At 67.2% G+C, this 53,642-nt stretch carries 62 protein-coding genes and 2 tRNA genes (2 of these 64 only partly in view); 42 read left to right on the top strand and 22 right to left on the bottom strand.

The window, feature by feature from the left end:
- Positions 1 to 236: the beginning of a PrsW family intramembrane metalloprotease gene (locus tag P1K88_RS04980; protein WP_276413019.1), read on the bottom strand. 796 nt of this gene lie to the left of the window's left edge; 236 of the gene's 1,032 nt are visible here — the first part of the coding sequence; the start codon lies at positions 234 to 236; its stop codon lies off the left edge, out of view.
- Between the two features lie 224 nt (positions 237 to 460).
- Here P1K88_RS04980 and pdxT point away from each other — a divergent pair, with 224 nt between their 5' ends.
- The gene (pdxT, locus tag P1K88_RS04985) at positions 461 to 1,054 is read left to right on the top strand and encodes a pyridoxal 5'-phosphate synthase glutaminase subunit PdxT (protein ID WP_276413020.1); all 594 of its coding nucleotides are present in this window, start codon (positions 461 to 463) and stop codon (positions 1,052 to 1,054) included.
- A gap of 36 nt (positions 1,055 to 1,090) precedes the next feature.
- Entirely contained in the window at positions 1,091 to 1,378 is a 288-nt protein-coding gene (hisE, locus tag P1K88_RS04990) for a phosphoribosyl-ATP diphosphatase (RefSeq protein WP_276413022.1), read from the top strand.
- A gap of 187 nt (positions 1,379 to 1,565) precedes the next feature.
- Here hisE and P1K88_RS04995 read toward each other — a convergent pair whose 3' ends face one another.
- Entirely contained in the window at positions 1,566 to 2,567 is a 1,002-nt protein-coding gene (locus P1K88_RS04995) for a helix-turn-helix transcriptional regulator (RefSeq protein WP_276413024.1), read from the bottom strand.
- Positions 2,568 to 2,758: 191 nt separating this feature from the next.
- Here P1K88_RS04995 and P1K88_RS05000 point away from each other — a divergent pair, with 191 nt between their 5' ends.
- Together P1K88_RS05000 and P1K88_RS05005 are read left to right on the top strand one after the other, a co-directional pair.
- Complete coding sequence (locus tag P1K88_RS05000) at positions 2,759 to 4,444, top strand: DUF7096 domain-containing protein (protein ID WP_276413026.1); 1,686 nt, start codon at positions 2,759 to 2,761, stop codon at positions 4,442 to 4,444.
- Complete coding sequence (locus P1K88_RS05005; protein ID WP_276413028.1) at positions 4,441 to 5,166, top strand: DUF7345 domain-containing protein; 726 nt, start codon at positions 4,441 to 4,443, stop codon at positions 5,164 to 5,166. Before P1K88_RS05000 ends, P1K88_RS05005 begins: the two co-directional genes overlap by 4 nt.
- Positions 5,167 to 5,241: 75 nt before the next feature.
- Here the strand turns inward: P1K88_RS05005 and P1K88_RS05010 are convergent, their stop codons facing one another.
- Positions 5,242 to 5,559, bottom strand: coding sequence for an ASCH domain-containing protein (locus tag P1K88_RS05010; protein WP_276413030.1), 318 nt, complete (start codon positions 5,557 to 5,559; stop codon positions 5,242 to 5,244).
- Positions 5,560 to 5,650: 91 nt separating this feature from the next.
- Between P1K88_RS05010 and P1K88_RS05015 the strand changes: the two genes are divergently transcribed.
- Positions 5,651 to 6,649 carry an NOG1 family protein gene (locus P1K88_RS05015; protein WP_276413031.1) on the top strand — a complete coding sequence of 333 codons (999 nt, stop codon included), beginning with the start codon at positions 5,651 to 5,653 and terminating at the stop codon, positions 6,647 to 6,649.
- A 28-nt stretch (positions 6,650 to 6,677) separates the two neighbouring features.
- On the opposite strand, the gene P1K88_RS05020 is transcribed toward P1K88_RS05015, so the two are convergent.
- Positions 6,678 to 7,391 (bottom strand): SIMPL domain-containing protein, encoded by a 714-nt coding sequence (locus P1K88_RS05020; RefSeq protein ID WP_276413032.1) that lies wholly within the window; start codon positions 7,389 to 7,391, stop codon positions 6,678 to 6,680.
- A 61-nt stretch (positions 7,392 to 7,452) separates the two neighbouring features.
- Complete coding sequence (locus tag P1K88_RS05025; protein ID WP_276413034.1) at positions 7,453 to 8,730, bottom strand: TIGR00341 family protein; 1,278 nt, start codon at positions 8,728 to 8,730, stop codon at positions 7,453 to 7,455.
- 96 nt (positions 8,731 to 8,826) lie between these two features.
- Here P1K88_RS05025 and engB point away from each other — a divergent pair, with 96 nt between their 5' ends.
- On the top strand, positions 8,827 to 9,444 hold the full coding sequence (gene engB, locus P1K88_RS05030) for a GTP-binding protein EngB (protein ID WP_276413036.1): 618 nt from the start codon (positions 8,827 to 8,829) through the stop codon (positions 9,442 to 9,444).
- 276 nt (positions 9,445 to 9,720) lie between these two features.
- Here the strand turns inward: engB and yciH are convergent, their stop codons facing one another.
- From yciH to P1K88_RS05055, 5 genes are all read right to left on the bottom strand, one after another.
- Positions 9,721 to 10,014, bottom strand: coding sequence for a stress response translation initiation inhibitor YciH (yciH, locus tag P1K88_RS05035; RefSeq protein ID WP_276276325.1), 294 nt, complete (start codon positions 10,012 to 10,014; stop codon positions 9,721 to 9,723).
- A gap of 66 nt (positions 10,015 to 10,080) precedes the next feature.
- Positions 10,081 to 12,312, bottom strand: a complete 2,232-nt coding sequence (locus P1K88_RS05040) for a transglutaminase TgpA family protein (protein ID WP_276413037.1) — start codon at positions 12,310 to 12,312, stop codon at positions 10,081 to 10,083.
- On the bottom strand, positions 12,309 to 13,283 hold the full coding sequence (locus P1K88_RS05045) for a DUF58 domain-containing protein (RefSeq protein WP_276413039.1): 975 nt from the start codon (positions 13,281 to 13,283) through the stop codon (positions 12,309 to 12,311). The genes P1K88_RS05040 and P1K88_RS05045 overlap by 4 nt, the downstream gene beginning before the upstream one ends.
- Positions 13,280 to 14,239, bottom strand: a complete 960-nt coding sequence (locus tag P1K88_RS05050; protein ID WP_276413040.1) for an AAA family ATPase — start codon at positions 14,237 to 14,239, stop codon at positions 13,280 to 13,282. The genes P1K88_RS05045 and P1K88_RS05050 overlap by 4 nt, the downstream gene beginning before the upstream one ends.
- Before the next feature lie 167 nt (positions 14,240 to 14,406).
- Positions 14,407 to 14,739 (bottom strand): DUF7573 domain-containing protein, encoded by a 333-nt coding sequence (locus P1K88_RS05055; RefSeq protein WP_276413042.1) that lies wholly within the window; start codon positions 14,737 to 14,739, stop codon positions 14,407 to 14,409.
- 89 nt (positions 14,740 to 14,828) lie between these two features.
- Between P1K88_RS05055 and P1K88_RS05060 the strand changes: the two genes are divergently transcribed.
- A complete protein-coding gene (locus P1K88_RS05060; RefSeq protein ID WP_276413044.1) occupies positions 14,829 to 15,044 on the top strand; it encodes a DUF8024 family protein in 216 nt (71 codons plus the stop codon).
- Here P1K88_RS05060 and P1K88_RS05065 read toward each other — a convergent pair.
- The 6 genes from P1K88_RS05065 to P1K88_RS05090 all read right to left on the bottom strand — a co-directional run bounded on the left by P1K88_RS05065 (position 15,004) and on the right by P1K88_RS05090 (position 19,117).
- A complete protein-coding gene (locus tag P1K88_RS05065; RefSeq protein ID WP_276413045.1) occupies positions 15,004 to 15,984 on the bottom strand; it encodes a 5,10-methylenetetrahydromethanopterin reductase in 981 nt (326 codons plus the stop codon). The genes P1K88_RS05060 and P1K88_RS05065 overlap by 41 nt on opposite strands.
- A complete protein-coding gene (locus tag P1K88_RS05070; RefSeq protein WP_276413047.1) occupies positions 15,971 to 16,744 on the bottom strand; it encodes a coenzyme F420-0:L-glutamate ligase in 774 nt (257 codons plus the stop codon). Before P1K88_RS05070 ends, P1K88_RS05065 begins: the two co-directional genes overlap by 14 nt.
- Before the next feature lie 133 nt (positions 16,745 to 16,877).
- Positions 16,878 to 17,366, bottom strand: a complete 489-nt coding sequence (locus tag P1K88_RS05075) for a metallophosphoesterase family protein (protein WP_276413049.1) — start codon at positions 17,364 to 17,366, stop codon at positions 16,878 to 16,880.
- A 36-nt stretch (positions 17,367 to 17,402) separates the two neighbouring features.
- A complete protein-coding gene (locus tag P1K88_RS05080) occupies positions 17,403 to 17,714 on the bottom strand; it encodes a winged helix-turn-helix transcriptional regulator (RefSeq protein WP_276413051.1) in 312 nt (103 codons plus the stop codon).
- 90 nt (positions 17,715 to 17,804) lie between these two features.
- On the bottom strand, positions 17,805 to 18,458 hold the full coding sequence (locus P1K88_RS05085) for a hypothetical protein (protein WP_276413054.1): 654 nt from the start codon (positions 18,456 to 18,458) through the stop codon (positions 17,805 to 17,807).
- A gap of 586 nt (positions 18,459 to 19,044) precedes the next feature.
- Positions 19,045 to 19,117 (bottom strand) — tRNA-Asp (locus tag P1K88_RS05090).
- A gap of 288 nt (positions 19,118 to 19,405) precedes the next feature.
- On the opposite strand from P1K88_RS05090, the gene P1K88_RS05095 reads away from it, so the two are divergent.
- From P1K88_RS05095 to P1K88_RS05145, 11 genes are all read left to right on the top strand, one after another.
- Entirely contained in the window at positions 19,406 to 19,633 is a 228-nt protein-coding gene (locus P1K88_RS05095) for a DNA-directed RNA polymerase subunit H (protein WP_276413055.1), read from the top strand.
- On the top strand, positions 19,633 to 21,198 hold the full coding sequence (locus tag P1K88_RS05100; RefSeq protein ID WP_276276336.1) for a DNA-directed RNA polymerase subunit B'': 1,566 nt from the start codon (positions 19,633 to 19,635) through the stop codon (positions 21,196 to 21,198). Before P1K88_RS05095 ends, P1K88_RS05100 begins: the two co-directional genes overlap by 1 nt.
- Position 21,199: 1 nt before the next feature.
- On the top strand, positions 21,200 to 23,026 hold the full coding sequence (rpoB, locus tag P1K88_RS05105; RefSeq protein ID WP_276413058.1) for a DNA-directed RNA polymerase subunit B: 1,827 nt from the start codon (positions 21,200 to 21,202) through the stop codon (positions 23,024 to 23,026).
- Positions 23,023 to 25,932: a DNA-directed RNA polymerase subunit A' gene (locus P1K88_RS05110; RefSeq protein ID WP_276413060.1), complete on the top strand. Its 2,910-nt coding sequence runs from the start codon at positions 23,023 to 23,025 to the stop codon at positions 25,930 to 25,932. The genes rpoB and P1K88_RS05110 overlap by 4 nt, the downstream gene beginning before the upstream one ends.
- 2 nt (positions 25,933 to 25,934) lie before the next feature.
- Positions 25,935 to 28,598, top strand: a complete 2,664-nt coding sequence (locus P1K88_RS05115; protein WP_276413062.1) for a DNA-directed RNA polymerase subunit A'' — start codon at positions 25,935 to 25,937, stop codon at positions 28,596 to 28,598.
- Entirely contained in the window at positions 28,598 to 29,023 is a 426-nt protein-coding gene (locus P1K88_RS05120; RefSeq protein ID WP_276413064.1) for a NusA-like transcription termination signal-binding factor, read from the top strand. The genes P1K88_RS05115 and P1K88_RS05120 overlap by 1 nt, the downstream gene beginning before the upstream one ends.
- A 164-nt stretch (positions 29,024 to 29,187) precedes the next feature.
- On the top strand, positions 29,188 to 29,616 hold the full coding sequence (locus P1K88_RS05125; RefSeq protein WP_276276341.1) for a 30S ribosomal protein S12: 429 nt from the start codon (positions 29,188 to 29,190) through the stop codon (positions 29,614 to 29,616).
- A 2-nt stretch (positions 29,617 to 29,618) separates the two neighbouring features.
- Positions 29,619 to 30,233 (top strand): 30S ribosomal protein S7, encoded by a 615-nt coding sequence (locus P1K88_RS05130; RefSeq protein ID WP_276413065.1) that lies wholly within the window; start codon positions 29,619 to 29,621, stop codon positions 30,231 to 30,233.
- Positions 30,234 to 30,339: 106 nt separating this feature from the next.
- Positions 30,340 to 30,924, top strand: a complete 585-nt coding sequence (locus tag P1K88_RS05135) for a biotin transporter BioY (protein ID WP_276413067.1) — start codon at positions 30,340 to 30,342, stop codon at positions 30,922 to 30,924.
- The gene (locus P1K88_RS05140; protein WP_276413068.1) at positions 30,921 to 31,625 is read left to right on the top strand and encodes an energy-coupling factor ABC transporter ATP-binding protein; all 705 of its coding nucleotides are present in this window, start codon (positions 30,921 to 30,923) and stop codon (positions 31,623 to 31,625) included. Before P1K88_RS05135 ends, P1K88_RS05140 begins: the two co-directional genes overlap by 4 nt.
- The gene (locus P1K88_RS05145; protein ID WP_276413070.1) at positions 31,619 to 32,323 is read left to right on the top strand and encodes an energy-coupling factor transporter transmembrane component T family protein; all 705 of its coding nucleotides are present in this window, start codon (positions 31,619 to 31,621) and stop codon (positions 32,321 to 32,323) included. Before P1K88_RS05140 ends, P1K88_RS05145 begins: the two co-directional genes overlap by 7 nt.
- Before the next feature lie 9 nt (positions 32,324 to 32,332).
- Here the strand turns inward: P1K88_RS05145 and P1K88_RS05150 are convergent, their stop codons facing one another.
- Positions 32,333 to 33,133, bottom strand: coding sequence for a DUF5781 family protein (locus tag P1K88_RS05150; RefSeq protein WP_276413072.1), 801 nt, complete (start codon positions 33,131 to 33,133; stop codon positions 32,333 to 32,335).
- A 243-nt stretch (positions 33,134 to 33,376) separates the two neighbouring features.
- Between P1K88_RS05150 and P1K88_RS05155 the strand changes: the two genes are divergently transcribed.
- The 11 genes from P1K88_RS05155 (at position 33,377) to P1K88_RS05205 (ending at position 41,248) form a co-directional block, all read left to right on the top strand.
- The gene (locus P1K88_RS05155) at positions 33,377 to 35,563 is read left to right on the top strand and encodes an elongation factor EF-2 (RefSeq protein WP_276413074.1); all 2,187 of its coding nucleotides are present in this window, start codon (positions 33,377 to 33,379) and stop codon (positions 35,561 to 35,563) included.
- A gap of 222 nt (positions 35,564 to 35,785) precedes the next feature.
- Positions 35,786 to 36,010 (top strand): hypothetical protein, encoded by a 225-nt coding sequence (locus P1K88_RS05160; RefSeq protein ID WP_276413076.1) that lies wholly within the window; start codon positions 35,786 to 35,788, stop codon positions 36,008 to 36,010.
- Positions 36,011 to 36,118: 108 nt separating this feature from the next.
- Positions 36,119 to 36,652, top strand: a complete 534-nt coding sequence (locus P1K88_RS05165) for an amino acid-binding protein (protein ID WP_276413077.1) — start codon at positions 36,119 to 36,121, stop codon at positions 36,650 to 36,652.
- A complete protein-coding gene (locus P1K88_RS05170) occupies positions 36,649 to 37,596 on the top strand; it encodes a homoserine dehydrogenase (protein ID WP_276413078.1) in 948 nt (315 codons plus the stop codon). The genes P1K88_RS05165 and P1K88_RS05170 overlap by 4 nt, the downstream gene beginning before the upstream one ends.
- Positions 37,597 to 37,832: 236 nt before the next feature.
- Positions 37,833 to 39,098: a translation elongation factor EF-1 subunit alpha gene (gene tuf, locus P1K88_RS05175; protein WP_276276350.1), complete on the top strand. Its 1,266-nt coding sequence runs from the start codon at positions 37,833 to 37,835 to the stop codon at positions 39,096 to 39,098.
- A gap of 3 nt (positions 39,099 to 39,101) precedes the next feature.
- Positions 39,102 to 39,413: a 30S ribosomal protein S10 gene (gene rpsJ / locus P1K88_RS05180; protein WP_276297965.1), complete on the top strand. Its 312-nt coding sequence runs from the start codon at positions 39,102 to 39,104 to the stop codon at positions 39,411 to 39,413.
- A 174-nt stretch (positions 39,414 to 39,587) separates the two neighbouring features.
- A tRNA-Ala gene (locus tag P1K88_RS05185) sits at positions 39,588 to 39,659 on the top strand.
- Between the two features lie 174 nt (positions 39,660 to 39,833).
- Complete coding sequence (locus tag P1K88_RS05190) at positions 39,834 to 40,127, top strand: DUF433 domain-containing protein (protein ID WP_276413081.1); 294 nt, start codon at positions 39,834 to 39,836, stop codon at positions 40,125 to 40,127.
- 1 nt (position 40,128) lies between these two features.
- A complete protein-coding gene (locus P1K88_RS05195; protein WP_276413083.1) occupies positions 40,129 to 40,473 on the top strand; it encodes a DUF5615 family PIN-like protein in 345 nt (114 codons plus the stop codon).
- 322 nt (positions 40,474 to 40,795) lie between these two features.
- Complete coding sequence (locus P1K88_RS05200; protein ID WP_276413085.1) at positions 40,796 to 41,002, top strand: type II toxin-antitoxin system HicB family antitoxin; 207 nt, start codon at positions 40,796 to 40,798, stop codon at positions 41,000 to 41,002.
- Positions 41,003 to 41,248: a type II toxin-antitoxin system HicA family toxin gene (locus P1K88_RS05205; RefSeq protein ID WP_276413086.1), complete on the top strand. Its 246-nt coding sequence runs from the start codon at positions 41,003 to 41,005 to the stop codon at positions 41,246 to 41,248. It begins immediately after the preceding gene.
- 440 nt (positions 41,249 to 41,688) lie between these two features.
- Here the strand turns inward: P1K88_RS05205 and P1K88_RS05210 are convergent, their stop codons facing one another.
- Positions 41,689 to 42,237 carry a DUF8170 family protein gene (locus P1K88_RS05210; protein WP_276413088.1) on the bottom strand — a complete coding sequence of 183 codons (549 nt, stop codon included), beginning with the start codon at positions 42,235 to 42,237 and terminating at the stop codon, positions 41,689 to 41,691.
- Between the two features lie 128 nt (positions 42,238 to 42,365).
- Here P1K88_RS05210 and P1K88_RS05215 point away from each other — a divergent pair, with 128 nt between their 5' ends.
- From P1K88_RS05215 to P1K88_RS05225, 3 genes are all read left to right on the top strand, one after another.
- Positions 42,366 to 42,779: a helix-turn-helix domain-containing protein gene (locus P1K88_RS05215; protein WP_276413090.1), complete on the top strand. Its 414-nt coding sequence runs from the start codon at positions 42,366 to 42,368 to the stop codon at positions 42,777 to 42,779.
- Positions 42,780 to 43,165: 386 nt separating this feature from the next.
- Positions 43,166 to 43,462 carry a ribbon-helix-helix domain-containing protein gene (locus P1K88_RS05220; RefSeq protein ID WP_276413092.1) on the top strand — a complete coding sequence of 99 codons (297 nt, stop codon included), beginning with the start codon at positions 43,166 to 43,168 and terminating at the stop codon, positions 43,460 to 43,462.
- Complete coding sequence (locus P1K88_RS05225; protein ID WP_276413093.1) at positions 43,452 to 43,736, top strand: type II toxin-antitoxin system RelE family toxin; 285 nt, start codon at positions 43,452 to 43,454, stop codon at positions 43,734 to 43,736. Before P1K88_RS05220 ends, P1K88_RS05225 begins: the two co-directional genes overlap by 11 nt.
- Positions 43,737 to 43,817: 81 nt before the next feature.
- On the opposite strand, the gene P1K88_RS05230 is transcribed toward P1K88_RS05225, so the two are convergent.
- Entirely contained in the window at positions 43,818 to 44,633 is an 816-nt protein-coding gene (locus P1K88_RS05230; RefSeq protein WP_276413095.1) for a DUF7839 domain-containing protein, read from the bottom strand.
- A 148-nt stretch (positions 44,634 to 44,781) separates the two neighbouring features.
- Between P1K88_RS05230 and cbiT the strand changes: the two genes are divergently transcribed.
- Genes cbiT through P1K88_RS05280 form a run of 10 tightly spaced genes read left to right on the top strand, consistent with a single transcriptional unit; the run spans position 44,782 to position 52,387 of the window.
- Positions 44,782 to 45,351, top strand: coding sequence for a precorrin-6Y C5,15-methyltransferase (decarboxylating) subunit CbiT (gene cbiT, locus P1K88_RS05235; protein ID WP_276413097.1), 570 nt, complete (start codon positions 44,782 to 44,784; stop codon positions 45,349 to 45,351).
- Positions 45,348 to 46,142, top strand: a complete 795-nt coding sequence (locus P1K88_RS05240) for a cobalt-factor II C(20)-methyltransferase (RefSeq protein WP_276413099.1) — start codon at positions 45,348 to 45,350, stop codon at positions 46,140 to 46,142. The genes cbiT and P1K88_RS05240 overlap by 4 nt, the downstream gene beginning before the upstream one ends.
- A complete protein-coding gene (locus tag P1K88_RS05245; protein WP_276413101.1) occupies positions 46,139 to 47,011 on the top strand; it encodes a cobalt-precorrin-4/precorrin-4 C(11)-methyltransferase in 873 nt (290 codons plus the stop codon). The genes P1K88_RS05240 and P1K88_RS05245 overlap by 4 nt, the downstream gene beginning before the upstream one ends.
- Positions 47,011 to 47,973, top strand: a complete 963-nt coding sequence (gene cbiG, locus P1K88_RS05250) for a cobalt-precorrin 5A hydrolase (protein WP_276413102.1) — start codon at positions 47,011 to 47,013, stop codon at positions 47,971 to 47,973. Before P1K88_RS05245 ends, cbiG begins: the two co-directional genes overlap by 1 nt.
- Positions 47,970 to 48,893 (top strand): precorrin-3B C(17)-methyltransferase, encoded by a 924-nt coding sequence (locus P1K88_RS05255; protein WP_276413104.1) that lies wholly within the window; start codon positions 47,970 to 47,972, stop codon positions 48,891 to 48,893. Before cbiG ends, P1K88_RS05255 begins: the two co-directional genes overlap by 4 nt.
- A gap of 2 nt (positions 48,894 to 48,895) precedes the next feature.
- A complete protein-coding gene (gene cobJ / locus P1K88_RS05260; RefSeq protein ID WP_276413106.1) occupies positions 48,896 to 49,864 on the top strand; it encodes a precorrin-3B C(17)-methyltransferase in 969 nt (322 codons plus the stop codon).
- A 2-nt stretch (positions 49,865 to 49,866) separates the two neighbouring features.
- The gene (locus P1K88_RS05265; protein ID WP_276413108.1) at positions 49,867 to 50,115 is read left to right on the top strand and encodes a ferredoxin; all 249 of its coding nucleotides are present in this window, start codon (positions 49,867 to 49,869) and stop codon (positions 50,113 to 50,115) included.
- Positions 50,112 to 50,771 carry a cobalamin biosynthesis protein gene (locus tag P1K88_RS05270; protein WP_276413110.1) on the top strand — a complete coding sequence of 220 codons (660 nt, stop codon included), beginning with the start codon at positions 50,112 to 50,114 and terminating at the stop codon, positions 50,769 to 50,771. Before P1K88_RS05265 ends, P1K88_RS05270 begins: the two co-directional genes overlap by 4 nt.
- Complete coding sequence (locus P1K88_RS05275; protein ID WP_276413112.1) at positions 50,768 to 51,991, top strand: CbiX/SirB N-terminal domain-containing protein; 1,224 nt, start codon at positions 50,768 to 50,770, stop codon at positions 51,989 to 51,991. Before P1K88_RS05270 ends, P1K88_RS05275 begins: the two co-directional genes overlap by 4 nt.
- A gap of 24 nt (positions 51,992 to 52,015) precedes the next feature.
- Positions 52,016 to 52,387 carry a DUF3209 family protein gene (locus P1K88_RS05280; protein ID WP_276413114.1) on the top strand — a complete coding sequence of 124 codons (372 nt, stop codon included), beginning with the start codon at positions 52,016 to 52,018 and terminating at the stop codon, positions 52,385 to 52,387.
- Between the two features lie 150 nt (positions 52,388 to 52,537).
- Here the strand turns inward: P1K88_RS05280 and P1K88_RS05285 are convergent, their stop codons facing one another.
- The 3 genes in view from P1K88_RS05285 to P1K88_RS05295 are tightly spaced (at most 59 nt apart) and all read right to left on the bottom strand, a layout consistent with a single transcriptional unit that may run on beyond the window.
- A complete protein-coding gene (locus P1K88_RS05285) occupies positions 52,538 to 53,248 on the bottom strand; it encodes a CbtA family protein (protein ID WP_276413115.1) in 711 nt (236 codons plus the stop codon).
- Entirely contained in the window at positions 53,248 to 53,436 is a 189-nt protein-coding gene (locus P1K88_RS05290; protein WP_276413117.1) for a CbtB domain-containing protein, read from the bottom strand. Before P1K88_RS05290 ends, P1K88_RS05285 begins: the two co-directional genes overlap by 1 nt.
- Before the next feature lie 59 nt (positions 53,437 to 53,495).
- Positions 53,496 to 53,642, bottom strand: the 3' end of a protein-coding gene (locus P1K88_RS05295; RefSeq protein ID WP_276413119.1) for a VWA domain-containing protein. It continues 1,977 nt past the right edge of the window; only the last 147 of its 2,124 coding nucleotides appear in the window; its start codon lies off the right edge, out of view; its stop codon occupies positions 53,496 to 53,498.

Raw genomic sequence — 53,642 nt, forward strand, 5'->3', positions numbered from 1 at the left:
ATCCCCGCGAACACCGGCTGGTTGCCGATGGCGCCGAGGCTCCCGAACGCGAACTGGATGACGAGAATCGCCACCGCGACGACGACGACCAGGCTCCGGACCGTCCACAGCGTGGCGTGATACAGCCAGTGGAGGATGCGGTCGAGCAGGGAGCGTGGTTCCCAGTCCGTTATCTCGTAGAGGTCGACCGACGAACCGGCGTTCGCCTCGACGGGGTCCTGCCGTCTCTTGGCCATGGTCGAAGCAAGGAGCGGTGCTACCTAACGGTTTGGCACCCGCGTGGCCAGTTCGACGCGCGGGGACTCGACGCCGCGCCGCCGGACACCGCCCGTCGACCCCGTCGGTGGCGTTCTTTCGCGTCTGGACGGGCCGGGTCGGACAGTCGTCCACTCCCGCCGACCACGACGCACGGACAGTCCAATCCGAGTCGTTTTTCGCGTTCGATTCCCTACCCTGGAGCATGTCTATACGGGCTGGCGTCCTCGCCGTCCAGGGCGACGTCTCCGAGCACGCAGCGGCCATCGAACGGGCGGCTGCGGCCCACGGCGACGACGCCGACGTCGTGGAGATTCGGACCGCGGGACTGGTCCCCGACTGTGACGTCTTGCTGCTGCCGGGCGGGGAGTCGACGACCATCTCCCGGCACGTCCAGCGCGAGGGCATCGCGGGCGAGATCCAGGCTCACGTCGCGGCTGACAAGCCGGTGCTGGCGACGTGTGCCGGTCTCATCGTCGCCTCGACGGACGCCCAGGACGACCGCGTCGAGACGCTCGGCCTGGTCGACGCCACCGTCCAGCGCAACGCCTTCGGCCGCCAGAAGGACAGCTTCGAGGCGCCACTTGAGGTCACCGGGCTCGAGGACCCCTTCCCCGGGGTGTTCATCCGCGCGCCGGTCATCGACAGCGTCGGCGACGACGTCGAGGTACTCGCCGAGTGGGACGGTCGCCCGGTCGCCATCCGTGACGGCTCCGTCGTCGGCACCTCCTTCCACCCGGAACTCACCCCCGACTCCCGGATCCACGACCTTGCCTTCTTCCGGACTGCCGAGGCGTAGCGACGGCCTGAAGGGGCCACCCGCCGACCTCCGGGTATGAGCGACGACGTCATCGACGAGGTGTTTGCCGTCATCGAGGACCGCAAGGAGACCCTGCCGGAGGACTCGTATACGGCCTCGCTGTTCACCCACGAGAAAGGCGAGAACGCCGTCCTGGAGAAACTCGGCGAGGAGACCACCGAACTCATCCTCGCGGCGAAAGACGACGACCACGACGAACTCGCCCACGAGGCCGCCGACATCGTCTACCACATGCTGGTCCTGCTGGCGATGAAAGACATGGACGTCTCGGACCTGCGGGCGGAACTGGCCGAGCGGCGGTGACGGAATCGTCGATCGACCGCGGCCGGCGGGAGCGGTCGATTTTTCCCCAGGTTTTTCGGCGAGTGGTCCGCGCTACGGACCCGACGCCGAAAAAGTGGTCACGACATGGACGTCTCGGACCTGCGGGCGGAACTGGCCGAGCGGTGGTGACGGAATCGTCGGCCGATCGTGACCACCGGTACCTGCCTCACTCCTCGCGCTCGTCGGGCAGCGAGACGACGTTCTCGCGACCGATACGGAGCTTCTCTACACGGCCGTCGTCGGTCAGGTCCGAGACGACCCGGGACGTCTTCGACGCCGACCAGTCGAACGCCTCTGCGATGGCCGACTGTTTCACCTGCCCGCCTCTGTCCTCGAGCAACTGGACGACGCGGTCGCCGTCAGTCTGTATCGGTGCTGCCCTGGTTCCCGCGCCTGCTGTCGTTCCCGCTTCGGCCTCGTCGGGCGCGACCTCGTCCGTGTGTCTGCGCCGGTAGCGGGCGGCGCCGACAAGGGCGGCGGCCAGGCCGAGCGCCCCGACGACGAACGGGACGAGTTCCCACTGGCGGCCGGCCTGTGGCTGGGTCGTCGACGCCGTCTCGACCCCCGTCTGGGGCACGTACCGAACCTGTGGCCGGTTGTCGGCGAACTCCCGCGGGCCGACCCAGCTGACCGTCCCGTCCTCGCGCGTCTCGGGGCTCGGGGCCACCTGCGCGACCGCGTGGCTCGAGGGCCCCGTGAGGACGAGCGTGTCGTTGCGCGCGATGAACAGGCCGCCGCCGAAGACGTCGCCGACGACCAGCGCGTCGCCGTCGGCCCGCGCGAACGCCGTCCAGGTGAACGTGTACTCGACGACGCCCCAGCGTCTGGGCACCTGCTGGACGCGCGTCGAGAGCGAGAAGTTCTCGGCGGTCATCGACCGGCCGGTCCCGTCGGCCGCCGTCGCGACGACGCCGGTGAGGCGGTCGCGGAACGGGTCGAGATACCGCGACTCGTTCTCGCGGACCCGATCCTGGAAGGTCCGGTAGGCCTGGACGTCGGACTCGTCGTGGAGGCGGGTCCGGACGGTGACCGTCCACTCGGCGTCGCCGTCGGCCGCGACCGAGATCCGCGTCACCGTGTTGTCCGTGTCCGGGAGCGTCTGGGCCGCCCCCGCCTGCGTGACGAGCAGCGCGACCAGCACGATCCCCACGACCCGCGTGCCATCCATCGAGTGGGCATAGTCCCAGCCCGATGAAGTATGTTTCCGACGCTTCAAGTGACGAAAGGACGACACGTTCGGGAACCACACGACTGCGGCCCGATGCAAGCGTCTGCAAACGTCCGCAAGCGTCCGAAAACCGGTGGGAACGAGCGCAACGGTCGTCCGGGTTGATAGTGGGCTGGAGACATGGAACGGGTATGGAATGGACCAGATTCACGGCCGCCCTCGTGGCGGCGCTCGTCGTGGTCGCCGGCGTCCCGGTGGGTGCGGCGGCGCTCCTCGACGGGTCGGGCACACACGCACAGTCTGCGGGCAACAGTACGGTGAACGTCACGACCGGCCAGCAGCTCTCGACGGTGCTGTCGGCGACGAGCGACGACGTCCAGAGCGAGGTCGACGAGACCGAGTTCGAGGTCGAGTACGAGAACCGCTCGGACGAGCGACGCGCCGAGGTCGTCGCCGAGCGTGGCACCCGGCTCTCCGAGCGGGCCGACGCCATCCGCGACGACTACGAGAACGCCACGGAGGCCTACGAGGCCGGCGAACTCACGCGTTCGGAGTACGCCCAGCGCATCGCGACGCTGAACGCGCGGGCGGAGAACCTCGCCGAGAGCCACGACCGGCTCCAGGACCGACTCGGCGACGTCTCGAAGCTCGAACTCCGCGCGGCCGGGTTCAACCAGACCGAACTGCGGGCCGCCGTCGCGGATCTGGACAGCGTCCGCGGGGCCGGCGCGGCGGCGCTCCTCCAGCGGTTTACCGGGACGAGCGAGGGCGAGATCGAACTCGAGACCACCGGCGGCCTCACGATCGAAGTCGAGGGCGAGGAAGGGGAGTTCTCGCGGGAGATCACCCGCCCCACCGACGACGACACCTCGCTGACGGCGAGTCAGGCCGACGCGCTGGACACCGCACGGAGTGCCCTCTCGACGCAGGCCGGCGCGACGTGGCGGCTGCAGCGGGCCAGCGTCCACGAGGACAGCGGCTACTACGAGTTCGAGTTCGGCTTCCGGACGGCCAACCGGACCGGTGAGGCCGAGATCCGCGTCGACGGCTCCTCGGGCGAGGTCTTCCGCGTCGAAGAGGAGATCGAACCGAGCGAGGAAGCCGAGGAGCGCGAGGAAGAACGTGAGGAAGACGAGCGGGAAGAAGACGACGAGCGCGAGGACGGCGAGGACCGTGAACTGGCGCTGGTCGTCGCGGACGGTGCCATCGCTGCGTCCGAGACCATCACCGTCCAGGCGCTCGAGGACGGCCAGCCCGCCGCGAACGTCTCCGTCTCGCTGAACGGCGAGTCGGTCGGGACGACCGACTCCGACGGGCTCGTCTCGGTGACGCTCCCCGCTGGCGGCGACGTGGAACTCACCGCGGGGGAGGGAGAACTCGAGTTCGAACTCGGCGAGGACGAGGGCGAGGTCTACCGTAATCTCCGGGCCGACACCGCGCTCGCGGACGGCACGGTCACGGTGACGCTCACCTACCAGGACCGTGGCGTCGCCGACGCCGTCGTCTACGCCAACGACCGACAGGTCGGAACCACCGACAGCGACGGGACGGTCGCGTTCGACGTGCCCAGCGGCACCGAGGAACTCGACGTCGAGATCGTGAAAGGCGAGTTCGAGGCCGAGTTCGAGTACGAACTCCGGAACGGCTCGCTGGTCCTGACCGACGGCGCCGACGGCGAGGTCGAGCGCGAAGACGCGGAATCCGAGGACGACGAGTCTGCGGAGGAAGAGACCGAGGAGCCAGAAGAAGACGAGACCGAGGAGCCAGAAGAAGACGAGACCGAGGAGCCCGAAGAAGACGAGACCGAGGGCCCTGAGGACGAAGAGACCGAGGAGCCCGAAGAAGACGAGACCGAGGACCCCGAGGACGATAGATGAGCGGGGCCGGTGGACCGACGCGGCGGCGTATCGCATCGCTCGCTCTCGCCGTCCTGCTCGTCGGGAGCCTGGTGCCTGTGGGGACCGCGAGCGGGGCCGACCGCTCCGGGGACGCGTTCGTTGTCGATCTCGAGACGGACGGCTCCGCGACGGTAACGCTCCGGTCGACGTTCGACCTGACCACCCAGAGCCAGCGGGCGGCGTTCCGCGAACTGCGGGACAACGAGACGAAGACCGCCGGACTCCGCGACGGGTTCGCCGAGCGACTCCGGACGGTGGCGGCGGCGACGGCCGAATCGACCGGTCGGCAGATGGCCGTCGAGAACGCGACGGTGACTGTCGATGCCACCGACTCGGTCGGGACCGTCTCGCTCTCGGCGACGTGGACCGGACTCGCCGCCGTCGACGACGAACAGGTCACGCTCACCGAACCGTTCGCGTCCTCGTTCGACCCCGAGCACCGGTTCGTCGTCACCGCACCCGACGGCTACGTCCTCTCGACGGTGACGCCACGGCCCGACGTCGCCGGCACCGAGGGGACCGTCGCGAACTGGGCACCGGACACCAGTCTCGAGGACTTCCGCGTGGTCGCCACACCGGCCAGCGACCAGACGCCGCCGCCCGAGGCTACGACCGGGTCGTCAGGACCCGGGTTCGGGATCGCCGTGGCGCTCGGCGCGCTGCTGTCGGCCGGCGTGCTGGCCCGTCGCCGCGCGCAGTGAGTCCCCGCTGACGGGTCGGTTCCGGGCTCGATTCCTGCACTACCGATTGGCTCACCAGCGGAGCGCCCGATCGCCTCACTCCTCGACGGGCGCGAACCGGTGACGGACGACCTCGCTGTCGTCGTCCCACTCGAAGGAGTCGTGGACTCGAGCCAGCCGCTCCCGGTACGCCTCGAGGTCCTCCGACCCCTCACGCTGGGCGTCGTCGTCGGTCAGATCCCCCAGCGTCCGGTGGGTGACGTCGGTCACCTCGAAGCGCTGGCCGTCAATCTCGAAGGTGTCGCCCTCCTCGGCGTACTTGTGGCCGCGGTGCAACTGAGTGATTCGTCCCTCGGCCGCCTGCTGCTGGACGTGCTCGTTCGGGAGGATCTCGCCGGCGTCGATGTGTGCCATAGCGGGTCTGCGGACTCGACGGACAAAAGCGTGGCTCGCTCACAGGCCCGATTGAACGCGCTTTTACGCGCTGGTCGTCTATGACGCCGTAATGAGCCATCCCTTCGAGAATCTCCCGACGACACCGACCGCCGAGGAGGTCATCGACCAGGCCTTCTCGCGGGCGACGCGGGCCGGCGGCGCGAAAGACGGTGTCGAGGCCCAGCAGTCGATGCTGATGACGGCCTCGAACATCGTCTCGGACAACCTTCAGAACGTCGCCCAATCGTGGCCGACCATCGACGACCTGGATCCCTTCTATATCGAACTCGCGGACGCGGTCGTCAGCGAGACCGACCCCGCGGACGACGACGACGGCATCGACGCGCTGAAACAGCACCTCTCGGAGATTTCGTGGGCCGGCCGCAAGGCCAAGGAGATTCGCCAGGAGTACGAGGGTCGCCTGGTCCGGGGCGACAAGGACACCGCCCGCAAACTCCGCAAGCAGGCCTTCGCCCGCATGGCCGACGTGGTCGAAGAGGTCGAGGACGACCTGACAGCCGTCTCGAAGGCCCGGGACGCGCTGAAGGTCCTCCCCGACATCCGCCCCGACGAACCGGCCATCGTCGTCGCCGGCTACCCCAACGTCGGCAAGTCCTCCTTCGTCAACCACGTCACCCGCGCCGACAACGCCATCGCCTCCTACCCCTTCACGACCACGCAGATCCGCGTCGGCCACTTCGAGGACGGGCGCATCCGCTACCAGCTGGTCGACACACCGGGCCTGCTCGACCGGCCCCCTGAGGACCGAAACGAGATCGAATCACAGGCCGTCAGCGCCCTCGAGCATCTGGCCGACGCCGTGCTCGTGCTCGTCGACCCCAGCGAGGAGTGTGGCTACCCGCTCGACCAGCAACTCGCGCTCCGGGACGCCATCGAGGCGCGGTTCGACGTGCCCGTACTGACCATCGCGAACAAGAGTGACCGGTCGACTCACGTCGAGGCTGACCACTACATGAGCGTCACCGGGGACGACAACGTCGACGCCGTCCTGCAGGCCGCGGTCGACGCCGTCGGCTACGAACTCGAACTGCCCTTCGACGACGAGTAACGTCGCGAAAACCGACCGCTGTCCGTTCTCAGCCCAGTTCGTAGGTGACCTGCACCGTCGCGTCGACGGTCACGGGACCGGGCGAGATGGTCGTGCGGCCGCCGCCGTCACCGCCCGCGGCGGCCTCCGCGAACATCACGGGGCGACCGTGCTGACTCGTCTGGATGGTGACGACGCCGTCGACGGCCAGTCCCTCGGCGGCGGCGACCGTCTCGGCGTCGGTGCGCGCCCGGTCCATCGCCACCGAGAGGGCCTCTTCACGGGCGTCCTGCTGGGTCGCCTCGCTCAGTTCGTAGCGGATGCCGTCGACCCGGTCGGCGCCGGCGTCGACCGCCACGTCGACGAGCGCGCCGACGGTCCCGACGTCGTCGGTCTCGGCCTCGATGGTGTGGACCGCGACGTAGCCGACCTGTTCACGGCCGTTCTCGGTACGCTCGTAGTCCGGGTGGATACTGAACCGCGACGAGGTGACCGACGCGCCCTCGTCTGCCAGCGCCTGCTGGACGGCCTCCGCGTCACCACTCACGGCGTTGCGAGCGGCCTCGGCGGTGTCACCGCGCCCGACGGCCGCGACGGTGACCGTCGCGCGGTCCGGACTGCGTTCGACGCTCGCGTCGGCACTGACGCTGACGGTGGCGTTCTCGGTGGCCTGGGTATCACCGGTCTGTGCGACCGCGAAGCCGACGGCGCCGGCCACCAGCAGGGCCAGGACGCCGACGACCGGCAGTAATTTCGATGCCATGCCGGACATAACGGCACGCGAGATGATTACCGCATCGGACGCTCAAACCCGGTTTTGAGCGTCACGAGCGCTCGACGACGATGTACCGGACCTCGGTCTCGACGTCGACCCCGGCGGCGCTGTCGGCGATGGTGTCGATGCGCCCGGCGAGGTCGGGCGGGGCGGACCCCGGCGGGATGCCGACGGTGACCACCACCTGGCGCGGCTCCTGGAAGATGACGGTGTTGGTCTGTTCGACCTCGACGTCGAGGACGCGCAGCGGCGGGTCGACGCTGTCTCGCACCTGGGTCTGAATCTGTGACTCGGTCGTCGCCCGCTGGAACGAGTCGAGCGTGACGCCGCCGAGGAACGCCGAGAGGACGACGATGGCCGCGATGAGGACGCCGATGCGCTTGATCGTCGCCGTCCGGGCGTTGCCCTCGCGGAACCAGTGTTCCGGCCGGTACCCCTGGTACCAGAGGCCCACGAGGACGGCGAGGTTGATAGAGAGGACGTTCACCAGTACGAGGACGCCCGACCCGAGGCTGACGAGCGGTTGCCCCCACGCGATGCCGATTCCCACCGTCGCCGCGGGCGGGATGAGCGCGACGGCTATCATGACCCCGACCAGCGCCGTCGACACGCCGGAGGTGAGACTCAGCACGCCCGCCGCACCGGCGCCGAGCGCGACCACGAGCGAGAGGAAGTCCGGCGCGACTCGCTCGCGCACCTGGTCGACGGTGGTGACGTCCGCCAGTGGCGGGACGACGTTGGCGTACCGGACGACCAGCGCGAAGACGGTAGCGCTCGCGATGGCCAGCACGAGGCCGAACACCTGGAGCTTGACCCCGCGGACGAACAGCTCGTGGTCGTCGACGACGGTGCCGACGTTGGCGGTCATCGCCGGGCCGATGAGCGGCGCGATGACCATCGACCCGACGACGACGGCCGGCGAGTTCAACAGGAGGCCCGCGGTGGCGATGACGGCGCTGATGACCGTCATCGCGGTGTAAGTGGTCACCGACGGCGCCAGTGCCTCGGCCTTCGAGGTCAGCTCCTCGCGGGCGATGCGGTCCTCGTCTTTCTCCTCGGCGTACCGTTCCTCGAGTTCGTCGAACTCCCTGGAGATGACGGTGCTGGCGTCCATAACCACCGTGTGCCCGTCCTCGTCGATGCCGACCGCTCGCAGTTCCTCGAGGACCGGTTCCAGGGCGTTCGTCGGCAGGGGGAACGTGACGACGGCGGTGAACTCGCGGTTGCTCGTCTCGTCGGTGAGGACGTAGTCGATGCCCTCGTCGTCGAGGACCCCGAGCACCGCCTCGCGCTTACCTCTCGGAATCGTAATCTGGACGAACCGCACGTCCCACGGTGCGATGCCCGGTGGCAAAAATCCGGGGGTACCCCTCGGCCCGCCCGGAACTGACGCGCTTTTCCCTCCCGGCCCGCTATCCCGGGTATGTTCGACGCACGCCCGGACCGAGACGCCGAGGTCGTCCTCGTCGGTCGGTCCAACGTCGGGAAGTCGACGCTGATGCGCGAGATAACCGGCCACACGTTCTCGACCGGCCAGCGCCCCGGCGTCACCCGCAAGCCCAACCACTACGACTGGGCCCCCCAGGACTTCGTCGTCACCGACCTCCCCGGTTTCGGGTTCATGAAAGGTGTCCCCGACGACGTCCGCGAGCAGATCAAGACCGACGTCGTCCGCTACGTCGAGGCGAACGCCGGGAAGATTCTCGTGGGGGTGCTGGTCGTCGACGGGAAATCGGTCGTCGACATCATCGACCGGCACTCCGGTCCCGACGAGATACCCCACGACGTCGAGATGTTCCACTTCCTCCGGGAGGTCGGCGTCGAACCCGTCGTCGCGGTCAACAAGATGGACAAGGTCGACGACGAGGACCAGCGCCTGAACGACCTCTGTGAGCGACTCGGCCTGCACCCGCCCTGGCAGCAGTGGCAGGAGACTATCGCCCCCATCAGCGCCAAACGCGGCAGCATCGGCCCGCTGAACGAGGCTGTTCGCCACCACCTCCACGAGGCCGAGCGCGACGACCTCTTTCAGTTCTTCTAACCCACCTTTTTCGACGGGGGGTTCGCGCTCGCCGCCAGCGAGCGCTCGACCCCCGCCCGACAATCTGGACCAGAAAAGGTGGAATCGCCACGCTCACGGCTTCGCCGTTCGCGTTGGAGGTCGTATTGCGACCTCGCTCGCGGCGATTCCGTGAACCGCCGCGCTTCGCTCGGCGGCTGCTCGCACTGACGTCGTGTACGTATCGGAAAACGGTTCCCTTGATTACTGTCGGCACTCGCGAGTCGCTTTCCGCAGGACCGTTCGATAGTCAGGAGATCAGGCGACGCTGTAGCCCTTGTCGCGGAGGAAGTCCTCGACGCGACCGGTGTGGTTGCCCTGGAGTTCGATTTGCCCGTCCTCGACAGTCCCCCCGCAGGCGAACTTCGACTTGAGGTCGGAGGACAGCGAGTCCATATCGACGTCTTTCGGGTCGAACCCCTCGATGATCGTTACCTCCTTACCGTAACGGCGCTCGTCGATGCGGATGTTGATCTCCTGGGACTCTTTGGCGACGTCCTCGCAGACGCAGAGTTCCTCAGGGAGCCCGCACGTCGAGCAGACTTCCGACATTACAGGAAAACGTACGAAAGGGTCGTATTAAACATTGTCGGGAGGCCGAACGGCGCCAGGGAGGGTCTAGCGTTCGGCAACGACGCTGTCGGCCAGTTCCACCGCTTCCCCGGCGACGGCCTCGTCGACCTCGCCGGCGTACCGGGCCCGCTCGCGGAGGGTCGCCAGCCGACGGATGCGGTCGTCCGCGTCGACGGCCTCGAGGTAGGCCCGGACCGTCTCGCCGGGGTCGCGCCGCCGCGTCCGGGACCCGAGGACGTACATCACCCGCTGGAAGGCCACCTCGACGTCCGTCTCGGGGTCCTCCCGGCGCTGGTAGCGGAGCCACAGCTCCCGCTGTACGCGGTCGACCAGGCCGGACCGGCGGGCACCCGCGACCACGCCCAGGAGGGCGACCAGGCCCAGGGCCGTCTCCTCTCGCGACGGGAGGTCCGGGACCCGGAAGCCCTCGTCGTCGGCCTCTGCACCGCCGGCCGGTCCCGGCTGGGTCTGGATGCCCCCGGGCGGGGTCGAGGCCGTCCCGTTGGACTCGGTCGGGGTGGCCGTCTCGTTCGTCTCGGTCAGCGGCGGCGGCGTCGGCGTCTCCGTCTCCGTGAACTCGGTGTCGTCGGTCTCGCCGGTGTCGATGCCGGACTCGGCGGCGTCGCGGGCGTCCTCGAGTCGGCTCTGCTCGGCGCTCTCCCGGGGCCCACTTGGCGTCGGGTCGAACTGGACCCACCCCTGGTCGGGGACGTACACCTCGACCCAGGCGTGGGAGTCGAGGCCCCGGACGACCCATCGGTCCTCGTCGACCCGCTGGCCGGGCGTGTACCCGACGACGAACCGGGACGGAATCCCCTGCGTGCGCAGCATCGTCACCATGGTGGTCGCGAAGTACACGCAGTAGCCCTCGTCCATCCCGAAGAGGAACCTGTCGGCGACGTTCCGGTCCGGCCGTCGCACGTCCAGCGAGTAGCCCTTGTTGTTCTGGAGCCATCGCTCGACTACCAGTGCCACCTCGTAGTCGTTCTCGGCGTTCGCGGTGAGGACGGCCGTCTGCTCTCCGACCCGGTCGGGCGTGCTCTCGGGCACCTGCGTGTACCGCTCGCGGACTCCCGCCGGGTAGTCGTCGCCGCCCGACCGCAGCTGCTGGGGCGTCGCGACGAGCACCTCGCTCTCGACGGTGTAGCGGTCCCCGGCAAACAGCGTCCGGGTCGGCTGGAATCCGTCGTGGGTCGTCACCTCGACGTCGACGTCGCCGGTGTACTGGACCGGTTTCCAGGCGGCCGGCACCGTCGCGACGTCCGACTCCGCCTCGAAGGACTGGCGGAGCGTCCGGCTGTCGCCCGGCGGTCCGTCGAGTCGCCCACCGCCGTAGGTCCCCGTGTTCCCGGTCCGGACCCAGCCCTGGCCCGTGTAGCGGTCGTACGTCGCGACCCGCCAGTAGCGAGCCTCCGGGGTCTCGACGGTGAACCGGACCTCCGGCGACAGCGTAATCGAGCCCAGCACCTCGACGGTCTCGTCCGCGCTGAGGAGGCTCCCCTCCATCGTGGGCTGCTCGCCGGTCTCGGCGAACGACAGCGACTGGCCGGCTATCGGGGGCACGCGGGCCAGGGCGGCGGGCAGGACGATGATGGCCGCGAGCTGTTCGAGCACGGCCCGGCGGCCGGTGTCGACGCCGTCGTCGCGCGACACGTCGTCGCCGAACACCGGGCCGTCGACGCGGCGACCTTCGTCGACCGTCGTCGTCGGTGCGACGGTATCGAGCGTGCCGAAGCCGATGGTCGCCACGCCCCCGACGACGCCGAGCAACGTCGTGACGAGGCCCGCGTCCGTCGTCAGGACGAGGAACCCGAGCGTGGTGGCCGCCGCCGCCGTCGCGGTGACGTACCACCGCCGGAGGGCGAAGTACCAGGTCAGGACGACCGGCGCGGGGGCGATAGACAGTGCCCACAGCCTGACGTTCTCGATCTGCAACAGCGACCGCCCGGTCAGGAGCGCAACGAGGTCCGCGAGCAGCGCCGAGACCGCCGGCTGGGTCGCGAGGTTCGCGACGTACCACCCGAGGCCGCCGGCGAGCAGGACGGCGCCGACGACGACGGCCAGCGCGGGGCGGACGACCCGGGCCAGCGCCGTCCCGACCACGAGTGAGAGCGCGACGACGACCAGGAACAGCGCCGGCGACCCGACGACGTCCGTCAGGTGAAACAGCGTCCGCAGCGGCGCGCCGAGCGCGAGCGCGACGCCGAGCAGCGCGAGGGCGCGCGTGCGACTCACCGGTGCCCGCTCGCCGACGCGCTCGCGCAGCGCCGGACTCACGATTCTCCCTCCCCGACGAGTGGTGTCTCCGTGTCCGTGGTCACGTCCGCGAAGGGGTGGTGCCGGCCGCCAGTGGCGACGGTCACGCCGTCGTCGTCGGCCCTGACGAGCACGTCGGCGTCGTCGGCCCGGTCGGTCTCACCGTGGGACGTGACGGCGAGCACCTCGAGCAGGCGGGTCCGGTGACTGTCGCCGAAGCCGACCGGCACCGACCCGCCGGGGACCGCCAGTTCGACCGCGACGCCGCCGTCCAGGGCGGCCATCGCCACGGTGGCGACGGCCGCCGCCATCGCGCCGTCGGTCCCCGGGGTGGCTTCGCCGACGACGAGGATGCCGTCGTCGCTCCGGTGGTCGTCGTACTCCCTGACCAGGAGTTCGTCGCGTTTGGCGCTCGATTTCCAGTGGACGTCCCGCAGCGAGTCGCCCGGGACGTACTCGCGGAGGCGGTCGAACGCCTGTCGTTCCTCGGGTTCGGGCGAGAGCGTCCGTGTGAAGGCGTCCGGCCCGCCCATCCGGTAGACCGGCGGGTAGACGAGCACGTCGTCGACGACGTCGACGGTCGTCCCCCGACGGACCAGACCAAGGACGTCCGTCACGACCACGTCGACCGGGCCGATGCGGTGCTCGCCCCGGCGCTCGTAGGTCACCTCGTACGCGACGGTCGTCGGCAGCGACCGCCTGACCGTCGTCGCCCCGTCGAGGGCGTCGGGCACGCGGTCGGTCACCCTCGCGATGCCGCTGCCCTCGACGGTGAGTTCGACGTCGCGTCGGTCGCCGGGGAACCCGCGCCGCGGCGGGTCACGCTCGACGGTCGGCGTGCCCGCGAGGCGGACCTGGACGGCGGCCGCGAGGACGGCGACGAACAGCGGGCCGGCGACGGCGTTCAGTCCCGGTTGCCCGAATCGAACGCCCATGACGACGGCCGCGGTGGCGACGGCCAGCACGCCGACGCCGCGACGGGTCGGTCTCATTCGACGGCGACGGTCTCGAGCGCCTCGGCGACGAGCGCGTCGGCGGTCTGCTCGCTACTGTCGGTCTGTATCCGGTGTGGCAGCACCACGGGCGCCTCCTGCTGGACGTCGTCCGGGACGACGTAGGCGCGCCCCTCCAGCACCGCCCGGCCCTGGGCGGCCCGGAGCAACGAGAGGCTCCCGCGGGGGCTGACGCCCAACTGGGCCCGCTCGCGCGTGAACCGCGCCAGCCGGGTCGCGTACTCGCGAATCGACTGCTCGACGGTCACGCCGGCGACGGTGTCGCGAGCGGCCGCGAGCGCGTCGATGCTGGCCACCGGCGACAGCTCCTCGATGGGGTGGTGACCCACCACCTTCCCGAGCATGTCCGCCTCCTCGCGCTCGCCGGGGTAGCCCAGGTGCAGTTTCGTCATGAAGCGGTCGAGCTCGGCCATCGGCAGGTCGTAGGCCCGGTTCTGCTCGACGGTGTTCTGGGTCGCGATGACGGTGAAGGGCTGGGGGACGGCGTGGGTGGTCCCGTCGGCGGAGACCTGCCCCTCCTCCATCGCCTCAAGCAGGGCCGACTGGGTCTTGGGCGGGGCGCGGTTTATCTCGTCGCCCAGCACGACGTTGCCGAAGATGGGGCCGGGGCGAAACTCGAACTCCTGGGTCTTCTGGTTGAAGACGTTCACCCCGGTCACGTCCGTCGGCAGCAGGTCCGGCGTGAACTGGATGCGTTTGAACGCCCCGTCGACGGAGGCGGCCACGGCCCGGGCCAGCATCGTCTTGCCGACGCCGGGGACGTCCTCCAGGAGAACGTGGCCACGGCCCAGCACGGCGACGACGAGGTGCTCGATCTCGTCGTGGTGGCCGACGATGACCTTCTCGACGTTCTCGATGACGTCCGTCGCCACCCGCGTGGCGTCGGGAACTGCGCTGTCCGACTGCTGTCCTCGTGAGGTGTCCGTGTCTGTCATGGGTAAGTGTCAGCCCGCGGAACGTACCGATGGGTCGACGGTGTGCTCACGCCCCCCAGCGACGTGTCGTTCCTGCGCATGTCGAGTGCGGGTCGGTCGTACACCCGTCTTGGGAGCGGATACAGGTAACTTTGCTGGGTGCGAACCAGCCCCACACACGACCGGGCTTACCACTCCTTGCAGTCCGGACACACGAGCGCCCCGTCCTGGTGCCAGCGTCGCTCTGCTGGCGCGCCACACGACCCGCACGTGGTCCCCTCGTCAGACCACGCGTAGGTCGTCGTCGCGGGCGTGACCGCCTCGTCTCCGGGAACCACTCCGTCGCCGCCCGGTTCGCTGGTGGTGCGCCCTCCCTCCGTCTCTCCCGTGGTGGCGTCCGTGTCCGCCGTCGCCGCTCCGCCCGGCCCGTCCGCACTCCCGTCTGGGTCGCTCGCCCCGGTGTCGTCCTCGTTGTCGTCCCCGCTCCCAAGGAAGTCGTCGAGCGATGCGTCTTCGGCCATACCCTCTCTCCGGGCGGCCGCGGCAAATACCTGTCCCGCCGCCGGGAGCGAACAGAAGCGCAAAGTAGGGCCCCTGCCAACGACGACCCATGCAAGGACTCCTCACGGAACTCGTCACGAGCGTCCTGGAGATGCCGGGCAAGTTCCTCACCGTCGCGCTCAACGACCCGCTGGCAGCGGTGCTGTTGCTCGTCGGGGCCGTCATCACGACGCTCTCTGTCGCGGCCTTCGGCTATCTCTCGCTCGGGGCCGCCCTGTCGTTGCTCACGCCGTCAGGCGGTCGACGACCGCCCCAAGCAGAGTGATCGACGTCCCGACGTCCGGGCCGAGCGGCGACGCGTAGACGACGCTGTCGGCGTGTTCTCGCAGTTCGTCGGTCCGCTCGGCGACGTCGTCGGGCGTCCCCGCGATGCAGAAGGCGTCAATCATCGCCTCGGTGACCAGCCCGAACGCCCGTTCGAACTCGCCGGCGGAGATGGCCGCGCCGATGTCGTCGGCCGTCCCGTGGTCGAGGCCGTGCCGGTCGAGCACCGGCGGGGGCGACCCCGCGGTGACGAAGGCGACGGGGGGCCGGGCGGCCTCGCGGGCGGTCTCAGCGTCTTCTGCGACCGACACGCTGGCGTAGGCCGCCAGGTCGAACTCGCCCCGCGAGTCGGGGCGCTCGTCGGCCATCGCCGCGACCTCCTCGCGGGCCCACGCGAGGTCCTTCGGGTGCGCCCCGTTGTAGAGCGCGCCGTCGGCGTGTTTCGCGGCCATCCGGGTCATGTGTGGGCCCTGCGCGCCGACGTAGACCGGGATGTCGTCGCCGACGTCGTAGTTCAGGCCCGCGTCGTCGGCCCGGAACGTGCCGTCGTGGTCGACGCGCTCGCCGGCCCACAGGCGCCGGGCGACGGTGAACGTCTCGAGGACGCGCCGCAGCGCGTCGTCGTGGTCGAACCCGAGGTTCCGAATCGTCGACCTGTCTCCCGGGCCGATGCCGAAGACGGCGCGACCGTCGCTCAGCTCCTCGAGCGTGGCCACCCGCGAGGCCAGTGTCACCGGGTGGGTCTCGTAGGGGTTGGCGATGCCCGGCCCCAGCGCCACTGCGTCGGTCCGGGCGGCCATCTGGGCTAAGGCCATAAACTGGTCGCGGTTGTTGTAGTGGTGGCTCGCGAACACCGCGTCGAACCCCTCGGTCGCTGCCGAGGCCGCGAACTCTGCGAGCTGTGCAACTGGCTGTTCCGGCGTGAGTTCAATCGCGTACATGGGTCCACTCCCTGAGCGCCTGCCTGACCAGGTCGCTGTCCGCGTCCCGAAAGAGGTTGTCGCTGCCCGCGTGGTCGCCGAACGCGAAGTCCCGGACGACGGCCACGGGCGTGCCGCCGTCGCCCTCGCCGGTGACGAGGTTGGCCGCCCCGGCGAGTTCGTCGACGACGGACTGGACGGTCGCGCTGAGTTCGCGCCCGTCGCGGTCGGACTCGCCACGCCAGTCCCGCGAGGCGGGGATGCCGGCCCAGCCCAGCGCGACCCCGCGCTGGCCGTGCCGGAACGGGCGCCCCGACGTGTCGGTCACGACGACGGCGGGTTCGACGCCGGCGTGCTCGCGGATGCGCTCGCGGATGCGCTCGGCGCTCGCGGTCGGGTCCGCGGGCAGCAAGAGCAGGTCGGCGTCGGGCACGTTCGAGCGGTCGATGCCCGCGTTGACCGTGATGTGCCCGAAGCGGGTGACCGCGAGGACGAACGGGGCCTCGATGAGTATCTCCTCGCTCTCCTCGATGACCGCCTGCGCGAATCGGGGGTCTTTCTCGTCACCGGTGGCGGCCTCGATGGCGGCGGCGATGGCCCGTGCCCGGTCGCCGGCCGGGAACGACGCCAGGTCGGCCTGTCGCCCCTCGGCCTTCGAGACGATGGTGCTCGCGACACAGACCACGTCGTCGTCTCGAAGGTCGGCCCGCCCGGCGACGAGTCGCCCGACGTCGTCGCCGGGCGTTACCTCCGGCAGCCCCTCGACCGCGAATACCTCCATACCTCCTCTGCGTGGTGCACCCGAAAAAGCCCCCTGATAGTTGCAAGACCGGAACGCGGTGGCAATCGTTGCTGGTTCCGCCGCGGGGCCACCGTGCCCGCTCCCGCCGGTCGGGGTCCGAGCGGGGACCCGCTCAGACCTCGTGGACTGTCACGTCCAGCTCCCCGCCGGCGACGCGAACGGTGAGCATCGTCGCCCGATCGGCCGGCGACGCACCCGTCGCGCTCCCGGGATTGAGCAGTCTGACGTCGTCGTGGACCGTCTCGAGGACCTCGTGGGTGTGGCCGGCGACGCCGACGGCGTCGGGGCCCGCCGCCTCACGGACGACGTTCGCCACGCGAGTCTCGTAGCCACTCCGGGACCCGGTGCCGTGCGTGACGACGAACGTGACGCCGCCGAGGTCGACCGTCGCGACGTCCGGGAGGCCCATGCGCCGGTCCATGTTCCCCGCGACGGCGGTCAACCGCGACGCCATCGCCCTGACGTTCGCCAGCGTCCCCTCGGTGTCGAAGTCGCCGGTGTGGATGACGTGGTCGGCCGTCTCGATGCGTTCCCGGAAGGGCGACGGAATCGTGTGGGCACGGGACGGGATGTGCGTGTCGCCGATGACTGCGACGTCCATGTGCCCCCATCGAGTGCCGGACAAAATTTTCTGTCGCTACTCGGCGGCCTCGACCGACGGGAGGACGTCCCGCAGCTCCTCGAGTCGACCGACCAGGTGGCCGACACCCTCGTTGATGACCTCGAGGCGCCTCTCGATGTCGTCGGCGGGAATCGCGCCCTGGGGTGTCGGCTCGACCAGTTCGTCGTCCTCGAGCATCCGTAGCGAGTACCGTACCTTGTGTTCGGGAATCCCGGTCTCCTCGGAGAGTCTGACGATGCCGATGGGTCCCTCGTCGATGACGGCCTCGAGAATGGCGAGGTCCCGGCTCTCCTTGTCGACCTGCTTGATGAGTCGGTCCGTTCCCATGAAGAATCGTACGCGAACGTAGCGTTCGATGTTATATAAACGCTGGCGGTTTCGCCCCCCGCCTGACCCGCGGTGCGTACCGTGTCCTCTTCACTCGTCGCCGACGGGCGTGCGACGGAGCTCGTCCAGCTGGTCGCGCAGCCGGCTCAGCTCCGTCTCCAGCTCCTCGCGCCGGTCGATGAGCGCGCTCAGCTCCTCGGTGTTGACCGAGTAGTCGTTCTCCAGTGCGACGTCCAACGCGTCTGTCGTCGCCGCGGCGAGGTCCGTCGAGACGCGCAGCACCTCGCTGGGGGTCCCCCGGGACTCGTACAGCTCGACGTCACCCGAGAGCGGCCGGTAGGTCACCATCGGCGACTCGAGCTCGCGGTGGTAGGTCACCGTATAGCTGGTGTCTGTGACCGGGTTGTGGCGATCCTCGGCCCGTTCGGTCCGCACGACGTTGAACGGGTCGGCCAGGGTCGGGTAGGTGTCGGCCAGGTCCCGCAACTGGTCCGCGGCCGTCACGTCGAGCTGGGCCTCGACGTCGCCGAAGAACTGCCGGGAGTTCGTGAGGCTGAAAGCCACCGTGTAGAACACCGACTCGTCGCTGTCCGCGAGGTCCCGGACCCGCTCGCGGACCTCCTCGTGGCGCCCCTCGATGGTCAGGCGCTCGAGCTCGTCGAGCAGCGCCCGGACGCCCCGTTCGCGCTCCAGGAACGACTCGACGATGGCCCGCGGCATCTCCTCTCCGTCCACGTCGTCCATGCGTTGCCCTTCACGTGTGGCCACTAAACAGTTTGTCGCACACGGTCGTGCCACGATACTCGGTGGCACAAAACATATATCACACCACGATGAGGGCTAATACGTCCGCTCCCCGAGGTAGGACGGACGACTATGACAGGCTGAGGGGAGATTCCCCCTCGTTTTCCACGGCGCTCCGGGACCGTGTCTCGTGACGCCGCGACACCGCTCGGCGACGAGACGCCTCGCCGGCGAGTTGCAAGCAGAGCAGACGCCCGGTGCGGGAGTGCACACTCGCCTCGCGAGTGAGAACGCCGACTGACTCGTCTGTCGGAGTTTGAACCGGAGCGGGATTTGAACCGGAGGAAGACGTGCTCGCTCCCGCTGGTCGCTGCGCGCGACTTCCAGGGTTCAAATCCGCACGTTGCGTATTTGCGACTCGCGGTTTCGCTCGTCGCAAAAGTACGCCCGGAGCGGGATTTGAACCGCCCGAACTTCGCTCGCTGCGCTCGCTCGTTCTGTGCTTCAAATCCCTTGCAGTCGCACACAGAACAGAGCGGTCGCGGCGCGATGAAACGCGCCGCTTGGCGAGTCGAATTCAGAGAAGCGCCCGGAGCGGGATTTGAACCCGCGTCACAACCGTGACAGGGTTGTATGATGGGCCACTACACCATCCGGGCACGCTGCCTTGCTGCACTTCGTGGTATCCCGGTGCTGGTATTAAGACTTTCCAAACGGAGGCGCCCTGTGACGGTACCCCGTGACGGACCCAAACTTCTATGATGGCGCTGGGCCAACGGACTGGTACGTCGGTGCGTCCCACGGCCGGTGTCCCGTGTCGCCGGCAGGGGTCCAGTAGCCACGGCAGGCCGAGTTGGCAAGCGTTATATGCGTCCCGACAATACCGACCTGTAGTATCTCGTGACAGCCACCTTCTCTAGCAGCAGGCCCCACGCACGCACACACACATGGTAGATGTAAGTCAACACGACCTCGTCCCCGACCACAGCGTCGTCGACGAGGAAGACCTCGAGGCAGTGCTCGACGAGTACGACATCAAACGGACGGACCTCCCGAAGATCAAACGCGCCGACCCGGCGTTGCCCGACGACGCCGAGGAAGGTGACGTGGTCCGTATCGTCCGCGACTCACGAACGACCGACCAGGCAATCGTCTATCGGCTGGTGGTGGAATAATGGACACACAGGACCGACGCGCGATATCGCGCGAGTACTTCGCGAAGGAACGGCTCGCAGAACATCACTTCCGCTCGTTCAACGCCTTCCTCGACAGAGGGATGCAACAGGTCGTCGACGAGAAAGAGACCATCGAGACCGACATCGGCGACAAGGAGGGACAGGAACCGGTGTGGGTCGAACTCGGCGACGTCCGCGTCGTCACGCCCCGCGTCCGCGAGGCCGACGGGAGCGAGGAACTCCTCTACCCTCAGGAGGCCCGCCTGCGCAACATCACCTACTCCGCGCCGGTGTTCATGGAGATGGCCATCGTCCGGGGCGGCGAGGAGGAACCCGAGGAAGTCGTCGACCGGACCGAGACCAAGATCGGGCGCATGCCCATCATGGTCGGCTCGAACAAGTGCAACATCGCGGGCTTCACCCGCGAGGAGCTCATCGACATCGGCGAGGACCCCGCCGACCCCGGCGGCTACTTCTGTGTCAACGGCTCCGAGCGGGTGCTGATGACCAGCGAGGACCTCGCGCCGAACAAGATTCTGGCCGAGTACGACACCAAGTACGGCGACGAGGTCCAGGTCGCCAAGACCTTCTCCCAGCGCCGTGGCTACCGTGCCCTCGTGCTCTGTGAGCGGACCCGCGACGGACTGCTCGAGGTCTCGTTCCCCTCGGTCTCGGGCAGCATCGACTTCGTGACGCTCGTCCGCGCACTCGGGCTGGAATCCGACGAGGAGATCGTCCACCGCGTCTCCGAGGACCCCGAGATCGTGAAGTTCATGCTCGAGAACCTGGAGGAAGCGGAGGTCCAGACGACCGAGGAGGCCATCGAGGCCCTCGGGAAACGCGTCGCCTCCGGCCAGGGCAAGAACTACCAGCTCAAGCGGGCCAACTACGTCATCGACCGCTACCTCCTGCCGCACCTCCACGAGGAGGGCGTCGACGAAGAGGAGGTCCGCATCAACAAGGCGTTCTACCTCTGCCGGATGGCCGAGGCCTGCTTCGAACTGGCGCTGGACCGCCGCGAGGCCGACGACAAGGACCACTACGCGAACAAGCGCCTGAAGGTCAGCGGCGACCTGATGACCGACCTGTTCCGGACCGCGCTCAACAAGCTGGCACGCGACGTGAAGTACCAGCTCGAACGGGCCAACATGCGCAACCGGCAGCTGTCTGTCTCCACCGTGGTCCGCTCGGACGTGCTGACCGAGCGCCTCGAACACCCCATCGCGACGGGGAACTGGGTGGGCGGCCGCTCGGGCGTCTCCCAGCTGGTCGACCGGACGGACTTCATGGGCGTGCTGTCACACCTCCGCCGTCTGCGGTCGCCACTCAGCCGCTCGCAACCCCACTTCGAGGCGCGTGACCTGCACGCGACCCAGTGGGGTCGCATCTGTCCCTCCGAGACGCCGGAGGGGCCCAACTGTGGACTGGTGAAGAACTTCGCCCAGGCCATGGAACTCTCACAGGACGTCGAGGACGCACAGGGACTGAAACAGGAACTCGCAGAGATGGGGGTCCAGGGCATCCCCGGAATCGAATCGATCGAAACACAGCCCGCGGACGACTAACATGAGCCAGGGACGCGAAGCCAAAGTATACGTGAACGGTAGCCTGGTCGGGACACACCCCGACCCCGAACAGCTCGCACAACAGGTCCGACAGGCACGACGCCGGGGGGACGTCTCCCAGATGGTCAACGTGTCGGTCAAGGACCGCACCGACGAGGTCATCATCAACGCCGACGCCGGTCGGGCCCGCCGCCCGCTCCTGGTCGTCGAGGACGGCGACCCGCTCATCACCGACGAGGAGATCGAGGCCGTCAAGGACGGCGACCTCGGGTTCGAGGAGCTCGTCGAACGCGGTCTCGTCGAGTTCATCGACGCCGAGGAGGAGGAGGACATCCTCGTCGGCGTCGACGAGACCGAACTCACCGAGAACCACACGCACCTCGAGGTCGACCCCCAGCTGATGTTCGGCATCGGCGCGGGGATGATTCCGTACCCCGAGCACAACGCCTCCCCGCGGATTACGATGGGGTCGGGGATGATCAAGCAGTCGCTGGGGCTGCCGAGCGCGAACTACCGCATCCGCCCGGACACCCGCCAGCACCTGCTGCACTACCCGCAGCTCTCGATGGTCAAGACCCAGACTACCGAACAGATCGGCTACGACGACCGACCGGCCGCACAGAACTTCGTCGTCGCCGTCATGTCCTACGAGGGGTTCAACATCGAAGACGCTTTGGTGATGAACCAGGGGTCGGTCGACCGCGCGCTCGCCCGCTCCCATTTCTTCCGGACCTACGAGGGCGAGGAACGGCGCTACCCCGGCGGGCAGGAGGACCGCTTCGAGATTCCGGACGACGAGGTCCGGGGCGCTCGCGGCGAGGACGCCTACACGCACTTAGACGACGACGGCCTCGTGAACCCCGAGACGAAGGTCGGGGAGAACGCCGTCCTGCTGGGCAAGACCAGTCCGCCCCGGTTCCTCGAGGAACCGGACGATATGGGCGGCCTCTCGCCCCAGAAACGACGTGAGACCAGCGTCACGATGCGTTCCGGTGAATCCGGCGTCGTCGACACGGTCACGCTGATGGAGGGCGAGGACGGCTCGAAGCTCTCGAAGGTCTCCGTGCGCGACGAGCGCATCCCCGAACTCGGGGACAAGTTCGCTTCGCGGCACGGCCAGAAGGGCGTCGTCGGCCACATCGCCCCCCAGGAGGACATGCCTTTCACCGAGGAGGGGGTCGTGCCGGACCTGGTCATCAACCCGCACGCGCTCCCGTCGCGGATGACCGTCGGGCACATCCTCGAGATGATCGGCGGCAAGGTCGGCGCGCTGGAGGGGCGGCGCGTCGACGGGACCGCCTTCACCGGCGAGGACGAGGAGCGACTCCGTGGCTCCCTGGAGGCCCACGGCTTCGACTCCAGCGGCAAGGAGACGATGTACTCGGGCGTCACCGGCGAGAAGATTGAGGCCGACATCTTCGTCGGCGACATCTTCTACCAGAAGCTCTACCACATGGTCTCGAACAAGCTGCACGCCCGCTCGCGCGGGCCGGTGCAGGTGCTCACCCGCCAGCCCACTGAAGGGCGAGCCCGCGAAGGTGGCCTCCGTGTGGGTGAGATGGAACGGGACGTACTCATCGGGCACGGGGCGGCGATGGCACTCAAGGAACGGTTGCTGGACGAGTCCGACCGCGAGTGGATCAACGTCTGTGGCCAGTGTGGCATGACCGCCGTCGAGAACGTCGAACAACGGCGGGTCTACTGTCCCAACTGTGAGGAGGAGACCGACATCCACGAGGTCGAGATGTCCTACGCGTTCAAGCTCCTGTTAGACGAGATGAAGGCGCTCGGAATCGCCCCGCGGATCGAACTGGAGGACGCAGTATGAGTTCCCAACAGACACCCAAGGAGATCGGCCAGATCAGCTTCGGGCTGATGAATCCCGAGGAGTACCGCGACATGTCGGCGACGAAGGTCATCACCGCCGACACCTACGACGACGACGGCTTCCCCATCGACATGGGGCTGATGGACCCGCGCCTGGGCGTCATCGACCCCGGGCTGGAGTGCAAGACCTGCGGGAAACACAGCGGTTCGTGTAACGGCCACTTCGGCCACATCGAGCTGGCCGCGCCGGTCATCCACGTCGGGTTCTCGAAGCTCATCCGCCGGCTCCTGCGCGGGACCTGCCGCGAGTGCTCGCGGCTCTGTCTCGACGAGGCCGAGCGCGAGGAGTTCCGCGACCAGCTCCAGCGCACCCGCGACCTGGGCCGTGACTTAAACGACGTCACCAAGGCCGCCATCCGGCAGGCCCGAAAGAAGGACCGCTGTCCGTTCTGTGGCGAGAAGCAGTACGACATCAAACACGAGAAGCCGACCACGTACTACGAGGTCCAGCAGGTGCTGTCCTCGGAGTACCCCTCGCTCATCGCCGCCGCGATGGAGGAAGCCGACGAGCCGATCTCGCCCATCGACCTCGCCGAGGAGACTGGAATCGACAGCGGCCGCGTCCAGGAGATCCTCAGCGGCGATTTCCGTCCCCGGAAGGAGGACCGCCGCGCCTTCGAGAAGGCGCTGAACGTGGACCTCACCGAGGAAGACCACAACAAGCTGATGCCCTCGGACATCCGCGACTGGTTCGAGGACATCCCGGACGAGGACATCGAGGTGCTCGGGATGAACCCCGAGCGCTCCCGGCCCGAGTGGATGATTCTGACGGTGCTGCCGGTGCCGCCGGTCACGGCCCGGCCGTCGATCACGCTGGACAACGGCCAGCGCTCCGAGGACGACCTGACCCACAAACTCGTGGACATCATCCGCATCAACCAGCGGTTCATGGAGAACCGCGAGGCCGGTGCGCCCCAGCTCATCATCGAGGACCTCTGGGAACTGCTGCAGTACCACGTCACCACGTTCATGGACAACGAGATCTCGGGCACGCCGCCGGCGCGACACCGTTCCGGCCGGCCCCTGAAGACCCTCTCCCAGCGCCTCAAGGGCAAGGAGGGGCGCTTCCGTGGTTCGCTGTCCGGGAAGCGCGTGAACTTCTCGGCCCGAACCGTCATCTCGCCGGACCCGACCCTCTCGCTCAACGAGGTCGGCGTCCCCGAGCGCGTGGCGCGTGAGATGACCCAGACGATGAACGTCAACGAGCGCAACTTAGAGAAGGCCCGGCGATACGTCGCCAACGGGCCCGAGGGCCACCCCGGCGCGAACTACGTCCGCCGACCGGACGGCCGCCGCCTGAAGGTGACCGAGAAGAACTGCGAGGAACTGGCCGAGAAGGTCGAACCCGGCTGGGAGGTCTCCCGACACCTCGTGGACGGCGACATCATCATCTTCAACCGCCAGCCGTCGCTGCACCGGATGTCCATCATGGCTCACGAAGTGGTCGTGATGCCCTACAAGACCTTCCGGCTCAACACCGTCGTCTGCCCGCCGTACAACGCCGACTTCGACGGCGACGAGATGAACATGCACGCGCTGCAAAACGAGGAGGCCCGGGCCGAGGCACGGGTCCTCATGCGCGTCCAGGAGCAGATGCTCTCGCCGCGCTTCGGCGAGAACATCATCGGGGCCATCCAGGACCACATCAGCGGCACGTACCTGCTCACCCACACCAACCCCGAGTTCAACGAGACGCAGGCCCTGGACCTGCTCCGGGCGACCCGCATCGACGAACTGCCCGAACCCGACGGCACCGACGAGGCCGGCGACGCCTACTGGACCGGCCGGTCGCTGTTCTCGGAGCTGCTGCCCGACGACCTCAACCTGGAGTTCACGTCCTCGGCCGGCGACACCGTCGTCATCGAGAACGGCCAGATGGAGGACGGTACCATCGACGAGGACGCTGTCGGGGCGTTCGGCGGCGAGGTCGTCGACACCATCGCCAAGGACTACTCGCGGACCCGCGCCCGCATCCTCGTCAACGAGGTGTCGGCGCTGGCGATGCGTTCGATCATGCACTTTGGCTTCTCCATCGGCATCGACGACGAGTCCATCCCCCGCGAGGCCGAAGAGCAGATCAACGACGCTATCGACTCCGCGTACGACCGCGTCGAGGAGCTCATCGAGACCTACGAACAGGGCGACCTCGAGTCGCTGCCCGGCCGGACCGTCGACGAAACGCTGGAGATGAAGATCATGCAGACGCTGGGTAAGGCGCGTGACTCCGCCGGCGACATCGCCGAGGACCACTTCAGCGACGACAACCCGGCCGTCGTCATGGCCGAGTCCGGTGCCCGTGGGTCGATGCTGAACCTGACCCAGATGGCCGGCTGTGTCGGCCAGCAGGCAGTCCGTGGCGAGCGAATCAACCGCGGCTACGAGGGCCGTACCCTCTCGCACTTCGAGGAGGGCGACCTCTCCGCGGACGCCCACGGCTTCGTCGAGGCGTCCTATCGCTCGGGGCTCTCCCCCAAGGAGTTCTTCTTCCACGCGATGGGTGGCCGCGAGGGCCTGGTGGACACGGCAGTCCGGACCTCGAAGTCCGGCTACCTGCAGCGCCGCCTCATCAACGCCCTCTCCGAGCTCGAGACGCAGTACGACGGGACCGTCCGGGACACCTCGGACACCATCGTCCAGTTCGAGTTCGGCGAGGACGGTACCTCGCCGGTCAACGTCTCCTCCAGCCAGGAGGGCGACACCGTCGACGTCGAACAGATCGCCGACAGCGTCCTCAACGAGGAGTTCGACTCCGAGCGCGAGAAGGAGTCGTTCCTGGGACAGCGCACCGAACACACCAACCTCTCGGAACAGGCCGACGACTGGTGGATGGCCGAGGGTGACGACTAACAATGACAGCAAACGTCTCCGCAGACATCGAAGCGGTCGTCGAGGACACAGAACTGCCGCGACGGCTGAAAGACGAGGTGTACAGCACCATCGAAGAGCGCGACCTCGGCGTCGAGGACGCCGACCGCGTCGCACAGGCCGTCGAGTCCCGCTACATGGAGACGCGCGTCGACCCGCTGGACCCCGTCGGTACCGTCTCGGCCCAGTCCATCGGGGAACCCGGAACGCAGATGTCGATCCCGGGCGACGAACGCGTCGTCGTCCGGCGCAACGGCGAGACCGACCTGACGGAGATCGGCTCGCTGGTCGACGGACTGCTCTCGGTCCGCGGTGCCCAGCAGTTCGACGACCACGAGGTGGCCCGTGCGCCCGACGGGATGGAGGTTCTCTCGCTCCGCGCCGACGAGAAGGTCCAGTGGAAGCCCCTCGAGGAAGTCAGTCGGCACGAGGCGCCCGAGGAACTGCTCCACTTCGACCTCGAATCGGGCCGGGACATCCGCGCGACGAAGGCTCACTCGTTCGTCACGCGCCGTGACAACGAGGTCGTGCCGGTCGCCGGCGAGGACCTCTCTGCGGGTGACTGGATCCCGGTCGTCCGCTCGTTCGACGGCGACGGCCCGGACACGGTCGACCTCCGCGAACACCTGCCGGCGGAGGACTACTGGTTCACCTCGGCACTCACCGACGGCGGCACTGCCACGTCACTCCCCGGTGGGGAAGACCAGGTACGGAACAAGCGGCAAGCGCTCGAGGCGGGCGACATCGAGACGGAGACTGCGTACCCGGTGCAAGGCACGACCGGTCTCCCCGAGCAGTTCCCGCTCGACGCGGAGACCGGCTTCTTCGTCGGCGCGTTCCTCGCCGAGGGCAACGTCACCGACTACTACGTCTCTGTCTCGAACGTCGACGCCGCGTTCCAGGACCGGGTCCGGTCGTTCGCCGACCGGTTCGACCTCTCGGTCAACGAGTACGAGAACGAGAGCGGCTTCACGACGGGCTACGACGTCCGTGTCAACGGGACGGTCCTGGCCGACTTCCTCCGGGCGGTGTGCTACCACGACGACGAGAAGTGCGTCCCCGCGTTCGCCTTCGGCGCACCGCGGTCCTTCGCCCGCGGCCTGCTCGAGGGGTACTTCAGCGGCGACGGGAACGTCGCCGACCGCGCCGTCCGGTCGAGTTCGACGTCCGCCCGACTCACCGAGGACGTCGCGCTGTTGCTGGCCCGCTTCGACCTCTACGCGAGGCTCGGCGAACAGGACAGTTCGCGGACGCTCCGCATCCCCGCGAAATACGTCCCGGCGTTCGCCGACCGTATCGGTATGGTCGGCGCTCGCGGGGCGGAACTCGACGCCCTCGCGGCGACCGTCGACACCGACGGGCCCGACGCGACCGACCAGATTCCGAACTTCGGCGACGACCTGAAGGACGCCGCCGCTGCGGCTGGTATCCCGTCACGGCAGGTCAACAGCGCCCACGACCGCCAGCGAGTCGGACGCAACCGACTGGCCGGACTGGTCGACCAGATGGCCGCCGCCGACGAGTCCCCGGCCGAACTCGACGCGCTGGAACGAGCACTCGACGGCGACGTCGTCTGGGAGCGCATCGAGTCGATCGAGGCCGTCGAACCCGACGGCGACTACGTCTACGATTTCTCGGTCGGCGGGCTAGAGACGTTCACCACGGCACAGGGCGTCGTCACCCACAACACGATGAACACGTTCCACTACGCCGGCGTCGCCGAGATCGACGTCACCCAGGGCCTCCCGCGGCTCATCGAACTGGTCGACGCCCGGAAGACCCCGGACACGCCGATGATGACTGTCCACCTCGACGACGAGTACGCCACCGACCGCGAGAAGGCCCACGAGGTCGTCTGGAACATCGAGGCCACGCGCATCCTCGCGCTCGGTGACATCTCGACGAACGTCGCGGACATGCTCGTCGAGATCGACCTCAACGACGACACGCTGCTCGAGCGGTGGCCGACCGTCGACGACGTCGACGCCATCGCCGAGGAGATCGCCGAGACCATCGAGTCGAGTCTCGGCGTCGACGCCCGCCAGGTCGGGACTGTCATCGAGTTCGGTCCGGAGGAACCCAGTTACCGCGACCTCCTGCAACTGGTCGAGGAGCTGCGCGACATCATCTTCAAGGGCATCGAGGAGGTCTCCCGCGTCGTCATCCGCAAGGAGGAGACCGACGACGGCGAGGAGTTCGTCCTCTACACCGAGGGGTCGGACTTCGGCGAGGTGCTGGGCATCGAGGGCGTCGACGCCTCGCGGACCACGTGTAACAACATCCACGAGATCTACCGCGAACTCGGCGTCGAGGCCGCCCGCGAGACGCTCATCAACGAGACGATGAACACCCTCGAAGAACAGGGGCTGGACGACGTGAACGTCCGCCACCTGATGCTGGTCGCGGACATCATGACCAACGAGGGGACCATCGAGTCCATCGGCCGCCACGGCATCAGCGGGTCGAAGGACTCGGTGCTCGCCCGCGCTGCCTTCGAGGTGACGGTCAACCACCTGCTGGACGCCGCCATCCACGGCGAGGTCGACGAGCTGGACGGCGTCACGGAGAACGTCATCGTCGGGAAACCCATCAAACTCGGCACCGGAGACGTCGACCTCCGGATGGGCGTGGGTCGCAACGCCGACTGATGCGGATCGAACTCTCGGACGAAGCGCGACAGCTGGTCGCCCTCTTCGAGAACGAGGCGTCCATCACCGTCCGGGACTGCGTGATCGACGAGGACCACGACCAGGTGGTCTACCTGGTCAAGCGGGGCGACATGGCAGACGCCATCGGCCCCGGTGGCCAGACGGTACAGCGTGTCGAAGAACAGCTCGGCCGCGACGTGAAGCTCGTCGAGGGGGCAGAGACGGCGGCGGACTTCGTCGCCAACGCCCTGGCTCCGGCGGCGGTGTACAACGTCACCATCTCGGAGAACAGCGACACCGTCGCCTACGTCGAGGTGGCCCAGGAGGACCGCGGGGCTGCCATCGGCCGCGACGGGCGCAACATCGACGCCGCGCGAACGCTGGCGAAGCGCCACTTCGACATCGACGGCATCGAACTCACCTGACTGCGCCCTCGCTCTCACCATCGGCCCCGTGGAGAGTTCTCGACCGACCAGTGACGACCGTCGGCGCGCCCACGCCTGGTTGTGGGACAGAACGCCACACACCCGCCGTAGGCCGGATACAAAAGAGGAGTCTTAAGTATCTCGGCAGGATACGAAAGCGTACTATGACGAACGGCAAATACGCCGCGCGCAAACTCAAGAAGGACCGCCAGAAGCACCGGTGGTCCGACTCCGACTACGCGCGCCGCGAACGCGGTCTGGGCAAGAAGTCCGACCCGCTCGAGGGCGCGCCACAGGGTCGAGGTATCGTCCTGGAGAAGGTGGGCATCGAGGCCAAGCAGCCAAACTCCGCCATCCGGAAGTGTGTGCGGGTCCAGCTCATCAAGAACGGCAAGCAGGTCACCGCGTTCTGTCCCGGTGACGGCGCCATCTCCTTCATCGACGAGCACGACGAGGTCACCATCGCCGGCATCGGCGGGGCGAAGGGTCGTGCGATGGGTGACCTCTCCGGTGTCAACTACAAGGTCGAGAAGGTAAACGGCGTCTCCATGATCGAGCTCGTTCGCGGCAACGCGGAGAAACCCGTCCGATAACCATGAGTACCGAGGACACACCCGAAGCCGACGAGGCCGAAGACGTCGAAGAAGAGACCGCACGTGCAAAGCTCTTTGGCGAGTGGGAGATCACGGACATCGAGTACACCGATCCCTCGACCGAGCGGTACATCAACGTCACACCCATCGCACATACGATGGGCCGTCACGCCGAGAAGCAGTTCAAGAAGTCCGACATCAGCGTCGTCGAGCGTCTCATCAACCGCCTGATGCAGACCGACGAGAACACCGGTAAAAAGCAGCTGGCGACGACTATCGTCACCGACGCCTTCGACATCATCCACGAGCGCACCGACGAGAACCCGGTGCAGATCCTCGTCCGCGCCGTCGAGAACAGCGCGCCACGCGAGGAGACCGTCCGCCTGAAGTACGGGGGCATCAGCGTCCCGAAGGCCGTCGACGTCGCGCCCCAGCGACGGGTCGACCAGGCCCTGAAGTTCCTCGCCGAGGGCGTCTACGGCGGCTCGTTCAAGGCCACCACCAGCGCCGAGGAGGCGCTCGCCTCCCAGCTCATCGGCGCGGCGAACGCCGACGTCCAGACCTACGCGGTCAACCAGAAAGAGGAGAAAGAGCGCGTCGCGGCGGCCGCTCGATAATCTGTACGATTCTCTCTGTTTTCTCGCTGGCCAGTGGCCACGCCGGACCCGGCGTCATCTGCCGTAAACCGCCGGCTATATTCGAGTTGACGATAGAGGTGTGGCCATGTCACAACAGTACAGCTCGGTCGAGCTGATCGGTGACGAGACGGTGAGACACTTCACGATGGCGGTGCTGCTGGCGGCGCTGACGGCGGCGCTCTCCCAGATATCGATCCCGCTGCCGGGGACGTTGCCGCCGTTCTCGCTGCAACCGTTCGGGATGTTCTTCGCCGGTCTCCTTCTGGGCCCGCTGTGGGGCGGCCTGGCGCTCGCGCTGTACCTCCTGGTCGGCATCGCCGGCGTCCCGGTGTTCTCGAACGGGAACGCCGGCCTCGGGTACGTCCTCGTCGGCCAGGGCACCGGCGGCTTCCTCGTGGGCTTTCTCGTCGGCACCGTCGTCGCCGGCGCCGTCGTCCACCGCGGGACGACGCCGCGTGACCGCCGGACGGTGTCCGTCCCCGTCCAGGTGACGGGTCTGGTCGCCGCGCTGGTCGTCGTCTACGCAATCGGCGTCCCGTGGCTCTCGGCCGTGACGGGCCTCCCGCTCACCCGGGCGGCCGCCGTGATGGCGCCGTTCGTCCCGTTCGATCTGCTCAAGCTGGGTATCGCCGTCGCCATCGTCGAGGGCGGCTACCTCGCCGTTCGATGATCGCCCTCGAGGACGTCACGTTCCGGTACGACGATACCCGCGTCCTCGACGGCCTGTCGCTGTCGGTTCCCGACGGCGAGTACTGCCTCCTCGTGGGGCCCAACGGCAGCGGGAAGACGACGCTGGTGCGCCACCTGAACGCGCTTCTGACGCCCGATTCGGGCACCGTCACCGTCGACGGCGTCGACGTGGCCGAGCGCCCTGTCGTCGCCCGCACCACGGTCGGGATGGTGTTCCAGCACCCGCGCGACCAGTTCGTCGCCGCGACGGTCGGCGCCGACGTCGCCTTCGGCCCCGAGAACCTCGGCCTGGACCGCGAGGAGATCGACCGCCGGGTCGACGACGCGCTGTCGGCCGTGGGACTGGCCGACCGGGCCGACGCACGCCTGGACTCGCTCTCGGGGGGCGAGCAGGCCCGGGCCGCCATCGCGGGGGCGCTGGCGATGGCCCCCGACTACCTCGTGCTCGACGAACCGCTCGCGGGCCTGGACTGGCCGGCCCGCGAGTCAGTGCTCGAGCACCTCGCGACGCTCACCGACGCCGGCACCGGTCTGCTGGTCGTGACCCACGACCTGCGTGACCTCCACGAGCGGGCCGACCGGGTCGTCGGCCTCCGGGCGGGGCGTGTCGTCCTTGACGACGCACCCGAGGCAGCGCTGGACGAGGTCTCGCGCCTCGGCGTCCGGGACCCGCGATGCTGACCTACCGGCCGGGGGCGACGGTCCTCCACCGCCTCGACCCCCGCGGGAAGCTGCTCGTGCAGTTCGGCCTGGCGATCGCCGTCGTCGCCCACCCGACGGTCCCGTGGCTCGCCGGGACGACGCTGCTGGGCCTGGTCGCGCTGGCGGCGGCTCGCCTCTCGCCGCTGACCGTGGTCCGGGCGTACTGGGTCGTCTTCGCGGTGCTCGCGGTCGCCCCGCTGCTGGCCGGGGTCGCGCTCGGGCCACCCTGGTTCCGGGTCGACCCGGCGCTGCGCTCGCTGCGCTTGGTGGCGCGGGTCGTCCCGGTGCTGTTCGCCAGCGCCGCCTCCCTCCGGACGACGTCGGTCCGCGAGACGCGGGCCGCCGTCCAGCGACTGGTCCCGGGCAAGGCGGGTCAGCTGCTCGGCGTCGGCATGGCGCTGGTCGTGCGCCTGTTCCCGCTGGTGCTCGCGGACGTCCGGGAGGTCCGCGACGCGATTCGGGCCCGTGGCGGGCAGCGGCGACCGGCGTGGGAGCGGGCCCGACTGCTCGTGGTCCGGTCGCTTGAGCGGACGCTCGGCCGTTCGGACCGCCTGGGGGTCGCGCTGCGCGCCCGCTGTTTCGCGTGGAACCCGACGCTGCCGCCGCTGACCCTCGAGCGCCGCGACTACCCGGTCCTCGTGCTGGGCGTCGCGCTCGCGCTGTCGCCGCTGGTGTGAGCCCGTGGCTCAGTCGGCCGCTCTGCTCGACCCGCTGGTGAGGTAGGCCTTCGTCGCGCCGACCAGCGCCCTGCGGAACTCCGACTCGTCGGGGTCGGGCACCAGCGCCTCGAACTGGCGCTTGAACGCCTCGAAGTCCAAGTCGGGGGCGTCCGACGCGGCCGCGTGCGCGAGATCGTACAGCCTGTGGTCGGCCCCGAGCAGGTCGTGGCGCTCGCACAGCGCCAGCGCGAACGCGGCGTTGACGGCCGTGATGTCGGGGTCGGCGGCCGGCGTGAGCCGGGTCGACGGTTCGGCGGCGTCCCTCGGTGGCACCGTCCGGGCGCCGACGTTGTCCCACGCCGGGGGGTCGACCGGGCGGTCGGCGACGGCCGCCGCGAGGCTCGCCTCGAGGAAGTCGACCACCTTGTCACCGGGGACCATCTGCATCCAGACGTCGTCGGCGTAGACGTCTTTCATGTGGTTCGCGATCTGGTAGCAGTGGACGAGCTTCCGGCGCTCGACGCTGCGCCCGGCCACGGCGAGGAAGATCGCCTCCTCCGTCGACTGCGTGTGCGAGGGGTGGCCGTGTTCGTGGTGGTGCATGTGGGCGTACTCGTGGAGGGCGAGCTCGCGTGCCAGCGCACTCGTGGCGGCCTGTCGGGAGATGGTCAGCAGGTGACTGTCCTCGTCGTGGCTGACGCGCGTGCGCTCGTCGGGGTCGGTCCGCACCTGGACTGTCACCGGTCTGTCGAGGTCGTACTCCGTCGAGAAGAGGTCGCGGGCCCCGAGAAACGGTTCGGCCGGACCGCCCCGCACGTGAACGTCCATGTGTGTCGTTCACACGCACCGCGGGCGTATGAGACTTGCGGCGCTCCCGTCACCGCCCCCCTGGCAGGCCCGGTGTCGGTGACTGTGGAACCACGTCGTCGGTTGTGGCCCGCGCTCCCACGGAAACACCGCCAGTCCGCCCGACAGGCCCGCTCCCTGCCGAGTGTCCGCGTTCGCGTGTCTCTGACACGCTCACGCGGAAACACTATCCTTTTGACCCTCCTGTTGATACGCTTCTGTATAATGGGCCGACGCAAGAAAATCGTTCAGGAATGTGAGTCCCTGATGCACGACCCGGAGAACATCCGGAACATCGCCATCGCGGCTCACGTCGACCACGGGAAGACGACGCTGACAGACAACCTGCTCGCCGGTGCGGGCATGATCTCCGACGACACGGCCGGCCAGCAGCTGGCCATGGACACGGAGGAAGACGAGCAGGAGCGTGGGATCACCATCGACGCCGCGAACGTCTCGATGACTCACGAGTACGAGGGGACCAACCACCTCATCAACCTCATCGACACGCCCGGCCACGTCGACTTCGGTGGCGACGTGACCCGTGCGATGCGTGCCGTCGACGGCGCGCTCGTGGTCGTCGACGCCGTCGAGGGCGCGATGCCCCAGACGGAGACGGTGCTGCGCCAGGCGCTTCGCGAGGGCGTCAAGCCGACCCTCTTTATCAACAAGGTCGACCGCCTCATCTCCGAGCTCCAGGAGGGCCCCCAGGAGATGCAGAAGCGACTGCTCTCGGTCATCAGCGACGTCAACGACCTCATCCGCGGCATGACCGAGGAGATGGACGACGTCGAGGACTGGACCGTCTCCGTCGAGGAGGGGACCGTCGGCTTCGGCTCTGCGCTGTACAAGTGGGGCGTCTCGATGCCCTCGATGCAGCGCACCGGGATGGACTTCGGCGACATCATGGAACTCGAGCGCGCCGACAAGCGCCAGGAACTCCACGAGCGCACGCCGCTGTCGAACGTCGTCCTCGACATGGTCTGTGAGCACTTCCCGAACCCCGTCGACGCCCAGCCGATGCGTATCCCGCGCATCTGGCGCGGCGACGACACCTCCGAACTCGCCGAGCAGATGCGTCTGGTCGACGAGGACGGCGAGGTCGTCCTGATGGTCACCGACATCGGTATCGACCCTCACGCCGGCGAGATCGCCGCCGGGCGTGTCTTCTCCGGGACGCTGGAGAAGGGTCAGGAACTCTACGTCTCCGGGACTGCGGGCAAGAACCGTATCCAGAGCGTCGGCATCTACATGGGCGGCGAGCGCGAGGAGGTCGAGGAAGTCCCCGCCGGAAACATCGCCGCCGTCACCGGCCTCAAGGACGCCATCGCCGGCTCGACGGTCTCCAGCATCGAGATGACGCCCTTCGAGTCCATCGAGCACATCTCGGAACCGGTCATCACCAAGAGCGTGGAGGCCCAGAACATGGACGACCTGCCGAAACTCATCAAGACGCTCCAGCAGGTCGCGAAGGAGGACCCGACCATCCAGGTCGAGATCAACGAGGACACCGGCGAGCACCTCATCTCCGGGCAGGGCGAGCTCCACCTGGAGGTCATCGGCCAGCGCATCGAGCGCAACCAGGGCATCCCCATCAACACCGGTGAGCCCATCGTCGTCTACCGCGAGGCCCCCCAGCAGGAGTCCCGCGAGGTCGAGGGCATCTCGCCGAACCGACACAACCGCTTTTACATCTCCGTCCACCCGCTCGCCGAGGACGTCGTCGAGACCATCAAGATGGGCGAAGCGTCGATGGACATGCCGGAACTCGAGCGCCGTGAGGCGCTGCAGGAGGCCGGCCTCGACAAGGACACGTCCCAGAACGTCGAGCACATCCACGGCACCAACATCCTCATCGACGACACGAAGGGGATCCAGCACTTAAACGAGACGATGGAACTGGTCATCGAGGGCCTCGAGGAGGCCCTCGACGAGGGGCCGCTGGCCAACGAACCCGTCCAGGGCTCGCTCCTGCGCCTCCACGACGCCCGCCTCCACGAGGACGCCATCCACCGCGGCCCGGCCCAGGTCATCCCTGCGGTCCGGAACGCCGTCCACAACGCGCTCATCGACGCGCGCATCAAGCTGCTCGAGCCGATCCAGCAGGTCCGTATCGACGTGCCAAACGACCACATGGGCGCCGCGTCCGGCGAGATCCAGGGCCGCCGTGGCCGCGTCGACGACATGTACCAGGAGGGTGACCTCATGGTCGTCGAGGGCATCGCCCCCGTCGACGAGATGATCGGCTTCTCCTCGGACATCCGCTCTGCGACGGAGGGTCGTGCCTCCTGGAACACCGAGAACGCCGGCTTCCAGGTCATGGCCGACAACCTCCAGCCCGAGAAGATCCAGGAGATCCGCGAGCGCAAGGGCATGAAGCTCGAACTGCCCGAGGCCATCGACTACTTCTAAAACCCACTTTTTGCTGCGTCGGGTTCGAGTCGCGCCTTCGGCGCGCTCGAACCTCTCCTTGCAAAAACTTGGGGAAAAAGGCGGGACCTCGCTTCGCTCGGTCCCGTGAAACCGCGCCTCACTCCGCTCGGCGCGGCATGCTCGACGGCCCTTATTCTGTCCGCGTTTCGCGCACTGACCCGGTTCCCGTACGCTTAGGTCGGTCCGTGGCTAACCCCGGCCATGGGCGACCGCATGCACCAGCTCGTGGACCTCCTCGTCTCGACCATCATCGCCGGGACCACCATCTTCGTCTGGCAGTTCGCCACTGGTTCCCCGTTCATCGCCGTCTGGCTGGGGACGCTCTTTGCCGCGATGTACTACTTCTCGCGGAACCCGTGGGGGTCGACCCGCGGCGAGCAGTACAACGAGTGGATCGACGACTTCTACGAGGAGTACCTGCCGTAGCCCGATTCACCACCGCGCCGGCGCTCGACTAAACGAACGGTTTCTTATAGTTGCCCCTGCTGAGTCACCCACAATGAGCGGACCGAATCCACAGGAGGTGAGCGGGCGATGAGCGACTCGACCGAAGAGGTTCGCGCGTACACAGTTCGGCTCGAACTGGTCGACGAACCGGGCGAACTGCTGCGGGCGCTCGAGCCCATCGCCAGCAACGGCGGGAACCTCCTCTCTATCTTCCACGAGCGGGGGAACGTCACCCCGCGTGGGCACATCCCCGTGGAGGTCGACCTGGAGGCGACGCCCGACCGCTTCGAGGGCATCGTCGACGCCCTGCGGGAGGCGGGCATCAACGTCATCCAGGCGGGTGCCGAGCGCTACAGCGAGGCACTGACCATCGTCCTCTCGGGCCACCTGGTCAACACCGACCTCTCGGATACGCTGTCGCACATCCAGGAGTCGACCAGCGCCACCGTCACCGACCTCTCGCTGTCGGCCCCCGAAGGTACCGAGGACGCCTCCAGCGCGCGCATCCGCCTGGCGACCGAGGAGGGTGCCGTCGAGGAGGCCCTGGCGGCGGTCCGCGAGGTGGCTGCCGAGAAGGACCTGCGGCTCATCGAACCGCTCACGGTGGGGGGTGACGCATGAGACTCGCCGTGCTCGGTGCCGGTGCCGTCGGCGGCTCGGTCGTCGAACTCGCCGGCGACTACGGCCACACCGTGACCGCCTTCGCCGACTCACAGAGCGCCGTCGTCGACGCCGACGGCATCGACACAGCGGGCGCGCTCGAGCGCAAGCGCCGGGACGGCATCGTCGGCGACGCCGACCCCGACGACGCGCTGACCGCCGACTACGACGTCCTCGTCGAGGCGACGCCGACGACGCTGGGCGACGCCCAGCCCGGCTTCGGCCACGTCGAGACGGCCCTGGGGATGGACCGCCACGTCGTGCTGGCCAACAAGGGCCCGGTCGCCGAGCGGTTCGCCGAGGTCCGCGCACTGGAGGCCGAAAGCGAGGGGGCCGTCCGCTTCGAGGCCACCGTCGGCGGCGCGATGCCGGTGCTCTCGACCATCGCCGACTTCGACCCCGAGCACATCACCGCGGTGCGTGGCGTGCTCAACGGGACGGCGAACTTCATCCTCTCGCGGATGTCCGCCGAGGGCCTCGACTACGAGCACGTGCTCGCGGAGGCTCAGGATCTGGGTGTCGCCGAGGCCGACCCGACGTTCGACGTCGACGGCACCGACGCCGCGCTGAAGGGCGTCATCGTCGCGAACGTGCTGGCCGAGGGCGGCGAGGAGTACACGCTCGAGGACGCCGACGTCGAGGGCATCCAGGACATCTCGGGGAGCGCGCTCGAACTCGCCCAGGAGGACGGCCAGACCGTCCGGCTCATCGCCGAGGTGACCGACGGCGCGGTCCGCGTCGGCCCGCGCCTGGTCCCGGAGCACGCGGCGCTGGCTCCCACGGGTACGCGCAACATCGTCCAGCTTGAGACCGACCACGCCGGCCGACTCAACATCTCCGGCCGGGGTGCGGGCGGTCCGGAGACGGCGAGCGCGGTGCTCGCGGACGTCGGCCGCCTGGAGTAGCCGGCCGCACCTCGCGCGCCGGATCGATTTTCCGGCCACACGTCGCCCAGCGGCAGTACTGACGGCGACGGTCGCGTCCGCCGGGCCGCCCACCCCCAGTTCGTGTGTGCGACCTCCATGACACTATGTGCCAAATCGCACGAATGCGCCGGCCTGACGCTTGCTCGCTATCGAAATCGTTTTATGAACTACCAAGTAAAGACACTCACACAGCGCCCCTGCGCGTGAGATACTCAATGAGCGACGAACAACACCAGAACCTGGCCATCATCGGCCACGTTGACCACGGGAAGAGCACGCTCGTCGGACGACTCCTGTACGAGACAGGATCGGTACCGGAGCACGTCATCGAACAGCACAAAGAAGAGGCAGAGGAGAAGGGCAAGGGCGGCTTCGAGTTCGCCTACGTCATGGACAACCTCGCCGAAGAGCGAGAGCGCGGTGTCACCATCGACATCGCCCACCAGGAGTTCACGACGGACGCCTACGACTTCACCATCGTCGACTGTCCCGGCCACCGCGACTTCGTGAAGAACATGATCACGGGCGCGAGCCAGGCCGACAACGCCGTCCTCGTCGTCGCCGCAGACGACGGCGTCCAGCCGCAGACCCAGGAGCACGTCTTCCTGGCCCGCACGCTGGGCATCGGCGAGCTCATCGTCGGTGTCAACAAGATGGACCTCGTCGACTACAGCGAGTCCGACTACAAGCAGGTCGTCGAGGAGGTCAAGGAGCTGCTCAACCAGGTCCGCTTCAACACCGAGGACGCCTCGTTCATCCCGATCTCGGCGTTCGAGGGCGACAACATCGCCGAGCGCTCGGACAACACGTCCTGGTACGACGGCGACATCCTGCTGGAGGCCCTCAACAACCTGCCGGCCCCCGAGCCGCCGACGGACGCGCCGCTCCGACTGCCGATCCAGGACGTCTACACCATCTCCGGGATCGGTACGGTCCCGGTCGGCCGCGTCGAGACCGGCATCCTCAACACCGGCGACAACGTCTCGTTCCAGCCGTCGGACGTCTCCGGCGAGGTCAAGACCGTCGAGATGCACCACGAGGAGGTCCCGAAGGCCGAACCCGGTGACAACGTCGGGTTCAACGTCCGCGGCGTCGGCAAGGACGACATCCGGCGTGGCGACGTCTGTGGCCCGGCCGACGACCCGCCGACGGTCGCCGAGACCTTCCAGGCCCAGATCGTCGTGATGCAGCACCCGTCGGTCATCACCGAGGGCTACACGCCGGTCTTCCACGCTCACACGGCACAGGTCGCCTGTACCGTCGAGTCCATCGACAAGAAGATCGACCCCTCCTCCGGCGAGGTCGCCGAGGAGAACCCCGACTTCATCCAGAACGGCGACGCCGCGGTCGTCACCATCCGCCCGCAGAAGCCGCTGAGCATCGAGCCGTCCGGCGAGATTCCGGAGCTGGGCTCCTTTGCCATCCGCGACATGGGTCAGACCATCGCCGCTGGCAAGGTCCTCAGCGTCAACGAGCGATAACGCATGGCCCAACAGGCACGCGTTCGGCTCGCAGGCACGAGTCCCGAGGACTTAGACGACATCTGCGCCGACGTGCGGGAGATCGCCTCGAAGACGGGGGTCGAACTGTCGGGCCCCGTCCCGCTCCCCACGAAGACACTGGAGGTTCCCACCCGCAAGTCCCCCGACGGTGAGGGGACCGCGACGTGGGAACACTGGGAGATGCGCGTCCACAAGCGTCTCATCGACATCGACGCCGACGAACGGGCGCTGCGCCAGCTGATGCGCATCCAGGTTCCCAACGACGTCTCCATCGAGATCGTCCTCGAGGACTGAGCGAGGGTCGAAAGGCGAACGCCTTTCGGACCAGGCCCGTCGGCTCGACCGGCTGTCGAGGCGGCGGTCGTCCGAATCGCAGGCCGGGATACACTCCACCCGCTGTGTGAATCGCTATCGAAGGTCGCCCTCACGCGCAGGGTTTTTATCACCCCGCGTTAGAGAGGCAGGTGCGGGCTCGTAGATCAGTGGCAGATCGCTTCCTTCGCAAGGAAGAGGCCCCGGGTTCAAATCCCGGCGAGTCCATTCCTCGCTACTTCCAGCTCTCAAGGCTTCTATTCGTATTCATTGGAGTCGTTATGAATTCGAATAGAATTTGTCACAGAGCGTGATGGATTCGATTTAACCCTATCTCGATTTAGACTTCTGTTTTCTCTCGTCGTGCGAACGTTTTTGCGATAGCGGGCGATAGAAACCGGTATGGCCGAGCGCGAGTCGCGGCGGATCGCCCACAAGCTGATGAGTGAACCCCACATCACTGGCCGGCGTATCAGCGTCCGCCAGGTGTACGCGCTCGTCGAAGAGCGAGACGTCGACCCTGAAGCCGTCGCCGACCGGTACGATCTCGATGTGGCTGACGTCTATCACGCCCTTGCGTACTACCACGATCACCCACGGGAGATGAGCGAGGTCGAAGCCGAGCGTGAGGAGGCTATCGAGTCGTTCCGAGAGTCGATCGACCGGCCCGAAGGTATCGAACCTGACATGGCCTGAAATGGCCGAGTGGGCATTTCTCCTCGACGAAAATGTCGATCCGAAAGTAGCGACGTATCTGGAAAAAGAAGCGCTGGATGCAGCCCACGTTCGGGACACACTTGGACAAGGTGCCGACGACGACGCTGACGTGCTCCCCTACGCTCGCGAACAGAACCGTATCATCGTAACGAGTGACGTGAAAGATTTCGGCCCACTACCGCCCGATTCTCACGCCGGCATCATCCTCCTGTACGACGATACGATGCCAGCCTACAGAGTTGCGGCAGCACTTATCGCACTTGTCGATGCGTACCCAGACAGAGATGCGTTCACTGGTCGTGAAGAACTGGACCCATGGGTGTGACACTCCCAACGAGGACCGATTCGACTCTCTCCACAGTCGGTTCAGCCAGTGGTTCTGGAATCACCAGAATGCGGCCCGATTAAATCAGTTCTTTCACGCAGCGTCACCGTATCCCGGCGAGTCCATTCCTCGCTGTATCCTCGCTAGAGCGCTTCTATTGTCTCTTTCTTGGGGTCGTGATGAACTTGGGTTGAACTAATTATGGTGCGTGACGAATCCGATTTAATCACGAGAACCCCTCTGTAGTCGACTCGAAATACACAAATGTTGAATCAGCACCGACGGCCGAACCCTTATCTGATATTCCGGCCTACGTTGGCGTATGAGCACGGGACGTGAAATTCGCCTTATCGAGGAGGACGATGGGTGGTGGTCGGCTGTAGACGAAGAAACGGGTGTCGCAAGCCAGGGTCCGACGCGGGCTGTGGCACTCGAAAATCTCGACGAGGCTGTCGAACTCACCAAGGAAGCGAGGGAAGATGATACACCAGCCCCCGAACCTGACGCGCCGTGGTTCGAGGACTCGTAAATGGTCACGCGAGACTTCTCAAGTGAAGAAATCGTCAACGTCCTCCGAAAATTTGGATACCGACACGACCGAACACGTGGCGACCACGCAATTCTCAAGTACACCCATCCAGAGACCGGCGAGAAACGAACCGTGACTGTCCCGTTACACGACCGCGTTCGCATCGGGACACTCCAGAACATCGCTGACCAGTGCGGTGCCCAAGACTTTCGCGCCTGGTGTGAGTGGATCGACGAGCATCGGTGAGACGGAGTTCGTTGAATGAATTTCGAGGCCAACTAATCGTGAAAGGGCTGCCGATCGATCTCAATCTCAGAATCGCCAGAAGGCGGTTCGATTTAATCGATTCTTTCACGCAGCGTCATCGTATCCCGAGAGACGCCGGCGGCGTCTCTCGCAAATCGCAAACGCTGCGCGTTTGCTCAATCCCGGCGAGTCCACTCATTCTCTATCGGCTATCCGAGGATTAGATGGCCTAACACGGCTGTTTTGTCGAACCAGCTTAAATCGATTCTTCGACGCTTCGTGACGAACTCTCTGCAGTCGTGTGATTTGCCACAGTTAACTTCTGCCAATACCGACTCGAGCACGTCACGCTGCCGAATTCAGTACAAACCCACTTTGTGTGACGTACTGTACTGAGTGCTGGTCAGTCCATATCTGGAAGTCGTAGCGATAGTCGAGCATCATGGAAGCTCTTCAGTCGCGTCGACGAGGTCCTCCTCGGTTTGCCAGTAGTACAACCGCCCTTCGCGTTCGAATAACTCGAAGACGCCATCTTGCATCCAGCCGAAGGGCTGTTCCTCGTCCGCGTATTCCCGTTTGAGGACGTGGCTCTTCGAGAAATACTCGACCGTCCCGACGAGAAGACCCTGTTCGACGAGAAAGTCACTCGGGTCTTTCTCAGCGACGCCGACGAGGTACGTGACGATGTCTGCAATCAGGCAGAACTTCTGGATGCTGTTGTCCCACTCACCTCGAATATCGACCATCCGGAAGGCGTACGCGTCCGTCCGACGATTGAGGCGATCCACAACAAGGTTCAGTCGACGGATCGGTTCCCGATCGTAGTTCCCGAGTACGAAGTACGACCGGTCGTTCTCGTAGACGGACGTCAGTTCACTCAGCGCGTGTAGAATCTCCTCGTTGTCTACCAGTGCGATTTCTTCCTCGTCGAGTTGGTCCTTCGCACTTTTGAGAATCTCGTCGGGAACGGGCGTCTCCTCGTCAGCCATACGCTCCCCTCTCGTGGCTATGGGATATGATTTATGAAGTAAATTACCCAGTCAAGCCCAATCTGAGTCACCCTATAGTAATTTACCCAGGAGTAAACTACTTGGCATTGTGCCATCTACTGTAGTATATGAGCACCAATATCGGAACCACTGATGGGATGAACTCCCGGGAGATCGTCCATTTCGTTACCCAGCAGACGCGGTTCGCGCTCGTCAACAATATCCTCCAGCATCCCGAACAGTTGCCCTCGATGTACGAACTCGAGGAGCTCAATCCCAGCGTGAGCGAGGCCACTGTGTACAAGCATATCCAGAAGTTGATCGACGCTGGCATCGTCGAGGAGGTCTCCCTGGACGACGACCAGCGCAGACAGGGCTATCCCTGGAAGTTCTACGGCCTCACTGAGGGGGGGCGGGCGTTCCTCGGGGAACACAACTTGCTCGCCGCCGAGGAGACTCTCCAGCAAATCTACGAGACCATCTCGGATAAGCCTGAAAAGATGGTCAAGTACGAGAATGCGCCTCGTCCAGAGCGCGCGTGACCGGTTGTGGTCCCATCGAAGAGAGTACCACTCAGACGACTCGCTGATCACCCGGAATAAAGGCACTACAGCATAGCCGAAACCGCCAGAATGCGGCCCGGTTTAATCGATTCTTTCACGCAGCGTCATCGTATCCCGAGAGACGCCGGCGGCGTCTCTCGCAAATCGCAAACGCTGCGCGTTTGCTCAATCCCGGCGAGTCCATTCCTGCTTATCTCCCTGTTAGAAGTGTTCTATAACCAATCTTCGACGGGCACGATCAACTCCTCGTGAATTCATCACGCTCCATGACGGATGCCATTTAATCAGTGGCACCTACCCAGAGGCCACTCTCGTGTTCAGTCCAGCGGCAAGATTTTGTATATGTACGAGTAAAGCATATGTATATGTCTGATGCAGATACCACGGTTGGCGACGACGGGCCAGAGATGGTCCAGATCAACCTCCGACTGAGCAAGGCGTTTCTCGAAGATATCGACACAACGTGGAAAGAGGAAGGATTCAATTCTCGGAGTGAGTTCCTCCGATACGCAGCACGCGACGCGGTGAAACACCCTGAGTTCTCTCGCGAGGGATGGAAACAGATTGCTGCCAGTGAACACGAACTGCGGTCTGGCGACGCAGAGTTAGTGTCGCGTAGGGAAGTCGTCGAGATGATGGGTCGAGACGAAGATGCCGAGTGACGAGTGGACGTGGAAGTTCACGACGAGGGCGGCCGATCAGTTCGATTCTCTCGACCCGCACGTACAGGACCGAGTTGTCTCGAAGTTAGACGAGATCGTCGAGTCAGAATGGCGTGAGCCTGACGACTTTCTCGAACCGCTAACTGGTGGCCCGTTCTCGAAACTTCGTGTCGGACAGTATCGACTCGCCTGTACACTCGACAGGAGTGAGTCAGTTCTCGAAGGCCACCGAATCGAACATCGAAGCGGTGCCTACACTGCTGACGACGATTAACAGCCCCCAGATTCGTAATCGCCTGACTGCGGCCGGGTTAAACACGAGGGTCACACGGTGCGAGCGGACGTCGCGACGCGACTACGCGTCGGCAGCGTCGACGACCTCGTAGCTGATGTTCCCGTCGGCGAGGTTGTCGGTGTGGCTCGAAACCCGGTCGGTCGCGGCAAGCAGGAGGACGTCGAGTCCCTTCGTGGCCGCTTCCTGGACTGCGCTGGCGCTGCCAAACCGGACGTCGACCTCGACGGCTGCGGCCCTGGCTGTGGCGAGCGCTTCGACGCCGGCGACGGCGACCAGGTCGTGTCCACCGGCGAGGTCGGCGATAGTGCCGGGTTCTACCGCACGACTGCCACCGTTCTGGACCTTCGGGACCGAGACCACCGTGACCGTCCCCAGCTCGTAATCGACGACGCCCTCGACGTTCGTGATGCCTACCTCGGTGCCAGCCGCAGCCTCCGTGACCGCAACCGCAGTTGCACTCCCAGTCGACCCGGCCATCGCACGAAGCACCCCGTCTCGCATCGTCAGGGAGACGGTCTCACCCTCGCTGACGTCTGTCGTCGCGAGGACCGTCTCGACGTCGACCTGTCCGATGACGTCCTCGGAGACGTGTTGCACGTAGTTCCGGAGGTGGTCGGTCTGTGAGATGAGCCAGTCGACGCCCTCCTTGGTGACCTCGTAGCGACCGCGACCGAGCTTCTCGACGTGACCGAGTCCGACGAGGTCCTGGAGATAGTTGCTCACCGCCTGCGAGGTGACGCCGATCTCCCCGGCGATCTCCTGTTGACTGACCGCCGGCTGTCTGTCTGCGATCTCGACCAGGATCTGGTATCTCGTCGCGTCTCGTTTGTTACGGAGGACGCGGAACGTTTCCGCGTCGTCGGGATTCGAGGTCATCGTCCGATCTCCGGCTCTGGAACTAAAATATCTTGTTCCTAGTTCTCGTGAATTTTACTCACATCGCGTCGGAACCCGAATTTTAACAATATCACTTTACTTAGCACAACCAAAATTGTTTTACGCGCTACCTGAGTTGTGGCCCGTGATGTCACAGGTATCGCTCCCACACGACGCGAAGGCGGGGCCGACGAAGGCAGAGGTCAGGGCCGTCCTCTGTCAAAAACTCGACCTCGGGCCGACTGACCACTTCGTCGAGGTCGGGTCCTGTACCGGTGCAGTCACCATCGAGGCCGCCAGACGGGCCGGTCGGGTCACGGCGCTCGAACGGAAGCCCGACCGACTGGCCGTCACGAGAAAGAACCTCGCTGCGAACGACGTGACCGCCGACGTCACGCTCGAGGACGCCGAAGCCCCGGCGGGATTACCCGCCGACGCCGACGCCCTCTTCCTGGGTGGTAGTCGGAACTACGAGGCCGTGCTGGACCACGCAGTCGAGACCGGTATCGACCGCGTGGTGATGAACGTCTCCCGGCTCGAGGTCGCCGGAGCCGCCACCGAGGCGTTCCGTGACCGGGGTTTGCTCGACGAAGTCGTGCAGGTCCAGGTGAGCCACGGCTACGAACTCGCCGGGGCGACGAGCTTCGACGCCCAGAACCCGGTGTACGTGCTGGTCGGCGGCACCGACGCGGTGGCGACCGACGGGGGCCGACGATGACGCTGTACGGCGTCGGACTCGGCCCCGGCGAGGCGGACCTCGTCACGGTCCGTGGCCGCGACGTCCTCGCCGATGCAGACGTCGTCTACTCCCCGGGCCGACTCTCCCGGTCGGTCGCGACGAACCACGTTCCCGAAGACCGAATCGGCGACCTCGAGTTCCCGATGACGCGTGACGCCGAGAAACTCCGGGCGGCGTGGAAGACGGCGGCCGCCGAGATCGCTCCGACCGCACGTGACGGCGACGTGGCGTTCGTCACGCTCGGCGACCCGAACGTCTACTCGACGTTCGGCCACCTCCGGCGGACGATGGCGGCCTTTCACCCCGAGGTCGACCTCGAGGTCGTCCCCGGCGTCAGTGCGGTCACCGCGTTCGCGACCGCCCTGGGCGTCGAGATAACTGCCGGGTCGAGTCTCGCCCTGCGCGAGGCCGACGGCGGCGTCTCGCCGACCGGTCCCGACCGGATGGTGTTGTTCAAGGTAACAGACGCCCCGGCGACCCACGAGGGGCTGGTCGAGGCCGGCTACGACGTCGTCTACGGGCGGCGGCTGTTCATGGAGCAGGGCGAGACGCTCGTCACGGACGACCCAACCGATATCGAAGAGCGCGATTACTACACGCTCGCGTACGCGGAGCGACCCGAGGCACGCGTCGAACAGGCGACCGACGCCTTCCTCGAGTCGGCAGATGGGACGGGTGCGATCACCGACGGTGGCGACTATGCCGCTGGGAGGGCGGCCCGGCAGGAACGCTCCGAGGGCGCACTCTGTGGCGACGAGGTGGGACGATGAGCGACGAGCGAGGAGAGACGGACCCACAGACGGCAATCGACGCCGTCGCAGGGAATCGTGACGAACGAGTATACGAACACAGCGCCGGCGACGACCAGGATGGTATCCCCTTCGTCGGGGCCGGGCCGGGGAACCCGCGACTGCTGACCGTCGCGGGCCGCGACCTGCTGGCCGACGCCGACCTCGTGGTCCACGCCGGCTCGCTGGTCAACAGTGAACTGCTGGCCGAGTACTGCGAGGACGCCGAGACGGTCAGTTCCATCGGCAAGGACCTCGAGGAACTGATCCCGCTGATGCGGGACGCGTACGAGCGCGGCGAGACGGTCGTCCGCCTCCACAGCGGCGATCCGGCCATCTACGGCGCGGCCTTAGAACAGATGGACGCGCTCGAACACGAGGGCGTCCCCACGTACATCGTCCCCGGCGTCACGTCGGCCTTCGCCGCCAGCGCGACGCTACGGACGCAGTTGACGCTGAACGAGGTGGCAAATCACGTCGCCTTCACCCGCCCCCAGGGGAAGACACTCGACGCGGACGAGGATCACGTCTCAGAGTTCGTGGGGATGGGCGACGTGACGACCTGCATCTATCTCGGTACTCACGCCGTCGCCGAGACGATGGAGCGCCTGCTCGATGACGGTCACGACCCGGAGACGCCCGTCGCGGTGGTCTACCACGCCTCGTGGCCCGACGAGGACGTCATCGAGGGAACAATCGAGACCATCGGCGAGAAGGTCGAGGACACCGGTTATCGGGCCTCGGCGATGGTGGTCGTCGGCGACGCGGTCGGCGGGGAGGATTACGAACGCTCGTTCCTGTACGGGGACTGGGCCAGCGGCGACGCGGACTCACAGGAGGCCGACGACTGATGAGCACCGACGACAGCGACACGAACAGTTGCACAGTACCCGATTCCGACGGTGAGGCCGCCGAGGAGATCGCCATCGTCGCGTTCGAGCGGAAGATGGGGACCGCCGCGGAGATCGTCGACGGCATCGGCGACCGCTACGCGTCCATCGACGTGCTCGAGTACCACGGCGACGTCTTCGAGGAGTTCTGGGGCGAGTACGACTGTTTCGTCGGCCTGATGGCCAGCGGCATCGCGATGCGCAAGACCGCCCACCTGCTGGACGACAAGTGGGACGACCCCGCCATCTGCGTCGTCGACGAGGAACTCACGTGGGCAATTCCGATCACGGGGGGCCACCACGGCGCGAACCAGGTCGCCGACGATCTGGCGTCGCTTGGCGCGGTCCCGGCGATGACGACAGCGAGCGAGGCGGCCGACAAACAGGGCGTCGAGAAGCAGGCGAGAGCCCTCGACGCACACGTCGTCAACGGCGACTCGACGGTCGCGACGAACCTCGCGGTGCTGGACGACGAACTCGGTCCAGTCGAACGACTCGACGGCCCGTCGGCGGTGCTCGTCGACGACGACGTGACGGTCCTGAAACGCAACGGCGCGGACGGCGTCGTCCTGGGTACCGGCAGCGTCGCCGGCGCGAAGGTCGAACAGTTCCACGACGCGTGGGACGCCGCGCTCGACGACGCAGACTGCGACCGCGAAGACGTCGACTTCGTCGCCACGGGCACCAGGAAGGCCGACGAAGAGGGGTTGCTCGCCGCCGCCGAGGATTGGGGCCTGGGCGTCGTCGCCTTCGAGAAGGAGACGCTGGAGGAATTCGAGGGCCCGTCGCCGTCCCGCTCGAAGGAACTCATCGGCTGGCCCGGCATCGCCGAGGCGTCGGCCATCGCCGGCGGGCGTGACCACGACCTGCTGGCCGAGAAGACGCGCTACGACGAGGCCGTGACGGTGGCGATCGGCCGATGAGCCGGACCGGCGAGAGGGGCGTGGACGGTGCGACGGCGGCCCACCCCGAGGACTACGGGACGCTGTACGTCGTCGGTATCGGCCCAGGCCTCCCCCACGACATGACCCACCGGGCAAAGGACGTGATTCGGACGGCTGACTGCGTCTTCGCGTCGAACCTCTATCAGGAGTTCCTCCGGACCGACGGCACGCTCCCGCCGGAATCGGCGGCACTCGACGACGTGTGCGACGACGGTATCGTGACCGACGAGTCGGGGACGGTCCTCGAACGCCCCGACGGGAGCCGCCAGACGCTCGTCAGGTCCTCGATGGGCAAGCAGGTCGAGCTCGCACGCGAGGCGTTCGAGCGCGTACGGGACGGCCAGGCCGTCGCCCACGTCTCCGGCGGCGACCCGAACGTCTACGGGAAATCCGACCTCCTGTTCACGATGGCCGACGCCGACGACGCCGACGACGTGCCCATCGAGATCGTCCCCGGCGTGACCGCCGCCCTCTCGGGGGCGGCGAACCTCGGTGCGCCGCTGTCGAACGACTTCTGTACCGTCTCGCTGTCGGACAAGTGGCGCGGCTGGGACGAGATCGAGGAGAAGCTCCGGGCGGCCGCCATCAGCGGCTTCGTCGTCGTCCTGTACAACTGCTGGCGGGACTACGAGCGAGCGGTGGCCATTCTGCGAGAGGAACGGGCCGACGACGTGCCGGCGGCGATCGTCAACGACGCCGGGCGGGGGACGCTGGGCCGGAACCTCGACGACGAGACGGAGACCATCACGACGCTCGGCGAACTGCCGGACCACGCCGACGAAGTCGGCGGCATGGGGTCGTCCATCGTCGTCGGCACCCACGAGACCGAGCACTGGGCGAACGACTACCGCGACTTTCTCGTCACCCCGCGTGGCGGGCGTGACGTGGAGGATTTCTGAGCATGCGTACGGACGAGACCACTGAAACGAGTACGGAGCGCGAATCGAAATGCGGTGGCGCAACGACCGGAACGGCGGACGAAAACTCGTCAGCGTGTGGCGGGTCGTCGTCGACTGCCACCGGCAGTTCCTGTGGCGGCTCGTCGACGGAAAGCGGCGAGGCGGACGTCGGCGCCACCGTCGACGACTTCGAGGCCGACCCTGGTCGACTGGTCGCCGTCGGCCTCGGCCCCGGCCAACCGGAGGGGATGACGGCGAAGGCACGCGCGGCCCTGCTCGAGGCCGACCACATCGTCGGCTACACGACCTACGTCGAACTGCTCCCCGACGAGGTGATTGAGGCCGCGGAGGACATCTACGACACGCCGATGTGCGGCGAGGTGTCCCGCACGGAGGAGGCGACCGACCGGGCGCTGGCCGGCAACGACGTGGCAATCATCGGCAGCGGCGACCCGAACGTCTACGCGCTCGCCGGACTGGCACTGGAGATACTCGAGTCCAAGGGCGCGACCGCCTCGATGCTTGCGTTCGACGTCGTCCCCGGCGTCCCCGCCGCCCAGTCGTGTGCGGCCCGCGTCGGCGCGCCGCTGGTCAACGACACCGTCTCCATCTCGCTGTCGGACCACCTCACGGACATGCCGACCATCGAGTCCCGGTTGCACGCCACGGCCAAGGAGGGGTTCACCATCGCCATCTACAACCCCTGGAGTCGCAAGCGCCGGGACAACTACGCGAAGTGCTGCGAGATTCTGCTCGAACACCGCGACCCTGAGACGCCGGTCGGCGTGGTACACGCCGCGGGTCGCGAGGACGAGCGCGTCGAGATCGTCGAACTGGGCGATCTGCCCGACCTGGGCGAGACCGACCTCGTCGACATGACGACGACGCTGCTCGTGGGCAACGAGGAGACCTACGTCTGGGACGACCGGATGGTCACGCCGCGTGGCTACGAGACGAAGTACGACTACTGACCATGTACCGGATCACACTCGACAGAGCGACCTGTGACGGTGTCTTCGCCTGTCTCGTGCGCGACGACCGGTTCGTCGAGGACGGCGACGGCCTCGCGGCCATCGAGGTCGACGACGAGCGGACCGTGGCGGCGACGTTCGACGACGACCGACGGGACGACGCCGCGTCGGCGGCCGCGGCCTGTCCACTCGATGCGATTACCGTCGAGGATGTCTCCCCGGCGGCCGACCGTACGGAGGGCGAGCCATGAGCGTCGACACCGACGCGCCGGGGGACATGCTCGCGGCCCACCCGGAGACGGCGTACTTCTGGGGGCGGGTCGCTGGCGACGGCGAGTGCGACGAGCACTGTGTCACCGTCCGGACGACCGACGAGATCGCTGCCAGGCGACTCGCGTCGATCGCCGGTGCCGACCGGACCGGCCATCGCACCGTCGAGCGGGCCTACGCGCACGACACGTCCATCGTCCGAACAGACGACGAGTACACGCTCCAGGTGTTCGGTGACCTCGCGGACCGGGCGGGGGCCGCGCTCGGCCTGCCCTTCGCGGGCGAGGCCGGCGGCTACCGCTTCGAGACGCTCGCCGAATACGACCGCCAACTCCTGCGGGGCCTCCTCGAAGCCTGTGGGACAGTCTGTTTCAAATCCGACGCGGATGTCGTCGGCGTCTCGTTCGTCCACGCGGACCGGCGGCTCCTGCGGACGGTCCAGTCGCTGCTGGCGGCGTGTCCCGTCGACGTCCCGTGTGGGGACTGTTCCGAGGCGTCCTCGGGCTACTGGTTCGGCGTCGACGACGACGCCGTCCCGGCGCTGGGCGACTGGCTGTACGACGGCAGCGAGGCCACCGGGTTGTTCGCACCGAGTCGGCGGCGGAAACTCCGGAAGAGCCTCGAACGAGTCCGATGAGCGAAGCCACCACAGCCACGGAGACGCTCGACGACGAGGCCATCCTGCTCGCCGGGCACGGCTCGCGCCGCGAGAAGTCCAACGAGCAGGTCCGACAGCTGGCGGCCGACCTGGAGCGTCGCCTCGGTATCCCGGTCGACGCCGCCTTCCTCGAACTCGCCGACCCGGCCATCGACGACGCCATCGCCGGCCTCGCGGCCACCGTCTCCCAGGTGACCGTCGTCCACCTCTCACTGTTTGCCGCGAGCCACGTCAAAAACGACGTGCCGCTGGCGGTCACGCAGGCCCGTGAGGCCCACCCCGACCTGACGATCAACAACGGCGCTCACCTGGGCGTCCACCCGGCACTTCTCGACCTGCTGGACGACCGGGCGGCGGCCGTCGAGGCCGAACTGGGTGTCGACCGTGAGGGCGACGACGTGGCCGTCGTCCTCTGTGCGCGCGGGTCGTCGGACCCGGACGCCAACGCGGACGTCCACAAACTCGCACGCCTGCTGTACGAGGGGCGCACGTTCGAGCGGGTCCGTGCCTCGTTCGTCGGCGTCACCGACCCCCGCCTGGAAGACACGCTCCACGACCTCGCGAAGGGGCGGCCCGACGCCGTCGTCGTCCTCCCCTACATGCTCGGTGACGGCGTCCTGACCGGTCGTATCAGAGACGGGGCCCGGGAGTTCGACGCGGAGTACCCCTACGTCGACGCCGCGCCGGGTGACCCGCTCGGCACCGACAGCCGCCTGCTCGACGTGCTCGGCGACCGGTGGCAGGAGGCCCGGACGGGCAGCGTCGAGATGTCCTGTGACACCTGCAAGTACAAGGTCGAACTGGACGGCTACGAAAACGACCGGGGTGGCGCGCGGGCCATGCTCCGGGCGCTGACCCACCAGGCCGAACACGCCGACCGCGAGGACGTCGACGACGACCCGCACGTCCACGACGCACCGGAAAAGCACGTCGCCGTCTGTACGAACCAGACCTGCGCACAGGACGGCGCACCCGCGGTCCTCGAACGGCTCCGACAGGCCGCCCGCGACAGCGACCAGTGTGACGCCCGCATCACGCGGTCGTCCTGTCTGGGCCGCTGTGGCGAGGGCCCGATGGTCGCGGTCTATCCCGACGGCGTCTGGTACGGCGGCGTCGGGGCCGACGACGCCGACGGCATCGTCTCGTCGCACCTCGACCGCGACCGCATCGTGAGCGAACTGGTCGACCAAACGCTCTAACCGACGCGAGCCACTAGTACGTCTATGAGCTGTTACGAAATCGAGGCCCTCAAACTGGGCCTCATGAACGTCCTCGGCACCGAAGACGAACAGGCGCGAAAGCACGCCCAGCAGGAGCTGGAGGGGAACCTGACGGGGCCGATCGAGGGCCTGGCCGACGCCCAGACGCTCGTCGCCATCGAACGCCACCTCGACGCGGCGCTCGTCGACCTCGAAGAGCAGATTGCCAGGACAGACGCCGACGACCCCGAGTACGACTACCTGCGGGGACGGCTGGTCGCCGTTCGTGACGCCGAGCGAGCGGTCTCGCGACTGACGACACAGGGGGAAGACGTCCTCGCCGGTCTCGGCGAGGCCCACGACCTCCTCCACGAGGCGTTCCCGGTCGACGGGTGAGCGGGTCCCGGCAGCCCCCCACTCGCCGTAATCTCGTCGATTCGTATCGTCGCTATGACCCCGCAGCGGTTGCGCTCGCGGCCCGCCTCGCCATCCTCGGCACGGTCGACGGCGTCGTCCGGTTCGGCGTGAAATACGACGAGAAGGCGCTCAGTCGGCCGTCGTCGAATACTCGAGGTCGGCGACCGCGTGGTCGGGAGCACCGAGCCACGAATGCACGCCGGCGAGGGTCGCCCAGAGCAACAGTTGCCCGAAGACGACCGTCCAGCGGTAGGCCACGACCAGTGCCCCCGGGACGTCCCCGTGGACGGGGTTCGCTGGCGCGAGGACGACCGGAATCGCGAGCACTGCGAGCGGTGCCAGCGTGACGACAGCGTGGACGCCGGGCCGTCGGTGGGGTGTCCGTCGATACGCCAGGCCACACAGGCCGACGACGGACGCGCCGACGGCCATCATCCCGCCGTACCAGAGCAGGCGCGTCTCCGTCGGGAGTGCCTGCTCGACGCCCGGCGGCTGTGGCGGGAGCACGAGCCACGGCGCGCCCGAGACGACGAGGAAGCCGGCGGCTGCGAGCACCAGCCGCGTCACCGCGCCGTCGCCGGGCAGTGCCGGTTCGAAGACGTAATAGCCCAGCCCGAAGACGGCGACGCCAAAGAGCAGTCCCCAGAGGACGCCGCCGCCGACGCTGACGGCCGCCGTCGTGAGTCCGGAGACGACCGGTCCTCCTCCGTGACTATGTCCAGATTCGAACGTCTCGAGGCCGGCGGTGAACGCGTTCCCGACCGTCGCGAGAAAGAGCCCGTAGACGAGGCCCCCGGCCACGCCGGCGAGCGCGCCCCGTTCGAGAAGACCTCGCGACATCAGTGACAGGTGACGCCTGCACCGTGTCGGAAGTTGTGCAGCGCGTCGTGAACCAGCGGGTCCTGGACGAACAGGAGCGTGAAGCCGAGCGCGGCCACGAACGCCAGCGCGAGCGCCAGCTGCGTGCCCGAGAGCGTACCGGCGGCGAGTTCGATGCGGCCACGGACGGTGTCGGTGTCTGTCTGCATTGAAATCTAACTTGTACTATTACAAAGTTAGTTTGTAAACCTTCCGGCTACGACCTGTCTCACTCGCCGGCCAGCGTGTCGATTCGCTCCGCGGTCAGGGCGTCCAGTGAGACGACTGTCGCCGCAGTCTCGTCGGCCACGACGCCGACGAGTCCCGCACGCGTTCCCGCCCCCGCGTCGACGACGACGGTCCGGTCGGCCACCGA

This window comes from Haloarcula halobia, from assembly GCF_029338255.1.
Lineage (GTDB): Archaea > Halobacteriota > Halobacteria > Halobacteriales > Haloarculaceae > Haloarcula > Haloarcula halobia.

What these genes read in the sequence shown, in the direction of transcription:
- P1K88_RS05055 (WP_276413042.1), bottom strand. Translation starts at nt 14,739, where the DNA reads ATGGCCGAAGACGCATCGCTCGACGACTTCCTTGGGAGCGGGGACGAC.
- P1K88_RS05190 (WP_276413081.1), top strand. Translation starts at nt 39,834, where the DNA reads ATGGCCGAGCGCGAGTCGCGGCGGATCGCCCACAAGCTGATGAGTGAA.
- P1K88_RS05020 (WP_276413032.1), bottom strand. Translation starts at nt 7,391, where the DNA reads ATGGCATCGAAATTACTGCCGGTCGTCGGCGTCCTGGCCCTGCTGGTG.
- P1K88_RS04995 (WP_276413024.1), bottom strand. Translation starts at nt 2,567, where the DNA reads ATGGATGGCACGCGGGTCGTGGGGATCGTGCTGGTCGCGCTGCTCGTC.
- P1K88_RS05140 (WP_276413068.1), top strand. Translation starts at nt 30,921, where the DNA reads ATGATCGCCCTCGAGGACGTCACGTTCCGGTACGACGATACCCGCGTC.
- rpoB (WP_276413058.1), top strand. Translation starts at nt 21,200, where the DNA reads ATGAGCCAGGGACGCGAAGCCAAAGTATACGTGAACGGTAGCCTGGTC.
- P1K88_RS05010 (WP_276413030.1), bottom strand. Translation starts at nt 5,559, where the DNA reads ATGGCACACATCGACGCCGGCGAGATCCTCCCGAACGAGCACGTCCAG.
- P1K88_RS05200 (WP_276413085.1), top strand. Translation starts at nt 40,796, where the DNA reads ATGAGCACGGGACGTGAAATTCGCCTTATCGAGGAGGACGATGGGTGG.
- P1K88_RS05130 (WP_276413065.1), top strand. Translation starts at nt 29,619, where the DNA reads ATGAGTACCGAGGACACACCCGAAGCCGACGAGGCCGAAGACGTCGAA.
- engB (WP_276413036.1), top strand. Translation starts at nt 8,827, where the DNA reads ATGTTCGACGCACGCCCGGACCGAGACGCCGAGGTCGTCCTCGTCGGT.
- cbiG (WP_276413102.1), top strand. Translation starts at nt 47,011, where the DNA reads ATGAGCACCGACGACAGCGACACGAACAGTTGCACAGTACCCGATTCC.
- P1K88_RS05095 (WP_276413055.1), top strand. Translation starts at nt 19,406, where the DNA reads ATGGTAGATGTAAGTCAACACGACCTCGTCCCCGACCACAGCGTCGTC.
- P1K88_RS05270 (WP_276413110.1), top strand. Translation starts at nt 50,112, where the DNA reads ATGAGCGTCGACACCGACGCGCCGGGGGACATGCTCGCGGCCCACCCG.
- P1K88_RS05165 (WP_276413077.1), top strand. Translation starts at nt 36,119, where the DNA reads ATGAGCGACTCGACCGAAGAGGTTCGCGCGTACACAGTTCGGCTCGAA.
- P1K88_RS05275 (WP_276413112.1), top strand. Translation starts at nt 50,768, where the DNA reads ATGAGCGAAGCCACCACAGCCACGGAGACGCTCGACGACGAGGCCATC.
- P1K88_RS05070 (WP_276413047.1), bottom strand. Translation starts at nt 16,744, where the DNA reads ATGGAGGTATTCGCGGTCGAGGGGCTGCCGGAGGTAACGCCCGGCGAC.
- P1K88_RS05085 (WP_276413054.1), bottom strand. Translation starts at nt 18,458, where the DNA reads ATGGACGACGTGGACGGAGAGGAGATGCCGCGGGCCATCGTCGAGTCG.
- P1K88_RS05220 (WP_276413092.1), top strand. Translation starts at nt 43,166, where the DNA reads ATGTCTGATGCAGATACCACGGTTGGCGACGACGGGCCAGAGATGGTC.
- cobJ (WP_276413106.1), top strand. Translation starts at nt 48,896, where the DNA reads ATGCGTACGGACGAGACCACTGAAACGAGTACGGAGCGCGAATCGAAA.
- P1K88_RS05280 (WP_276413114.1), top strand. Translation starts at nt 52,016, where the DNA reads ATGAGCTGTTACGAAATCGAGGCCCTCAAACTGGGCCTCATGAACGTC.
- P1K88_RS05075 (WP_276413049.1), bottom strand. Translation starts at nt 17,366, where the DNA reads ATGGACGTCGCAGTCATCGGCGACACGCACATCCCGTCCCGTGCCCAC.
- P1K88_RS05225 (WP_276413093.1), top strand. Translation starts at nt 43,452, where the DNA reads ATGCCGAGTGACGAGTGGACGTGGAAGTTCACGACGAGGGCGGCCGAT.
- P1K88_RS05045 (WP_276413039.1), bottom strand. Translation starts at nt 13,283, where the DNA reads ATGAGACCGACCCGTCGCGGCGTCGGCGTGCTGGCCGTCGCCACCGCG.
- P1K88_RS05170 (WP_276413078.1), top strand. Translation starts at nt 36,649, where the DNA reads ATGAGACTCGCCGTGCTCGGTGCCGGTGCCGTCGGCGGCTCGGTCGTC.
- tuf (WP_276276350.1), top strand. Translation starts at nt 37,833, where the DNA reads ATGAGCGACGAACAACACCAGAACCTGGCCATCATCGGCCACGTTGAC.
- P1K88_RS05290 (WP_276413117.1), bottom strand. Translation starts at nt 53,436, where the DNA reads ATGCAGACAGACACCGACACCGTCCGTGGCCGCATCGAACTCGCCGCC.
- P1K88_RS05060 (WP_276413044.1), top strand. Translation starts at nt 14,829, where the DNA reads ATGCAAGGACTCCTCACGGAACTCGTCACGAGCGTCCTGGAGATGCCG.
- P1K88_RS05100 (WP_276276336.1), top strand. Translation starts at nt 19,633, where the DNA reads ATGGACACACAGGACCGACGCGCGATATCGCGCGAGTACTTCGCGAAG.
- cbiT (WP_276413097.1), top strand. Translation starts at nt 44,782, where the DNA reads ATGTCACAGGTATCGCTCCCACACGACGCGAAGGCGGGGCCGACGAAG.
- P1K88_RS05115 (WP_276413062.1), top strand. Translation starts at nt 25,935, where the DNA reads ATGACAGCAAACGTCTCCGCAGACATCGAAGCGGTCGTCGAGGACACA.
- P1K88_RS05265 (WP_276413108.1), top strand. Translation starts at nt 49,867, where the DNA reads ATGTACCGGATCACACTCGACAGAGCGACCTGTGACGGTGTCTTCGCC.
- P1K88_RS05135 (WP_276413067.1), top strand. Translation starts at nt 30,340, where the DNA reads ATGTCACAACAGTACAGCTCGGTCGAGCTGATCGGTGACGAGACGGTG.
- P1K88_RS05245 (WP_276413101.1), top strand. Translation starts at nt 46,139, where the DNA reads ATGAGCGACGAGCGAGGAGAGACGGACCCACAGACGGCAATCGACGCC.
- P1K88_RS05210 (WP_276413088.1), bottom strand. Translation starts at nt 42,237, where the DNA reads ATGGCTGACGAGGAGACGCCCGTTCCCGACGAGATTCTCAAAAGTGCG.
- P1K88_RS05120 (WP_276413064.1), top strand. Translation starts at nt 28,598, where the DNA reads ATGCGGATCGAACTCTCGGACGAAGCGCGACAGCTGGTCGCCCTCTTC.
- P1K88_RS05145 (WP_276413070.1), top strand. Translation starts at nt 31,619, where the DNA reads ATGCTGACCTACCGGCCGGGGGCGACGGTCCTCCACCGCCTCGACCCC.
- rpsJ (WP_276297965.1), top strand. Translation starts at nt 39,102, where the DNA reads ATGGCCCAACAGGCACGCGTTCGGCTCGCAGGCACGAGTCCCGAGGAC.
- P1K88_RS05215 (WP_276413090.1), top strand. Translation starts at nt 42,366, where the DNA reads ATGAGCACCAATATCGGAACCACTGATGGGATGAACTCCCGGGAGATC.
- P1K88_RS05240 (WP_276413099.1), top strand. Translation starts at nt 45,348, where the DNA reads ATGACGCTGTACGGCGTCGGACTCGGCCCCGGCGAGGCGGACCTCGTC.
- P1K88_RS05150 (WP_276413072.1), bottom strand. Translation starts at nt 33,133, where the DNA reads ATGGACGTTCACGTGCGGGGCGGTCCGGCCGAACCGTTTCTCGGGGCC.
- P1K88_RS05015 (WP_276413031.1), top strand. Translation starts at nt 5,651, where the DNA reads ATGAGCCATCCCTTCGAGAATCTCCCGACGACACCGACCGCCGAGGAG.
- P1K88_RS05255 (WP_276413104.1), top strand. Translation starts at nt 47,970, where the DNA reads ATGAGCCGGACCGGCGAGAGGGGCGTGGACGGTGCGACGGCGGCCCAC.
- P1K88_RS05065 (WP_276413045.1), bottom strand. Translation starts at nt 15,984, where the DNA reads ATGTACGCGATTGAACTCACGCCGGAACAGCCAGTTGCACAGCTCGCA.
- P1K88_RS05110 (WP_276413060.1), top strand. Translation starts at nt 23,023, where the DNA reads ATGAGTTCCCAACAGACACCCAAGGAGATCGGCCAGATCAGCTTCGGG.
- P1K88_RS05230 (WP_276413095.1), bottom strand. Translation starts at nt 44,633, where the DNA reads ATGACCTCGAATCCCGACGACGCGGAAACGTTCCGCGTCCTCCGTAAC.
- P1K88_RS05160 (WP_276413076.1), top strand. Translation starts at nt 35,786, where the DNA reads ATGGGCGACCGCATGCACCAGCTCGTGGACCTCCTCGTCTCGACCATC.
- pdxT (WP_276413020.1), top strand. Translation starts at nt 461, where the DNA reads ATGTCTATACGGGCTGGCGTCCTCGCCGTCCAGGGCGACGTCTCCGAG.
- P1K88_RS05205 (WP_276413086.1), top strand. Translation starts at nt 41,003, where the DNA reads ATGGTCACGCGAGACTTCTCAAGTGAAGAAATCGTCAACGTCCTCCGA.
- P1K88_RS05005 (WP_276413028.1), top strand. Translation starts at nt 4,441, where the DNA reads ATGAGCGGGGCCGGTGGACCGACGCGGCGGCGTATCGCATCGCTCGCT.
- P1K88_RS05000 (WP_276413026.1), top strand. Translation starts at nt 2,759, where the DNA reads ATGGAATGGACCAGATTCACGGCCGCCCTCGTGGCGGCGCTCGTCGTG.
- P1K88_RS05285 (WP_276413115.1), bottom strand. Translation starts at nt 53,248, where the DNA reads ATGTCGCGAGGTCTTCTCGAACGGGGCGCGCTCGCCGGCGTGGCCGGG.
- P1K88_RS05195 (WP_276413083.1), top strand. Translation starts at nt 40,129, where the DNA reads ATGGCCGAGTGGGCATTTCTCCTCGACGAAAATGTCGATCCGAAAGTA.
- P1K88_RS05080 (WP_276413051.1), bottom strand. Translation starts at nt 17,714, where the DNA reads ATGGGAACGGACCGACTCATCAAGCAGGTCGACAAGGAGAGCCGGGAC.
- P1K88_RS05155 (WP_276413074.1), top strand. Translation starts at nt 33,377, where the DNA reads ATGGGCCGACGCAAGAAAATCGTTCAGGAATGTGAGTCCCTGATGCAC.
- hisE (WP_276413022.1), top strand. Translation starts at nt 1,091, where the DNA reads ATGAGCGACGACGTCATCGACGAGGTGTTTGCCGTCATCGAGGACCGC.
- P1K88_RS05050 (WP_276413040.1), bottom strand. Translation starts at nt 14,239, where the DNA reads ATGACAGACACGGACACCTCACGAGGACAGCAGTCGGACAGCGCAGTT.
- yciH (WP_276276325.1), bottom strand. Translation starts at nt 10,014, where the DNA reads ATGTCGGAAGTCTGCTCGACGTGCGGGCTCCCTGAGGAACTCTGCGTC.
- P1K88_RS05125 (WP_276276341.1), top strand. Translation starts at nt 29,188, where the DNA reads ATGACGAACGGCAAATACGCCGCGCGCAAACTCAAGAAGGACCGCCAG.